This is a genomic window from Streptomyces sp. NPDC002994, assembly GCF_040611155.1.
Lineage (GTDB): Bacteria > Actinomycetota > Actinomycetes > Streptomycetales > Streptomycetaceae > Streptomyces.
Window position 1 is genome coordinate 172,371 of the sequence record NZ_JBEXNQ010000013.1, and the last position, 56,445, is coordinate 228,815.

General features: G+C 69.6%; 54 protein-coding genes and 1 pseudogene. 38 read left to right on the forward strand and 17 right to left on the reverse strand.

Features of this window, described 5'->3' with window-relative positions; all coding sequences use genetic code 11:
• Positions 1–64: 64 nt before the first annotated feature.
• The 3 genes from ABZX79_RS19470 to ABZX79_RS19480 all read right to left on the reverse strand — a co-directional run bounded on the left by ABZX79_RS19470 (position 65) and on the right by ABZX79_RS19480 (position 2,806).
• Positions 65–1,342 carry an MFS transporter gene (locus ABZX79_RS19470; RefSeq protein WP_355258691.1) on the reverse strand — a complete coding sequence of 426 codons (1,278 nt, stop codon included), beginning with the start codon at positions 1,340–1,342 and terminating at the stop codon, positions 65–67.
• A gap of 111 nt (positions 1,343–1,453) precedes the next feature.
• Positions 1,454–2,110, reverse strand: coding sequence for an MBL fold metallo-hydrolase (locus ABZX79_RS19475; protein WP_355258694.1), 657 nt, complete (start codon positions 2,108–2,110; stop codon positions 1,454–1,456).
• 9 nt (positions 2,111–2,119) lie between these two features.
• Positions 2,120–2,806: a maleylpyruvate isomerase family mycothiol-dependent enzyme gene (locus tag ABZX79_RS19480; RefSeq protein ID WP_355258697.1), complete on the reverse strand. Its 687-nt coding sequence runs from the start codon at positions 2,804–2,806 to the stop codon at positions 2,120–2,122.
• 187 nt (positions 2,807–2,993) lie between these two features.
• Between ABZX79_RS19480 and uvrA the strand changes: the two genes are divergently transcribed.
• Positions 2,994–5,996 (forward strand): excinuclease ABC subunit UvrA, encoded by a 3,003-nt coding sequence (gene uvrA / locus ABZX79_RS19485; protein ID WP_355258700.1) that lies wholly within the window; start codon positions 2,994–2,996, stop codon positions 5,994–5,996.
• Positions 5,997–6,575: 579 nt separating this feature from the next.
• On the opposite strand, the gene ABZX79_RS19490 is transcribed toward uvrA, so the two are convergent.
• The gene (locus ABZX79_RS19490) at positions 6,576–7,487 is read right to left on the reverse strand and encodes a carbohydrate kinase (protein WP_355258703.1); all 912 of its coding nucleotides are present in this window, start codon (positions 7,485–7,487) and stop codon (positions 6,576–6,578) included.
• 123 nt (positions 7,488–7,610) lie between these two features.
• Here ABZX79_RS19490 and ABZX79_RS19495 point away from each other — a divergent pair, with 123 nt between their 5' ends.
• From ABZX79_RS19495 to ABZX79_RS19565, 15 genes are all read left to right on the forward strand, one after another.
• Positions 7,611–8,072: a Rieske (2Fe-2S) protein gene (locus tag ABZX79_RS19495; RefSeq protein ID WP_355258706.1), complete on the forward strand. Its 462-nt coding sequence runs from the start codon at positions 7,611–7,613 to the stop codon at positions 8,070–8,072.
• Between the two features lie 56 nt (positions 8,073–8,128).
• On the forward strand, positions 8,129–10,186 hold the full coding sequence (uvrC, locus tag ABZX79_RS19500) for an excinuclease ABC subunit UvrC (protein ID WP_355258709.1): 2,058 nt from the start codon (positions 8,129–8,131) through the stop codon (positions 10,184–10,186).
• Positions 10,183–11,154 (forward strand): RNase adapter RapZ, encoded by a 972-nt coding sequence (gene rapZ, locus ABZX79_RS19505; RefSeq protein ID WP_355258712.1) that lies wholly within the window; start codon positions 10,183–10,185, stop codon positions 11,152–11,154. Before uvrC ends, rapZ begins: the two co-directional genes overlap by 4 nt.
• Entirely contained in the window at positions 11,151–12,185 is a 1,035-nt protein-coding gene (yvcK, locus tag ABZX79_RS19510; RefSeq protein WP_355258715.1) for a uridine diphosphate-N-acetylglucosamine-binding protein YvcK, read from the forward strand. Before rapZ ends, yvcK begins: the two co-directional genes overlap by 4 nt.
• On the forward strand, positions 12,176–13,165 hold the full coding sequence (gene whiA / locus ABZX79_RS19515) for a DNA-binding protein WhiA (RefSeq protein WP_028813910.1): 990 nt from the start codon (positions 12,176–12,178) through the stop codon (positions 13,163–13,165). Before yvcK ends, whiA begins: the two co-directional genes overlap by 10 nt.
• A 152-nt stretch (positions 13,166–13,317) precedes the next feature.
• Positions 13,318–16,287, forward strand: coding sequence for a M14 family zinc carboxypeptidase (locus ABZX79_RS19520; RefSeq protein ID WP_355258719.1), 2,970 nt, complete (start codon positions 13,318–13,320; stop codon positions 16,285–16,287).
• Between the two features lie 223 nt (positions 16,288–16,510).
• The gene (gene gap / locus ABZX79_RS19525; RefSeq protein ID WP_355258722.1) at positions 16,511–17,515 is read left to right on the forward strand and encodes a type I glyceraldehyde-3-phosphate dehydrogenase; all 1,005 of its coding nucleotides are present in this window, start codon (positions 16,511–16,513) and stop codon (positions 17,513–17,515) included.
• Positions 17,516–17,619: 104 nt separating this feature from the next.
• Positions 17,620–18,831, forward strand: coding sequence for a phosphoglycerate kinase (locus tag ABZX79_RS19530; RefSeq protein ID WP_355258725.1), 1,212 nt, complete (start codon positions 17,620–17,622; stop codon positions 18,829–18,831).
• Between the two features lie 6 nt (positions 18,832–18,837).
• A complete protein-coding gene (tpiA, locus tag ABZX79_RS19535; protein ID WP_355258728.1) occupies positions 18,838–19,626 on the forward strand; it encodes a triose-phosphate isomerase in 789 nt (262 codons plus the stop codon).
• Between the two features lie 128 nt (positions 19,627–19,754).
• The gene (gene secG / locus ABZX79_RS19540) at positions 19,755–19,985 is read left to right on the forward strand and encodes a preprotein translocase subunit SecG (RefSeq protein ID WP_214974604.1); all 231 of its coding nucleotides are present in this window, start codon (positions 19,755–19,757) and stop codon (positions 19,983–19,985) included.
• A 203-nt stretch (positions 19,986–20,188) separates the two neighbouring features.
• The gene (locus tag ABZX79_RS19545) at positions 20,189–20,524 is read left to right on the forward strand and encodes an RNA polymerase-binding protein RbpA (protein ID WP_073790820.1); all 336 of its coding nucleotides are present in this window, start codon (positions 20,189–20,191) and stop codon (positions 20,522–20,524) included.
• A gap of 132 nt (positions 20,525–20,656) precedes the next feature.
• Positions 20,657–21,889, forward strand: coding sequence for an MFS transporter (locus ABZX79_RS19550; protein WP_355258733.1), 1,233 nt, complete (start codon positions 20,657–20,659; stop codon positions 21,887–21,889).
• A 57-nt stretch (positions 21,890–21,946) separates the two neighbouring features.
• Positions 21,947–23,599: a glucose-6-phosphate isomerase gene (gene pgi, locus ABZX79_RS19555; RefSeq protein ID WP_355258736.1), complete on the forward strand. Its 1,653-nt coding sequence runs from the start codon at positions 21,947–21,949 to the stop codon at positions 23,597–23,599.
• 5 nt (positions 23,600–23,604) lie between these two features.
• A complete protein-coding gene (locus ABZX79_RS19560; RefSeq protein ID WP_355258739.1) occupies positions 23,605–24,099 on the forward strand; it encodes a PH domain-containing protein in 495 nt (164 codons plus the stop codon).
• Positions 24,096–25,613: a PH domain-containing protein gene (locus ABZX79_RS19565; RefSeq protein WP_355258742.1), complete on the forward strand. Its 1,518-nt coding sequence runs from the start codon at positions 24,096–24,098 to the stop codon at positions 25,611–25,613. Before ABZX79_RS19560 ends, ABZX79_RS19565 begins: the two co-directional genes overlap by 4 nt.
• A gap of 226 nt (positions 25,614–25,839) precedes the next feature.
• Here the strand turns inward: ABZX79_RS19565 and pgl are convergent, their stop codons facing one another.
• From pgl to tkt, 5 genes are read right to left on the reverse strand one after another with little or no spacing between them, the layout of a single operon-like run.
• The gene (gene pgl / locus ABZX79_RS19570) at positions 25,840–26,622 is read right to left on the reverse strand and encodes a 6-phosphogluconolactonase (RefSeq protein ID WP_355258745.1); all 783 of its coding nucleotides are present in this window, start codon (positions 26,620–26,622) and stop codon (positions 25,840–25,842) included.
• A complete protein-coding gene (gene opcA / locus ABZX79_RS19575; RefSeq protein ID WP_355258747.1) occupies positions 26,619–27,650 on the reverse strand; it encodes a glucose-6-phosphate dehydrogenase assembly protein OpcA in 1,032 nt (343 codons plus the stop codon). Before opcA ends, pgl begins: the two co-directional genes overlap by 4 nt.
• The gene (zwf, locus tag ABZX79_RS19580) at positions 27,647–29,170 is read right to left on the reverse strand and encodes a glucose-6-phosphate dehydrogenase (RefSeq protein ID WP_355258750.1); all 1,524 of its coding nucleotides are present in this window, start codon (positions 29,168–29,170) and stop codon (positions 27,647–27,649) included. Before zwf ends, opcA begins: the two co-directional genes overlap by 4 nt.
• A gap of 4 nt (positions 29,171–29,174) precedes the next feature.
• The gene (gene tal, locus ABZX79_RS19585) at positions 29,175–30,293 is read right to left on the reverse strand and encodes a transaldolase (RefSeq protein WP_355258753.1); all 1,119 of its coding nucleotides are present in this window, start codon (positions 30,291–30,293) and stop codon (positions 29,175–29,177) included.
• Between the two features lie 36 nt (positions 30,294–30,329).
• Positions 30,330–32,399 carry a transketolase gene (gene tkt / locus ABZX79_RS19590; RefSeq protein ID WP_355258756.1) on the reverse strand — a complete coding sequence of 690 codons (2,070 nt, stop codon included), beginning with the start codon at positions 32,397–32,399 and terminating at the stop codon, positions 30,330–30,332.
• A 331-nt stretch (positions 32,400–32,730) separates the two neighbouring features.
• Here tkt and ABZX79_RS19595 point away from each other — a divergent pair, with 331 nt between their 5' ends.
• From ABZX79_RS19595 to ABZX79_RS19605, 3 genes are all read left to right on the forward strand, one after another.
• Positions 32,731–33,684, forward strand: a complete 954-nt coding sequence (locus ABZX79_RS19595) for a heme o synthase (protein WP_355258759.1) — start codon at positions 32,731–32,733, stop codon at positions 33,682–33,684.
• Between the two features lie 47 nt (positions 33,685–33,731).
• Entirely contained in the window at positions 33,732–34,052 is a 321-nt protein-coding gene (locus tag ABZX79_RS19600) for a hypothetical protein (protein WP_355258762.1), read from the forward strand.
• Positions 34,053–34,127: 75 nt separating this feature from the next.
• Positions 34,128–35,267, forward strand: coding sequence for an amidohydrolase family protein (locus ABZX79_RS19605; protein WP_355258765.1), 1,140 nt, complete (start codon positions 34,128–34,130; stop codon positions 35,265–35,267).
• Here the strand turns inward: ABZX79_RS19605 and ABZX79_RS19610 are convergent.
• From ABZX79_RS19610 to ABZX79_RS19620, 3 genes are read right to left on the reverse strand one after another with little or no spacing between them, the layout of a single operon-like run.
• Positions 35,241–36,218 (reverse strand): COX15/CtaA family protein, encoded by a 978-nt coding sequence (locus tag ABZX79_RS19610; protein WP_355258768.1) that lies wholly within the window; start codon positions 36,216–36,218, stop codon positions 35,241–35,243. The two genes, ABZX79_RS19605 and ABZX79_RS19610, sit on opposite strands and share 27 nt — an antisense overlap.
• A gap of 53 nt (positions 36,219–36,271) precedes the next feature.
• On the reverse strand, positions 36,272–37,039 hold the full coding sequence (locus ABZX79_RS19615; protein WP_355258771.1) for an ABC transporter permease: 768 nt from the start codon (positions 37,037–37,039) through the stop codon (positions 36,272–36,274).
• On the reverse strand, positions 37,036–37,971 hold the full coding sequence (locus ABZX79_RS19620; RefSeq protein ID WP_355258774.1) for an ABC transporter ATP-binding protein: 936 nt from the start codon (positions 37,969–37,971) through the stop codon (positions 37,036–37,038). Before ABZX79_RS19620 ends, ABZX79_RS19615 begins: the two co-directional genes overlap by 4 nt.
• A gap of 270 nt (positions 37,972–38,241) precedes the next feature.
• Between ABZX79_RS19620 and ABZX79_RS19625 the strand changes: the two genes are divergently transcribed.
• The 8 genes from ABZX79_RS19625 to ABZX79_RS19660 are packed head-to-tail and all read left to right on the forward strand — an operon-like array spanning position 38,242 to position 44,853.
• The gene (locus ABZX79_RS19625; protein WP_355258777.1) at positions 38,242–39,006 is read left to right on the forward strand and encodes an ArsR family transcriptional regulator; all 765 of its coding nucleotides are present in this window, start codon (positions 38,242–38,244) and stop codon (positions 39,004–39,006) included.
• The gene (gene sufB / locus ABZX79_RS19630) at positions 39,003–40,424 is read left to right on the forward strand and encodes a Fe-S cluster assembly protein SufB (protein ID WP_214974637.1); all 1,422 of its coding nucleotides are present in this window, start codon (positions 39,003–39,005) and stop codon (positions 40,422–40,424) included. The genes ABZX79_RS19625 and sufB overlap by 4 nt, the downstream gene beginning before the upstream one ends.
• A 57-nt stretch (positions 40,425–40,481) precedes the next feature.
• Positions 40,482–41,660, forward strand: coding sequence for a Fe-S cluster assembly protein SufD (sufD, locus tag ABZX79_RS19635; protein ID WP_355258780.1), 1,179 nt, complete (start codon positions 40,482–40,484; stop codon positions 41,658–41,660).
• The gene (locus tag ABZX79_RS19640; RefSeq protein ID WP_355258782.1) at positions 41,660–41,977 is read left to right on the forward strand and encodes a bifunctional 3-phenylpropionate/cinnamic acid dioxygenase ferredoxin subunit; all 318 of its coding nucleotides are present in this window, start codon (positions 41,660–41,662) and stop codon (positions 41,975–41,977) included. The genes sufD and ABZX79_RS19640 overlap by 1 nt, the downstream gene beginning before the upstream one ends.
• Positions 41,978–41,984: 7 nt before the next feature.
• Positions 41,985–42,749 carry a Fe-S cluster assembly ATPase SufC gene (gene sufC, locus ABZX79_RS19645; protein ID WP_355258784.1) on the forward strand — a complete coding sequence of 255 codons (765 nt, stop codon included), beginning with the start codon at positions 41,985–41,987 and terminating at the stop codon, positions 42,747–42,749.
• On the forward strand, positions 42,746–44,002 hold the full coding sequence (locus tag ABZX79_RS19650) for a cysteine desulfurase (protein ID WP_355258787.1): 1,257 nt from the start codon (positions 42,746–42,748) through the stop codon (positions 44,000–44,002). The genes sufC and ABZX79_RS19650 overlap by 4 nt, the downstream gene beginning before the upstream one ends.
• Before the next feature lie 12 nt (positions 44,003–44,014).
• Positions 44,015–44,479, forward strand: coding sequence for a Fe-S cluster assembly sulfur transfer protein SufU (sufU, locus tag ABZX79_RS19655; protein WP_214974643.1), 465 nt, complete (start codon positions 44,015–44,017; stop codon positions 44,477–44,479).
• Complete coding sequence (locus ABZX79_RS19660; protein ID WP_214974645.1) at positions 44,476–44,853, forward strand: metal-sulfur cluster assembly factor; 378 nt, start codon at positions 44,476–44,478, stop codon at positions 44,851–44,853. The genes sufU and ABZX79_RS19660 overlap by 4 nt, the downstream gene beginning before the upstream one ends.
• Positions 44,854–44,918: 65 nt before the next feature.
• On the opposite strand, the gene ABZX79_RS19665 is transcribed toward ABZX79_RS19660, so the two are convergent.
• The gene (locus tag ABZX79_RS19665; RefSeq protein ID WP_355258791.1) at positions 44,919–45,929 is read right to left on the reverse strand and encodes a hypothetical protein; all 1,011 of its coding nucleotides are present in this window, start codon (positions 45,927–45,929) and stop codon (positions 44,919–44,921) included.
• A gap of 226 nt (positions 45,930–46,155) precedes the next feature.
• Here ABZX79_RS19665 and ABZX79_RS19670 point away from each other — a divergent pair, with 226 nt between their 5' ends.
• Positions 46,156–46,482, forward strand: a complete 327-nt coding sequence (locus tag ABZX79_RS19670; RefSeq protein ID WP_355258794.1) for a multidrug efflux SMR transporter — start codon at positions 46,156–46,158, stop codon at positions 46,480–46,482.
• A gap of 27 nt (positions 46,483–46,509) precedes the next feature.
• Complete coding sequence (locus tag ABZX79_RS19675; RefSeq protein WP_355258797.1) at positions 46,510–47,046, forward strand: TetR family transcriptional regulator; 537 nt, start codon at positions 46,510–46,512, stop codon at positions 47,044–47,046.
• Here ABZX79_RS19675 and ABZX79_RS19680 read toward each other — a convergent pair.
• Entirely contained in the window at positions 47,036–47,374 is a 339-nt protein-coding gene (locus ABZX79_RS19680) for a hypothetical protein (RefSeq protein ID WP_355258800.1), read from the reverse strand. The genes ABZX79_RS19675 and ABZX79_RS19680 overlap by 11 nt on opposite strands.
• A gap of 422 nt (positions 47,375–47,796) precedes the next feature.
• Here ABZX79_RS19680 and dapD point away from each other — a divergent pair, with 422 nt between their 5' ends.
• Positions 47,797–48,786: a 2,3,4,5-tetrahydropyridine-2,6-dicarboxylate N-succinyltransferase gene (gene dapD, locus ABZX79_RS19685; RefSeq protein WP_355258803.1), complete on the forward strand. Its 990-nt coding sequence runs from the start codon at positions 47,797–47,799 to the stop codon at positions 48,784–48,786.
• A 114-nt stretch (positions 48,787–48,900) separates the two neighbouring features.
• On the opposite strand, the gene ABZX79_RS19690 is transcribed toward dapD, so the two are convergent.
• Positions 48,901–49,995 carry a DUF1152 domain-containing protein gene (locus ABZX79_RS19690; RefSeq protein WP_355258806.1) on the reverse strand — a complete coding sequence of 365 codons (1,095 nt, stop codon included), beginning with the start codon at positions 49,993–49,995 and terminating at the stop codon, positions 48,901–48,903.
• A 221-nt stretch (positions 49,996–50,216) separates the two neighbouring features.
• Between ABZX79_RS19690 and ABZX79_RS19695 the strand changes: the two genes are divergently transcribed.
• From ABZX79_RS19695 to ABZX79_RS19715, 5 genes are all read left to right on the forward strand, one after another.
• On the forward strand, positions 50,217–50,813 hold the full coding sequence (locus ABZX79_RS19695) for a YdcF family protein (protein ID WP_355258874.1): 597 nt from the start codon (positions 50,217–50,219) through the stop codon (positions 50,811–50,813).
• A gap of 50 nt (positions 50,814–50,863) precedes the next feature.
• The gene (locus ABZX79_RS19700) at positions 50,864–51,232 is read left to right on the forward strand and encodes a hypothetical protein (RefSeq protein ID WP_355258809.1); all 369 of its coding nucleotides are present in this window, start codon (positions 50,864–50,866) and stop codon (positions 51,230–51,232) included.
• Between the two features lie 236 nt (positions 51,233–51,468).
• Entirely contained in the window at positions 51,469–51,837 is a 369-nt protein-coding gene (locus ABZX79_RS19705; protein ID WP_355258812.1) for a hypothetical protein, read from the forward strand.
• Positions 51,827–52,336 (forward strand): alpha-isopropylmalate synthase regulatory domain-containing protein, encoded by a 510-nt coding sequence (locus tag ABZX79_RS19710; protein ID WP_355258815.1) that lies wholly within the window; start codon positions 51,827–51,829, stop codon positions 52,334–52,336. The genes ABZX79_RS19705 and ABZX79_RS19710 overlap by 11 nt, the downstream gene beginning before the upstream one ends.
• A 73-nt stretch (positions 52,337–52,409) precedes the next feature.
• Positions 52,410–52,634, forward strand: a complete 225-nt coding sequence (locus tag ABZX79_RS19715) for a hypothetical protein (RefSeq protein WP_355258818.1) — start codon at positions 52,410–52,412, stop codon at positions 52,632–52,634.
• Here ABZX79_RS19715 and dapA read toward each other — a convergent pair.
• Positions 52,619–53,530 carry a 4-hydroxy-tetrahydrodipicolinate synthase gene (dapA, locus tag ABZX79_RS19720; RefSeq protein WP_355258821.1) on the reverse strand — a complete coding sequence of 304 codons (912 nt, stop codon included), beginning with the start codon at positions 53,528–53,530 and terminating at the stop codon, positions 52,619–52,621. The genes ABZX79_RS19715 and dapA overlap by 16 nt on opposite strands.
• Before the next feature lie 130 nt (positions 53,531–53,660).
• Here dapA and ABZX79_RS19725 point away from each other — a divergent pair, with 130 nt between their 5' ends.
• Both ABZX79_RS19725 and ABZX79_RS19730 read left to right on the forward strand, forming a co-directional pair.
• Complete coding sequence (locus ABZX79_RS19725) at positions 53,661–54,404, forward strand: SDR family oxidoreductase (RefSeq protein ID WP_355258824.1); 744 nt, start codon at positions 53,661–53,663, stop codon at positions 54,402–54,404.
• A gap of 83 nt (positions 54,405–54,487) precedes the next feature.
• Complete coding sequence (locus ABZX79_RS19730; protein WP_355258876.1) at positions 54,488–55,066, forward strand: DUF4232 domain-containing protein; 579 nt, start codon at positions 54,488–54,490, stop codon at positions 55,064–55,066.
• 17 nt (positions 55,067–55,083) lie between these two features.
• On the opposite strand, the gene ABZX79_RS19735 is transcribed toward ABZX79_RS19730, so the two are convergent.
• Positions 55,084–55,491 carry a GNAT family N-acetyltransferase gene (locus ABZX79_RS19735; protein WP_355258827.1) on the reverse strand — a complete coding sequence of 136 codons (408 nt, stop codon included), beginning with the start codon at positions 55,489–55,491 and terminating at the stop codon, positions 55,084–55,086.
• Between the two features lie 178 nt (positions 55,492–55,669).
• Between ABZX79_RS19735 and ABZX79_RS19740 the strand changes: the two are divergent.
• Positions 55,670–56,212 (forward strand): annotated as a pseudogene (locus ABZX79_RS19740) (GNAT family protein); the annotation flags it as partial.
• Positions 56,213–56,445 lie beyond the last annotated feature (233 nt).

Genomic DNA, 56,445 nt, shown 5'->3' on the forward strand with positions numbered 1-56,445 from the left:
CACCGGCCGGTGCGAGCGGAGCAATACCGCTCGCACCGGCCGGTTCTGTTTGTACGGACCTGGATCAGGCAGGGGCGGCTTCCGTCACGGGGCTGGGCGCCGGCCTCGTCTCCGGCAGCAGTGCGAAGCAACCCAGGCTCAGCAGCGCGATGGCAGTGAGGTACACGGCGACACCCCACGGCGGTCCGCCGCCGTGCGCCACCGCCGTCGCGACGATCGGGGTCAGCGCACCCCCGACGACCCCGCCGAGGTTGTAGCCGACGGCCGCGCCCGTGCAGCGCACCCTCGGCTCGTACAGCTCCGGGAGATAGGCGGCGATCACAGCGAACATGGTGATGAACGACAGCAGCGCTCCCACGAAGCCGAGAAACATCAGCAGGGGCTCGGCGGTCTGCAACAGCGCGACCATCGGGAACGTCCACAGCGCTGCCGCCGCGCAGCCGAGCAGACACAGCGGCCTGCGCCCGTAGTGGTCACCGAGCATCGCGGCGAACGGGGTGACCACGCCCGAGATCGCCACGGCCCCCATGATGCAGGCCAGCATCACCGTACGGCTGACGCCGAGATGTTCCGTCGCGTACGCGAGAGACCAGGTCGTCACGGTGTAGAAGACGGCGTACCCGACGGCGAGCGCGCCGGCCGTCAGCAGGACGAGCCGCCAGTGGTCGCGTACGACCTCGGCGAGGGGGACGGTCGCCCGCTTGTCCGTCTCGGCCAGCTGCTTGAACTGCGGGGTCTCCGCCAGGGACGTACGCAGCAAGAGCCCTGCCGCGGCCAGCAGGCCCGCCGCCCAGAACGGCACGCGCCACCCCCACGCCGCGAACTGTGCGTCGGTCAGCGAGGCGGAGAGGGCGAGCATGGTGCCGTTGGCCAGGAGGAAGCCGACCGGGGGGCCGATCTGCGGGAAACTCGTCCACAGTCCGCGCCGGTTCGCGGGAGCGTGTTCGGCGGTCAGCAGAACCGCACCGCCCCACTCGCCGCCGAGCCCGAGTCCCTGCAGGAAGCGCAGCACCAGAAGGAGTACGGGCGCTGCTACGCCGATTGACCCGTACGTCGGTACGCAGCCGACCGCGACGGTCGCGATTCCCGTGAGCAACAGTGAGGCGAACAGGACAGGACGGCGCCCGTAACGGTCACCGACGTGCCCGAAGATGACAGAACCGAGCGGTCGTGAAATGAAACCGATCGCGAAGGTGCCGAACGCTGCGAGCGTTCCCGCGAGCGGCGAAAAGGTCGGGAAGAAGAGCGGCCCGAGAACGAGCGCGGCGGCTGTTCCGTAGACAAAGAAGTCGTAGAACTCGATGGCTGTTCCGGCGAGCGACGCGGCAGCGAGGCGGGCCATGGAGGGAGGTCGTTCTTGGTGCATGCGGCCACAACTACCCCGCCCGGACTCCGGTTACGGGGCGCACAGAAGCAGTCGCACCGGCTCGCGAAGTTGATCCACCGGCCTGATCTACCAGCCGCGCTCTCGCCACTCGGGCAGGTGCGGGCGCTCATTGCCGAGCGTGGTGTCGTTGCCGTGGCCGGGATAGACCCAGGTTTCGTCCGGAAGCTGTCCGAAGAGCTTCTCCTCGACGTCACCGATGAGGCTCGCGAAGGCCTCCGGGTCCTTCCCCGTGTTGCCCACGCCGCCGGGGAAGAGGCAGTCCCCGGTGAACAGGTGCGGGTGCCCGTGCGGGTCGTCGTAGACCAGGGCGATGGACCCCGGGGTGTGGCCGACGAGGTGGCGGGCGGTGAGCTCGACACGTCCGACGCGGACGGTGTCGCCGTCCTCCAGCAGTACGTCGGTGGGGACGGGGATGCCCTCCGCGTCGTAGCGGCCCGCGTACGTACGCGCCCCGGTCGCCGCCACGACCTCGGGCAGGGCCTGCCAGTGATCGCCGTGGCGGTGGGTGGTGACGACGGACGCGATGCCGTCGTCACCGATCAGCCTCAGGAGCGTGTGCGGCTCGGCGGCCGCGTCGATCAGCAGCTGCTCTCCGGTGTCCCGGCAGCGCAGCAGATACGCGTTGTTGTTCATGGCGCCGACCGCGACCTTGGAGATCATCAGGTCGGTGAGCTCGTGAACGTTCGCAGGACCGCCGACTCTGACCGCTCCGCTGTACGTCATGGAGTCAGCCTATAGCGGCGGCAGCGCGGGCAGCGGGGCCCCCGCGGTGTCGAGAGCGGCCCCGTCGCGGCGGCCCGCGAGCCAGCCCAGGAGGTCGGGAGCGGTGCCGGTGACGTTCACGGGATCGCCTTCGGTGCTTCCCGTACGCCACTGCCCTCCGTCGGCGGCCGTCAGCACGATCGCGGGAACGCCCGGGTTCCCCGCGAAGCGGTCCGCGAGGAACGCGATCTCGCGTCCCGTGAACTCCTGCGGCAGGTCCTCCAGCTCGTAGCCGATGCCCAGATCGACGTGGTGCAGCTCGACCTCGACGAGGCGGCGGAAGGGAATGCGGGAGGCCGAGTCCGTGACGCCGCCCCGCAGGGCGACCGTACGGGACCAGTCGGCGGGAGCGGCGGCCGCTTCGTCGAACCGGACCGCGCTGTCGCGCACGTCCTCCAGCTGTACGGCGAGCGGGCGCGGGGCGTCGCGCTCGATGTCGGCGTCGCGGGCTTCGGCGCTGATGTACATGGGCCGGCCGGCCAGGACGTTCACGAGAGCGTCCGCGTTACGGGCGACGTGCGCCAGCACGTGGCCGCGGGTCCATCCCGGCAGCCGTGACGGTTGCGTCACAGCGGCGTTGTCCAGCTTGTCGGTCGCGGCGAGGAGCCGGTCGGTCGCTTCGCGTACAGAGGCCAGGTCGCGCACGTGATCGTTCATGGCGTCGACGATAGTCCGGTCACACGATCGGGTGAAGCCGTTCAGGCTAGGCCGTAATTCGAATGCGCGTGCTATACGCTCGTCAGAGGCATCAGGAATCCTTACAACATCGCTCTGGTTACCCCCATAGTCTGAGAACCGGGGGGCTCAGTCCCTTCTGCCTCTCTCAAGAAAGGTGCGGACCGGCGTGGCCGACCGTCTCATCGTTCGTGGCGCTCGCGAGCACAACCTCAAGAACGTCTCGCTCGACCTCCCGCGTGACTCCCTCATCGTGTTCACCGGGCTCTCGGGGTCGGGCAAGTCCTCCCTCGCGTTCGACACGATCTTCGCCGAGGGGCAGCGCCGGTACGTCGAGTCGCTCTCCTCCTACGCCCGGCAGTTCCTGGGTCAGATGGACAAGCCCGACGTGGACTTCATCGAGGGCCTGTCGCCCGCGGTGTCCATCGACCAGAAGTCGACCTCGCGCAACCCGCGCTCGACGGTCGGGACCATCACCGAGGTCTACGACTACCTCCGCCTGCTGTTCGCCCGTATCGGCAAGCCGCACTGTCCCGAGTGCGGCCGGCCGATCGCCCGCCAGTCGCCGCAGGCCATCGTCGACAAGGTGCTGGAGCTGCCCGAGGGCAGCCGTTTCCAGGTCCTGTCGCCGCTGGTGCGCGAGCGCAAGGGCGAGTTCGTCGACCTGTTCGCCGACCTCCAGACCAAGGGCTACAGCCGCGCCCGGGTCGACGGCGAGACCATCCAGCTGAGCGAGCCGCCCAAGCTCAAGAAGCAGGAGAAGCACACCATCGAGGTGGTCATCGACCGCCTGACGGTGAAGGAGAGCGCCAAGCGCCGGCTCACCGATTCGGTGGAGACCGCCCTCGGCCTGGCCGGCGGCATGGTCATCCTCGACTTCGTCGACCTCCCCGCCGACGACCCCGACCGTGAGCGGATGTACTCCGAGCACCTCTACTGCACGTACGATGACCTGTCGTTCGAGGAGCTGGAGCCCCGGTCCTTCTCCTTCAACTCGCCCTTCGGCGCCTGCCCCGACTGCACCGGCATCGGTACGCGCATGGAGGTCGACCCGGAGCTGATCGTCCCGGACGAGGACAAGTCCCTCGACGAGGGCGCGATCAACCCCTGGTCGCACGGCCACACCAAGGACTACTTCGCGCGCCTCGTCGGCGCGCTCGCCGACGCGCTCGGCTTCCGTACGGACATCCCCTGGGCGGGGCTGCCGCAGCGGGCCAAGAAGGCCCTGCTGAACGGCCACAAGACCCAGATCGAGGTCCGCTACCGCAACAGGTACGGCCGCGAGCGGGCGTACACCACCTCCTTCGAGGGCGCGGTTCCGTTCGTCAAGCGGCGGCACTCCGAGGCGGAGAGCGACTCCAGCAGGGAGCGCTTCGAGGGCTACATGCGCGAGGTGCACTGCCCGACCTGTAACGGCACCCGCCTCAAGCCCCTGGTCCTCGCGGTCACGGTCATGGAGAAGTCCATCGCCGAGGTCGCCGCGATGTCGATCAGCGACTGCGCGGACTTCCTCGGTCGGCTGACGCTGAACGCCCGCGACAAGAAGATCGCCGAGCGCGTGCTCAAGGAGGTCAACGAGCGGCTGAAGTTCCTGGTCGACGTAGGCCTCGACTACCTGTCGCTCAACCGCGCGGCCGGCACGCTGTCCGGCGGCGAGGCGCAGCGCATCCGGCTCGCCACCCAGATCGGCTCCGGCCTCGTCGGTGTGCTGTACGTCCTGGACGAGCCGTCCATCGGCCTGCACCAGCGCGACAACCACCGCCTCATCGAGACGCTGGTCCGGCTGCGCGACATGGGCAACACCCTGATCGTCGTCGAGCACGACGAGGACACCATCAAGGTGGCCGACTGGATCGTCGACATCGGCCCCGGCGCGGGTGAGCACGGCGGCAAGGTCGTCCACAGCGGCTCCCTCAAGGAGCTGCTGGCCAACAAGGCGTCCGTCACCGGTCAGTACCTGGCCGGCAAGCGGTCCATCGCGATGCCGGACATCCGCCGCCCCGCGGACCCGACACGGCAGCTCACCGTCCATGGCGCCCGCGAGAACAACCTGCGTGACATCGACGTGTCGTTCCCGCTGGGTGTGCTGACCGCCGTCACCGGTGTCTCCGGCTCCGGAAAGTCGACGCTGGTCAACGACATCCTCTACACGCACCTGGCGCGGGAACTGAACAACGCCCGCACGGTGCCGGGGCGCCACACGCGGGTGGAGGGCGACGACCTCGTCGACAAGGTGGTCCACGTCGACCAGTCACCGATCGGCCGGACACCCCGGTCCAACCCGGCGACGTACACCGGTGTCTTCGACAACGTGCGCAAGCTGTTCGCCGAGACGATGGAGGCGAAGGTGCGCGGCTATCTGCCGGGCCGTTTCTCCTTCAACGTCAAGGGCGGCCGCTGCGAGAACTGCTCCGGCGACGGCACCATCAAGATCGAGATGAACTTCCTGCCGGACGTGTACGTCCCGTGCGAGGTCTGCCACGGGGCGCGCTACAACCGGGAGACCCTGGAGGTCCACTACAAGGGCAAGTCCATCGCCGAGGTGCTGGACATGCCGATCGAGGAGGCCCTGGACTTCTTCGAGGCCGTCCCGACGATCGCGCGTCACCTGAGGACGCTTACGGAGGTCGGACTCGGGTACGTCCGCCTCGGTCAGTCCGCGCCGACCCTTTCCGGTGGTGAGGCGCAGCGCGTGAAGCTCGCTTCGGAGCTCCAGAAGCGTTCCACGGGGCGCACGGTGTACGTCCTGGACGAGCCGACCACGGGTCTGCACTTCGAGGACATCTCGAAGCTCATCAAGGTCCTGTCGGGCCTGGTCGACAAGGGCAACTCGGTGATCGTCATCGAGCACAACATGGACGTCATCAAGACAGCCGACTGGGTGATCGACATGGGTCCCGAGGGTGGCAGCGGCGGTGGCCTCGTCATCGCCGAGGGCACGCCCGAGCAGGTGGCCGCGGTGACGACCAGCCACACCGGCAAGTTCCTGCGGGACATCCTGGGCGACCGGGTGAGCGACGCGACGCCGGTGAAGAAGGCCCCGGTGAAGAAGGCGGTGGCGGCGGCGAAGTCGGCCCCGGCCAGGAAAACGGCGACGGCCAGGACAGCCACCGCGAAGAAGGCCGCTGGCACGACCGCTCCCGCGAAGGCGGCCCGCTCCCGCAAGGCGTGACGTTCGCGCTCCGCTGCGGCCTCTTGCCCGTGCCCCGGGTGAGGGGCCGCCGGCGTGAACGGACCTCTTTCCCCCGACCCGCCCCTTCCCGAACCGGGGCGCTGCCCCGGCCCCCGGTCCTCAAACGCAGGACGGGCTGGGCGTGCCGGGGGTTAGCTGGGGCGCCGCCCCAGACCCTGCTCCTCAAGCGCCGGAGGGGCTGAGGTTGCTGGGGGTAGCTGGGGCGTTGCTCCGGGCCCTGGCTCTCATGCGTCGGACGGGCTGGGGGTGCCGGGGGTAGCTGGGGCGTTGCTCCGGGCCCTGGTTCTCATGCGTCGGACGGGCTGGGGGTGCCTGGGGTTAGCTGGGGCGCCGCCCCAGGCCCCGCTCCTCAAGCGCCGGAGGGGCTGGATTTGCCGGGCGGGAGGCTGGAAGCTGCGGGCGGCCGGAGATTGTCGGCGCGGGCCGGAGGCCGTCGGCGCGGCGGGGTTTGCTGAGCGCGGCTCGTTTGAGCCGGGTTCGGCATAATTCAGCCCGTCCGGCGTTTGAGGACACGCCCGTAGGGCGTCCGGGGGCTGGGGGCTTGCCCCGTCGCCCGCCTTACGGCGCCAGTTCCGTCGCGTACGGCGGATTCGCGCCCGGGCGCGAACAGGTGATCGCCGCCGCGCGGGCCGCGAACGCAAGGGTGTCGGTCCAGGCGGCCGTGCTGAGAGCCGGGAGGGCTCCCGCAGACAGCGCCCCACGGTCCCCGAGCCCGTGCAGCAGCGCCGCGTTCACCGTGTCGCCCGCACCGATCGTGTCGGCCACCTCGACGCGTAGCGCCGGAACGTCCACGCCCCGCCCGCCCCGCGTCCGTACCGTCATCCCCTCCGCGCCCCGCGTCAGCACCACCGCCGCAGGCCCCGCCGCGAGCCACTCCTCCACCGACCCGCCCAGCCACGCCGCGTCCTCCTGCGACAGCTTCAGAAGCGAGGCGTACGGCAGCCAGCTCCTGAAGCGGGCGCGGTAAGCGTCCGCGTCCGGGATCAGGCCGGCCCTGACGTTCGGGTCGAGCAGCGTGAACAGTCCGCGCCCCGCCTCACGCCGCAGCAGCGCCTCGTACGCGCTCGCTCCCGGCTCCAGCACCAGCGAACACGTGCCGAGCGCCAGCGCCCGTGCACCGGAAGGCAGCGGCGCGGCCGGCAGGGCGAAGAGGCGGACCGCGCTGCCCTGCGCGTAGAAGCCGTAACCGGCCGATCCGTCCGCACCCAGCGCCGCCACAGCCAGCGTCGTCGGCTCCGGACCGCGCTGCACGAGCGAGGTGTCCACCCCGGCCACCCGCAGCCCCTCGACGAGAGCCTCGCCGAAGCCGTCGGTCGAGATCCGGGAACAGAAAGTTGTACGGGCGCCGAGCCGCCCCAGGGCCACGGCGGTGTTGTACGGCCCGCCGCCGAGCCGGGGCAACAGCGGCGCCAGCGCGCCCGTCCCCTGCGGCACCAGGTCGATCAGCGACTCTCCGGCGACGACGATCACGGGCCCGAACGTAACCCATCGCTGCCCGCCGGGACAGCCCGCGCGAGAGCCGCCGGTCTCCGCCGGTATCGTCGGGTCTGTCGCACGCCCCTCACCCACCACCCCCTGATCAGTGGAGTTCGCATGCCCGGCAAGTCAGCCCCCCGCCGTACCGTGCTGAAGGGCGCCGTCCTCGCCGGGGCTGCCGGACTGGGTGTGGCGGCCTGCTCCACCGAGTCGAAGCTCGGGCACGCCAAGCCTCTGCCGTCCACGCCCGTGAGCCTCGGTGCGGCGGACGAGATCCCGGTCGGCGGCGCCAAGCTCTATCGCGAGCAGCGGATCCTTGTCAGCTGCCCGGCCAAGGGGCAGTTCAAGGCGTTCAGCGCGCAGTGCACGCACGCGGGCTGTGTCCTGGACAAGATCGAGAAGGACGAGGGCAACTGTCCGTGCCACGGCAGCCGTTTCGACGTCACCACGGGTGAGGTGCTCCAGGGCCCGGCGACCGTGCCGCTGCCCGCCATCCCGGTCAAGGTCGAGGGCGGCAAGCTCGTCGCCGGAGCGGGAGCAGCAGCGGACGCGAGCGCGACGGCCGGGCCCGGCGCCTGACCCCGCCCTGCCGCGGGGCACCCGCACTGTCACTGCCCGCAAGTAGGGTGTCTGACATGGCCGACCCCTCCAGTTACCGCCCCAAGCCGGGACAGATCCCCGACTCGCCGGGGGTCTACAAATTCCGCGACGAGCACCGCCGGGTGATCTACGTCGGGAAGGCGAAGAGCCTGCGCCCGCGCCTGTCCTCGTACTTCCAGGACCTGGCCAATCTCCACCCGCGCACCCGCACCATGGTCACCACGGCCGCGTCCGTCGAGTGGACGGTCGTCTCCACGGAGGTCGAGGCGCTTCAGCTGGAGTACTCCTGGATCAAGGAGTTCGACCCCCGCTTCAACGTCAAGTACCGCGACGACAAGAGCTACCCGTCCCTCGCGGTGACCCTCAATGAGGAGTTCCCGAGGGTTCAGGTCATGCGCGGCCCCAAGAAGAAGGGCGTGCGCTACTTCGGGCCGTACGGGCATGCCTGGGCCATCCGCGAGACCGTAGACCTGATGCTCCGCGTCTTTCCCGTACGCACCTGCTCGGCCGGTGTCTTCAAGAACGCCGCCAGGACCGGCCGCCCCTGCCTCCTCGGCTACATCGGCAAGTGCTCCGCGCCCTGCGTGGGCCGCGTCACCCCCGATGAGCACCGCGAACTGGCCGAGGAGTTCTGCGACTTCATGGCCGGCCGCACCGGCCAGTACCTCAAGCGCATCGAGCAGCAGATGCACGAGGCCGCCGAGGACATGGAGTACGAGAAGGCCGCCCGCCTGCGCGACGACATAGGGGCGCTGCGCCGCGCCCTGGAGAAGAACACGGTGGTGTTCAACGACGCCACCGACGCCGACCTGATCGCGCTCGCCGAGGACGAGCTGGAAGCCGCCGTGCAGATCTTCCACGTACGCGGCGGACGGGTGCGCGGCCAGCGCGGCTGGGTCACCGACAAGGTCGAGGCAGTCGACACGGCCGGCCTTGTCGAGCACGCCCTCCAGCAGCTGTACGGCGAGGAGCAGGGCGACGCGGTGCCCAAGGAGGTCCTCGTCCCGGCCATGCCCGAGGACGCCCCCGCGGTCTCCCAGTGGCTCGCCGAGCGGCGCGGCTCCAACGTGTCGCTGCGCATCCCCCAGCGCGGCGACAAGAAGGACCTCATGGCGACGGTCCAGCGCAACGCCCAGCAGGCCCTCGTCCTGCACAAGACCAAGCGCGCGTCCGACCTGACCACCCGCTCCCGCGCCCTGGAGGAGATCTCCCAGGCGCTCGGCCTGGACTCCGCCCCGCTGCGCATCGAGTGCTTCGACATCTCCCACCTCCAGGGCGAAGACGTGGTGGCCTCCATGGTCGTCTTCGAGGACGGCCTGCCGCGCAAGAGCGAGTACCGCCGCTTCCAGATCAAGACCTTCGAGGGGCAGGACGACGTCCGGTCCATGCACGAGGTACTCACCCGCCGCTTCAGGCGCTATCTCCAGGAGAAGGAGAAGACGGGGGAGTGGATCGAGGCGAACGGGGCCACGGAGGTGCCCGCCGAGCCCGATCCGAACGTGGAGGACGACGGCAGGCCCAAGCGTTTCGCGTACCCGCCTCAGCTCGTCGTCGTCGACGGCGGGCAGCCGCAGGTGGCCGCCGCCCAGCGCGCCCTCGACGAGCTCGGCATCGACGACGTGGCCGTCTGTGGCCTGGCCAAGCGCCTCGAAGAGGTCTGGGTGCCCGGCGAGGACGACCCGGTCGTCCTGCCCCGCAGCAGCGAGGGTCTCTACCTCCTCCAGCGGGTCCGTGACACGGCCCACGACTTCGCCATCCGCTACCAGCGCACGAAGCGCGCCAAGCGTTTCAAGGCAGGGCCGCTCGACGAGGTCCCCGGCCTGGGCGAGACGCGCAAGCACGCCCTGGTCAAGCACTTCGGTTCGGTGAAGAAGCTTCGGTCCGCCACAATCGACCAGATCTGCGAGGTGCCGGGGATAGGCCGCAAGACGGCCGAGACCGTCGCCGCGTTCCTCGCACAGGCCACGCCGGCCGCACCCGCCGTGAACACGGCGACAGGAGAGATCATTGAGTACGACGAGGACACCGCGGAGCCCACGGACCGTGTGGAAGCACCCGTGGTCTCCCCGCCGGATCGGGGGCAGCACGAATGACTGAGCACGACGGAGATGGAGCACACGTGAGTACGGGCGCGACCGGAGAGACCGGCGAGACCGGTCAGAACGGTCAGAACGGCCACAACGGTGAGGCGGCCGAAGCGGCCATCCCCGAACTGGTGATCATCTCGGGCATGTCGGGAGCGGGCCGCAGTACCGCCGCGAAGTGCCTCGAAGACCTCGGCTGGTTCGTCGTCGACAACCTGCCGCCCGCGCTGATCCCCACCATGGTGGAGCTCGGCGCCCGCTCGCAGGGCAATGTCGCCCGTATCGCCGTCGTCGTGGACGTCCGCGGCCGGCGCTTCTTCGACAACCTCCGCGAGTCCCTGGCCGACCTGGACGCCAAGGAGGTCACCCGGCGGATCGTCTTCCTGGAGTCCTCCGACGATGCCCTGGTACGCCGTTTCGAATCCGTACGCCGCCCCCACCCGCTCCAGGGCGACGGCCGGATCACCGACGGCATCGCGGCCGAGCGCGACCTGCTGCGCGAGCTGCGCGGCGACGCCGACCTGGTCATCGACACCTCCAGCCTCAACGTCCACGAGTTGCGCGCCAAGATGGACGCCCAGTTCGCGGGCGACGACGAGCCGCACCTGCGCGCCACGGTCATGTCGTTCGGCTACAAGTACGGCCTGCCCGTCGACGCGGACCTCGTCGTCGACTGCCGCTTCCTGCCGAACCCGCACTGGGTTCCGGAGCTGCGGCCCTTCACCGGCCTCAACGAAGAGGTCTCCGGCTACGTCTTCAACCAGCCGGGCGCCAAGGAGTTCCTCGACCAGTACACCGAGCTGCTCCAGCTCATCGCGGCCGGCTACCGCCGCGAGGGCAAGCGCTACGTGACCATCGCCGTCGGCTGTACGGGCGGCAAGCACCGCAGCGTGGCCATGTCGGAGAAGCTGGCCGCGCGCCTGTCCTCCGCAGGTGTGGAGACCGTCCTCGTCCACCGGGACATGGGGCGCGAGTGACCGGACGTAACTTCCGCCTGCGCCGGCTGCGTGGCAATGACGCCGCGCGGCCGCAGCGCAAGCGCGGCGCCCAGCCCAAGGTCGTCGCCCTCGGCGGCGGCATGGGGCTCTCCGCGTCGCTCACGGCGCTGCGCCGCATCACCGGCGACCTGACCGCCGTGGTCACCGTCGCCGACGACGGCGGCTCCAGCGGGCGGTTGCGCGACGAGCTCGGCGTACTGCCGCCGGGTGACCTGCGCAAGGCTCTCGCCGCGCTGTGCGGGGACGACGACTGGGGCCAGACCTGGTCGCGCGTCATCCAGCACCGCTTCTCCAGCCGCGGCGACCTGCACGACCACGCTGTCGGCAATCTGCTGATCGTCGCCCTGTGGGAGCAGCTCGGCGACCACGTCCAGGCCCTGGATCTGGTCGGCAAGCTCCTCGGCGCGCACGGCCGGGTGCTGCCGATGTCCGCCGTGCCGCTGGAGCTCCAGGCGCTCGTACGGGGGCATGACCCGCAGCGCCCCGACGACGTGGACACGGTCCGCGGCCAGGCGACCGTGGCGCTCACCCCTGGCGAGGTGCAGTCCGTGCACCTCGTGCCGCAGGGACCTCCGGCCGTCCCGGAGGCCGTCGCCGCCGTGCTCGACGCGGACTGGGTGGTGCTCGGTCCCGGCTCGTGGTTCTCCTCCGTGATTCCGCACCTTCTGGTGCCCGAGCTGCTCGACGCGCTCGTCGAGACGAAGGCCCGCCGGGTCCTGTCACTCAACCTCGCGCCGCAACCCGGAGAAACCGATGGGTTCTCTCCGCAGCGTCATTTGGAGGTTTTGGGACGACACGCCCCTAAACTCGCCCTGGACGTGGTGTTGGCCGACGAGGCTGCCGTGCCCGACCGCGAGTCTCTCGCCGATGCCGCCAAGCGGTTCGGCGCGGCGGTCGAGCTGGCGCCGGTCGCCGCGCTCAACGGCTCCCCGAAGCACGATCCGGAGCTGTTGGCCGCCGCGTACGACCGTATTTTTCGGATGCATGGAAGGATCGGCCCATGGCGATGACGGCAGCGGTGAAGGACGAAATCTCCCGGCTCCCCGTCACCCGGACCTGCTGCAGGAAGGCGGAGGTCTCGGCGATCCTTCGGTTCGCGGGCGGCCTGCACCTGGTGAGCGGCCGGATCGTGATCGAGGCGGAGCTGGACGTGAGCTTCGCGGCCCGCAGGCTCAAGAAGGACATCCTGGAGATTTTCGGTCACCACTCCGAGCTGGTGGTGATGGCGCCGAGCGGGCTGCGCCGAGGCTCCCGTTACCTCGTACGGGTGGTGGCGGGCGGCGATCAGCTGGCGCGCCAGACCGGGCTGGTCGACGGCCGGGGCCGGCCCATCCGCGGGCTGCCGCCGCAGGTCGTCTCCGGCGCCACGTGTGACGCCGAGGCTGCCTGGCGCGGTGCGTTCCTCGCGCACGGCTCGCTCACCGAGCCGGGCCGCTCGTCCTCGCTGGAGGTCACCTGCCCCGGCCCCGAGGCCGCCCTCGCGCTCGTCGGTGCCGCTCGTCGGCTCTCCATCGGCGCCAAGGCGCGCGAGGTGCGCGGCGTGGACCGGGTCGTCGTACGGGACGGGGACGCGATCGGCGCCCTGCTGACCCGCCTCGGCGCGCACGAGTCGGTGCTGGCCTGGGAGGAGCGGCGGATGCGCCGCGAGGTCCGCGCCACCGCCAACCGGCTGGCCAACTTCGACGACGCCAACCTGCGCCGCTCGGCGCGTGCGGCTGTCGCCGCGGGGGCCCGGGTGGGGCGTGCGCTGGAGATCCTCGGCGAGGAGGTGCCCGAGCACCTCGCCGCCGCCGGGCGGCTGCGCATGGACCACAAGCAGGCCTCCCTGGAGGAGCTCGGCGCGCTGGCAGACCCGCCGCTGACGAAGGACGCGGTCGCCGGCCGTATCCGCCGTCTGCTGGCGATGGCCGACAAGCGGGCGCAGGACCTGGGCATCCCGGGTACGGAGTCCACGATCACCGAGGAAATGGCCGACGGCCTGGTCGGCTGACGTCGTCGCCTCTGCAAGGCTCGCCGCCGCCGGCTCCCCTTGGGGGTGCCGGCGGCGGTTCGCGTACCCCGCAGGCGCTATTGACATGACCATGAACTGTCATGAGCCTGACGTCAGTTCGCTTACGTGGCAGACAACAGCAAGGGGGGCTCATGAGACGCAGAGCGAGATCGATCCTCGCAGCGTGCACATTGCTGCTCGGCGGTGTGGCGGTGGCGCCGGTGGCCCAGGCCGAAGGGGCGGGCGCCGCCGGCGCGGCCGGGGCCGATGCGGGCGCCGACGCCGTCAAGGTGTTCAACGCGGACGTCACCAAGGAGCAGGTACCCCTGCTCCTGGCGGCCGGCCAGGACGCCCACGAGATGGGCGAGCGCGCACCGGAGAAGGGCACGGCGCGCGTCGAGCTGTTCCTCACCGACGCCCAGGCCAAGGACCTGGCCGCCAAGGGCGTCAGGAACCTCACGGAGCGCAAGGTCTCGGCGAAGACCAAGTCCCGCCTCGCCGCCGCCGGGGACGGCGTCTACCGCCCGTACAGCGGCAAGGGCAATCTCCAGGAGGAGATCGTCAAGACCGGGCAGGCGCACCCGGACCTCAGCAAGGTCGTCTCCATCGGCAAGACCGTCCAGGGCAAGGACATCCTCGCCCTCAAGCTCACCAAGGGCGCGAAGAAGACCAAGGATGGCGCCAGGCCCTCCGTGCTGTACCTGTCCAACCAGCACGCCCGTGAGTGGATCACCCCGGAGATGACCCGGCGGCTGATGCACCACTACCTGGACCGGTACGGCAAGGACCGCCGCATCACGAAGATCGTGGACTCCACCGAGCTGTGGTTCGTGCTCTCCGCCAACCCCGACGGCTACGACTGGACGCACGACCCGGCGGGCAACCGCCTCTGGCGCAAGAACATGCGTGACAACGACGCCGACGGCACGTACACCGCGAGCGACGGCGTCGACCTCAACCGCAACTTCGCCTACAAGTGGGGCTACGACAACGAGGGTTCCTCGCCCAACCCCGCCAGCCAGACCTACCGCGGCGCGTCCCCCACGTCCGAGCCCGAGACCCAGGCGCTCGACCGCTTCCAGAAGCGCATCGGCTTCGAGTACGGCATCAACTACCACTCCGCCGCCGAACTGATCCTCTACGGAGTCGGCTGGCAGGTCGCCACTCCGACGCCCGACGACGTGCTCTACAAAGCGCTCGCGGGAACGCCCGAAAAGCCTGCCGTTCCCGGGTACTACCCGCAGGTCTCCTCCGAGCTCTACACCACCAACGGCGAGGCCGACGGACACGCGGCCAACGTCAACGGCACGATGATGTTCACCCCCGAGATGACCACCTGCCAGACGGCGTCGAACATCGACCCCGACGACCGGTGGAAGCCCGAGGACTGCCAGTCCGGGTTCAACTTCCCCGACGACGAGAAGCTGATCCAGGCGGAGTTCGCCAAGAACATCCCCTTCGCGCTCTCCGTCGCGGAGACCGCCGCCCACCCCGACCGGCCGTCCTCGGCCGTCGGCATGGAGGCACCCGACTTCACCGTCGACCCCTTCACCACGTCGTACGCCCGGTGGGCCGACCAGGAAATCTCCGTAACCGCCCGTAAGTCGGTGCGCGACAAGGAGCTCAGGTACCGCGTCAACGGCGGCCGTGTCCACGACCAGAAGCTGCGCCCCTGGAAGGGCGGCGAGACCTTCGGCGGCGAGGACAACCTGCACTTCGACGAGTACCGCGCCAAGGTCCAGGACGGCGACGTCGGCGACAAGGTCGAGGTCTGGTTCACCGGGCGCACCAAGGCCGGCAAACGCGTCTCCAGCGAGCACTTCACGTACACCCTCGCCGACCGCCCCAGGGCGGACGTCCTGGTGATCGCCGAGGAAGGGGCCCCCGCGCAGCACACCCGGACGTACACCGACACGCTCGCGACCACCGGACACAAGGCCGCCGTGTGGGACGTCGCCACCCAGGGCGCCCCGCACGCGCTCGGCGTGCTGTCCCACTTCCGTACGGTCGTGCACTACACCGGTGCCAAGGCACCCACCGGTCCCACCCAGCTCGCCCTGCGCGCCTTCCTCAATGAGGGCGGCAAACTCCTGGAGGCCGGTGAACTCACGGGCGGCAACGCGGTGGTGGGCCGCGCCTCGACGAACGACTTCAGTCAGTACTACCTCGGTGCCTACGGACGGAGCAGCGCGCCGGGAGCCACCGCGTTCAGCGGTCTCGGACCGATGGCCGGTACGGCCAGTCCGCTGGCCGGCGCGCCCGGCAACCCGCTGGACGCCCCGGGAGCGTACATCTCCACGTCCTCGGTGCTGCCGGCCGCGCAGTTCCCCCAGTTCGCCAGTGAGCAGGCGGGCCGCTACACCGGCGCAGTCAATCCGTACGCCCCGTACGCGGGCCGGGGCATGGCCGCCGCGACCCACGAGGACAACGACTGGAAGCGGCTCACCAGGACCTTCGACCTCACCGCGGTGAGCGCCGCCGACAAGCCGGAGCTGCGCCTCGCCTTGAACTGGAACACCGAGGCCGGTTACGACCACGCCGTCCTGGAGGCCCGCACCGCCGGCGGCGAGGACTGGACGACGCTGCCCGAGGCGGGCGGCGCCACCTCCGCCACCGTCCCGGTGGAGTGCGAGCAGGGCTACCTGCTCAACGGTCACCCGTTCCTGAGGCACTACCTGACCCAGGAGTCCGACGCCTGCAAGGCCGCCGGCACCTCCGGCGCCTGGAACAGCTTCACCGGCTCGTCCGGCGGCTGGAAGCAGGTCTCCTTCGACCTGAGCGCCTACGCGGGCAAGACGGTTGAGCTCTCGCTCAGCAGCATCACCGACCCGGGCACCGGCGGCCGCGGTGTCTTCGCGGACGACGCACGGCTCGTCGTGGGCGGTGCGGAGAAGGAGACGGAGGGCTTCGAGACCTCGCTCGGCACCTGGACGGCGCCCGGGGCCCCGGCCGGCAGTCCCGCCGTGGCGGGCGACTGGACCCGCACGGGAGAGCTCTTCATCCCGTACGGCGCGATCACGACCGGCGACACCGTGCTCCTCGGCTTCGGCCTGGAGCAGGTCCCCGACGCGGTCGAGCGGGCGGAGCTGCTCGGCAGGGTGCTCGGCGTACTGCACGACTGACCTGCCCGGCGTCCCGCACGACTGACACCGCAGGTCCCGGCCCCGGGACGGGCGGGTCCGGCGGCCCGTATTCCCTACTGGGGAGTAGGGGCCGCCGGGCCGTTTCCGGCCCCGCTCGATGTCACCCACAGCGCCACGTAGGGGTAGGGTCGGAAGCGGTCGGGGACATCCCATACATCTCGCCGGCGTCGAAACCCGGCGTACCAACGAGGAGATCGGTTTCGTGACGATCCGCGTAGGCATCAACGGCTTCGGCCGCATCGGGCGCAACTACTTCCGGGCGCTGCTGGAGCAGGGTGCGGACATCGAGATCGTGGCTGTCAACGACCTGGGTGACACTGCGACCACGGCACACCTTCTGAAGTACGACACCATTCTCGGCCGCCTCAAGGCCGAGGTGTCGCACACGGCGAACACCATCACCGTCGACGACCGCACCATCAAGGTGCTGTCCGAGCGCAACCCGGCGGACATTCCGTGGGGCGAGCTCGGCGTCGACATCGTGATCGAGTCCACCGGCATCTTCACCAAGAAGGCCGATGCCGAGAAGCACATCGCAGGTGGTGCGAAGAAGGTCCTCATCTCGGCTCCGGCCAAGAACGAGGACATCACCATCGTGATGGGCGTCAACCAGGACAAGTACGACGCGGCCAACCACCACGTCATCTCCAACGCGTCCTGCACCACCAACTGTGTGGCGCCGATGGCCAAGGTTCTCGACGAGAACTTCGGCATCGTCAAGGGCCTGATGACGACGGTGCACGCGTACACCAACGATCAGCGCATCCTGGACTTCCCGCACTCCGACCTGCGTCGCGCCCGCGCCGCCGCTGAGAACATCATTCCGACCACCACGGGTGCCGCCAAGGCCACCGCGCTGGTCCTGCCGCAGCTCAAGGGCAAGCTCGACGGCATCGCGATGCGCGTTCCGGTCCCGACCGGCTCGGTCACCGACCTGGTCATCACGCTGGAGCGCGAGGTCACCAAGGACGAGATCAACGCGGCCTTCCAGAAGGCGGCCGAGGGCGAGCTCAAGGGCATCGTCGAGTACACGGTCGACCCGATCGTGTCCTCCGACATCGTCAACGAGCCGGCGTCCTGCACCTTCGACTCGTCGCTGACCATGGCCGAGGGCAACCAGGTCAAGGTCATCGGCTGGTACGACAACGAGTGGGGCTACTCCAACCGCCTCGTCGACCTTACGGTCTTCGTCGGCAGCCAGCTCTGATCCGTTCGGCAGGCACCTCGATGTGAGCACAGGGCTCGGGCAGCGCAACGCGGCGCTGCCCGGGCCTTGTCACGTGTTTTGTCTCCAAGGAGTCCAGTAAAAAGATGAAGACGATCGACGAACTTCTCGCCGACGGGGTCGCGGGCAAGCGGGTATTCGTCCGCGCCGACCTCAACGTTCCGCTCGAAGGCACCACCATCACCGACGACGGCCGCATCCGCGCCGTCCAGCCGACGATCGAGAAGCTCGCCGCCGCGGGCGCCCGGGTCGTCGTCGCCTCCCACCTGGGCCGCCCCAAGGGCGCCCCGGACCCGGCCTTCTCGCTGGCCCCCGCCGCCGCGCGCCTCGGTGAACTCCTCAAGACCGACGTCGCCTTCGCGACCGACACGGTCGGCGAGTCCGCCAAGGCCGTCGTCGCGGGCCTGGCCGACGGCGACGTCGCCGTCATCGAGAACCTCCGCTTCAACGCCGGCGAGACGTCGAAGGACGACGCCGAGCGCGGCGCCTTCGCGGACCAGCTGGCCGAGCTCGCCGATGTGTACGTCGGCGACGGCTTCGGCGCCGTACACCGCAAGCACGCTTCGGTCTTCGACCTCCCGGCCCGCCTGCCGCACGTGGCCGGCGGCCTCATCGCCACCGAGGTCGGCGTCCTGAAGAAGCTCACCGAGGAAGTCGAGCGGCCGTACGTCGTGGTCCTCGGCGGCGCCAAGGTCTCCGACAAGCTCGGCGTGATCGACCACCTGCTGGAGAAGGCCGACCGCATCCTGGTCGGCGGCGGCATGGCGTACACCTTCCTCAAGGCCCAGGGCCACGAGGTCGGCATCTCGCTGCTCCAGGAAGACCAGATCCCGACGGTCCTGGAGTACCTGGAGCGCGCCGAGGCCAAGGGCGTGGAGTTCGTGCTCCCCGTCGACGTACTGGTGTCGGCGGAGTTCCCGGACCTCAAGACGAAGGCTCCGGCCAACCCGACCACGGTCGCCGCGGACGCCATTCCGGCCGACCAGGAGGGTCTGGACATCGGTCCCGAGACCCGCAAGCTGTACGCATCGAAGCTCGCCGACGCGGCCACCGTCTTCTGGAACGGTCCGATGGGCGTCTTCGAGCACCCCGACTACGCCCAGGGCACCAAGGCGGTCGCCCAGGCCCTCGTCGACAGCCCCGCCTTCACGGTGGTCGGTGGTGGCGACTCCGCCGCCGCCGTCCGCATCCTGGGCTTCGACGAGAACGCATTCGGCCACATCTCGACCGGTGGCGGCGCGAGCCTCGAATACCTCGAAGGCAAGACGCTTCCCGGCCTCGCCGCACTGGAGGACTGACCCTCAATGACTGCTCCCACCCAAGGCCGCACCCCGCTGATGGCGGGCAACTGGAAGATGAACCTCAACCACCTCGAGGCCATCGCCCACACCCAGAAGCTCGCCTTCGCGCTGACCGACAAGGACTACGACGCCGTCGAGGTCGCGGTCCTGCCGCCCTTCACCGACCTGCGATCCGTACAGACCCTGGTCGACAGCGACAAGCTCAAGATCAAGTACGGCGCCCAGGACCTCTCGGCGCACGACTCCGGGGCGTACACCGGTGAGATCTCGGGCGCGATGCTCGCCAAGCTCAAGTGCACGTACGTCGCCGTCGGGCACTCCGAGCGCCGGCAGTACCACAACGAGAGCGACGAGCTCTGCAACGCCAAGGTGAAAGCCGCGTACAAGCACGGCCTGACCCCGATCCTGTGCATCGGTGAGGGCCTCGACATCCGCAAGGCCGGCAACCAGGTCGCGTACACGCTCGCTCAGCTCGACGGCGGCCTGAAGGACATCCCGGCCGAGCAGGCCGAGTCGATCGTGATCGCGTACGAGCCGGTGTGGGCCATCGGCACCGGCGAGGTCGCCACCCCCGAGGACGCGCAGGAGGTCTGCGGAGCGATCCGCGGCCGTCTCGCGGAGCTGTACTCGCAGGAGCTGGCCGAAAAGGTCCGCATCCAGTACGGCGGCTCGGTCAAGTCCGGGAACGTCGCCGCGATCATGGAGCAGCCGGATGTCGACGGCGCCCTGGTGGGCGGCGCGGCGCTGGACTACGACGAGTTCGTCAAGATCGTCCGGTTCCGCGACCAGTGAGTAGGCCGTAGGGCCGATCCGTCGTACCCTGGCGGGGGCCGGGGCTGCTGTGCAGCAGCTGCCGGCCCCCGTCGTCCGTTGTCCTTTCGCGAAGTCCGAAGTCCGAGGAAGTTGGTCCAGCCGTGGTTATGGGGTTCTCGATCGCCCTGATCGTCTTCAGCCTGCTGCTGATGCTGCTGGTTCTGATGCACAAGGGGAAGGGCGGCGGTCTCTCCGACATGTTCGGTGGCGGCATGCAGTCGTCCGTCGGCGGGTCCTCGGTGGCCGAGCGGAACCTTGACCGCATCACAGTGGTGGTCGGTCTGATCTGGTTTGCCTGCATTATCGTGCTCGGTCTGCTGATGAAGCTGGACAGCTGACCCGTCGCCCGGTATGGAGGCGCGTGCGCGGCCTATCATGGGGCCCGCGGTTCGCGTTCGCGGGGCGGGGTGGTAACTCCGGCCACTGGACGCGCGTTGGGCCCTACGTAAACTGGGGCGCTCGCAGCTGAGCTGCTCGACGACTCCGCGGCGGTAGCCGCTGATTGATGCAGTGCAGCACCATCACGCAGGGAGTTACGACCGTGGCAAGTGGCAACGCGATCCGGGGAAGCCGGGTCGGAGCGGGGCCGATGGGTGAGGCTGAGCGCGGCGAGTCCGCGCCCCGTCTCCGCATCTCCTTCTGGTGCTCGAACGGGCACGAGACGCAGCCGAGCTTCGCCAGTGACGCGCAGGTCCCGGACAACTGGGACTGCCCGCGCTGCGGGTTCCCGGCCGGACAGGACCGGGACAATCCGCCGGCCCCGCCGCGCACCGAGCCGTACAAAACGCATCTCGCGTACGTACGGGAACGGCGCAGCGACGCGGACGGCGAGGCGATTCTCGCCGAGGCGCTCGCGAAACTGCGGGGCGAAATCTAGGAATTGTGGTCCGGCCGGACACCCTCGGGTGCCCGGCCGGACCGCTTTCCGGCGCCTTTCCCCGGCCGATTGTCAGTGGCACCCTCTACGGTTCTTGAAGGTTCTTGAAACACAGGACCGGAAGGGGGAGTTGTGACGACGAGCCAGGCCGCGGCCGCGAAAGCAGCCGCGACGGATGTGCGGGCTCCGGCCTGGCGCGGGGGGTTCGGCCGGCTGTGGACGGCGGCTGTCGTCTCGAAGTTCGGCGACTCGCTGCGCACCGCCGCGATGCCGCTGCTGGCCGCCTCGCTGACGTCCGACCCGGTGCTGGTGGCGCTGGTGACGGCGTGCGGCTACCTGCCGTGGCTGCTGTTCGGGCTGCTGGGCGGCGCGGTGGCCGACCGGGTGGACCAGCGGCGCGCGATGTGGGCCGTGGACCTGGTGCGGGCCGCGCTGATGGCCGCCTTCGCGGTGGCGGTCGCCCTCGGCCACGCCTCGATCGCGCTGCTCGTCGCGCTCGCCTTCGCACTCACCACGCTCCAGACCCTCTTCGACAACGCGGCGACGGCCCTGCTGCCCTCGCTGGTGCCGAAGGCCGCGCTCGGCAGCGCCAACACCCGGCTGCTGACCGGGCAGCAGATCGCGGGGGGCCTCCTGGCCGCCCCGGTGGTGCCGGTCCTGCTGCTGGCGGGCGCGGCCGCGCCGTACGCCGCGGACGCCGCGACGTACGCCCTCGGGGCCGTCCTGATCGCCTCGCTGCGGGTGGCGGCGCCGGAGCGGCCGCCAAGGCCCGTCGGCAGCACGCTGCGCGGGGACATCGCGCAGGGGCTGCGGGCGCTGTGGGGGGACCGGGTGCTGCGCGGGGTCTGCGTCGCCACCACGCTGTGCAACGTGGGTATGGGCGCGGTCATCGCCACCCTGGTCCTTCATGTCACCGGCTGGCTCGACGGCGGGCACGGCGGCTACGCGGCGGTCATCACGGCGTACGGCGTGGGCAGTGTGGCAGGCGGGCTGCTGGCCGGCCGGCTGGCCACACGGATCGGACGGATACGCAGTGTGTTCGCCGCCGGAGCCGTACAGATCGGCTGCCTGGCCGCGATGGGTCTGGTCCGCGAGTTGTGGGTAACGATCGCAGCGATGGCCCTGTTCGGACTCATGGGGCTGGTGTGGAACACGAATCAGGTGACGCTGATGCAGGAGCGCAGCCCGGAAGCCATGCTGGGCAGGATCAGTTCGGCCTTCCGTACGCTCGCGATCGCCGGCGCACCGCTCGGCGCCCTGCTGGGCGGCGCGGCGGCGGCCACTTGGGGACTGAACACACCCGCGCTGCTGGCGGCGGTGCTCTTCGCGGCCGCCATAGCATCGCTGGCCGCTCTGATCAATTAGGTTGGAGCTGCCAGGGGGCATGCACGCACGTACGAGAAGAAGTGGGCTGATGTCCGGATGAACGCAGAAAGCCGTACCAGGCTCAACCAGATGCCCGAGTGGGCCGCTCTCGTGAAGCACCGTGAGCAGCTGGGCCAGACGCATCTGCGCGAGCTGTTCGCCGCCGATGCCGAGCGAGGCACCGGGTACACGCTCAAGGTCGGCGACCTTTACCTCGACTATTCAAAGCATCTGGTGACGGACGAGACGCTGGGGCTGCTGCGCGAACTGGCAGGTGCGGCCGGGGTCGCGGAGCTGCGGGACGCGATGTTCCGCGGCGAGAAGATCAACACCACCGAGGACCGCGCGGTGCTGCACACCGCCCTGCGCGCGCCGCGCGACGCGGTGATCGAGGTCGACGGGGACAACGTCGTTCCCGCCGTGCATGCCGTTCTCGACAGGATGGGCGCCTTCGCCGACCGGATCAGGTCGGGGGAGTGGACCGGGCACACCGGAAAGCGCATCAAGAACATCGTCAACGTCGGAATCGGCGGTTCCGACCTCGGACCCGCCATGGCCTACGAGGCGCTGCGCTCGTTCACCGACCGGGACCTCACGGTCCGCTTCGTGTCGAACGTCGACGGGGCCGATCTGCACGAGGCCGTGCGGGACTTGGACGCGGCCGAGACGCTGTTCATCATCGCGTCCAAGACGTTCACCACGATCGAGACCATCACCAACGCCACGTCCGCGCGCGACTGGCTGCTGACGAACCTGCGGGCGGACAGCGGCGCCGTCGCCAAGCACTTCGTGGCGCTGTCCACGAATGCCGAGAAGGTCGCGGACTTCGGCATCGACACGGCCAACATGTTCGAGTTCTGGGACTGGGTCGGCGGGCGCTACTCGTTCGACTCGGCCATCGGTCTGTCGCTGATGATCGCCGTCGGGCCCGGCCGGTTCCGCGAGATGCTCGACGGCTTCCACCTGGTCGACGAGCACTTCCGCACCGCGCCCGCCGCCGAGAACGCGCCGCTGCTGCTCGGCCTCCTTGGCGTCTGGTACGGGGGGTTCTTCGACGCGCAGGCGCACGCTGTCCTTCCGTACAGCCACTACCTGTCGAAGTTCACGGCGTACCTCCAGCAGCTGGACATGGAGTCCAACGGCAAGTCAGTGGACCGCGACGGCAACCCGGTCGACTGGCAGACGGGTGCTGTGGTGTGGGGCACGCCGGGCACCAACGGGCAGCACGCGTACTACCAGTTGCTGCACCAGGGGACGAAGATGATCCCGGCGGACTTCATCGGCTTCGCCAGGCCGGTCGCCGACCTGATGCCCGGCCTCGCTGCCCAGCACGACCTGCTGATGGCGAACTTCTTCGCCCAGACGCAGGCGCTGGCCTTCGGCAAGACGCCCGACCAGGTACGGGCGGAGGGCGTGGCGGAGGAGCTGGTGCCGCACAAGACGTTCCGCGGCAACCACCCGACGACGACGATCCTCGCGGACGAGCTCACGCCCTCGGTGCTGGGTCAGTTGATCGCGCTGTACGAGCACAAGGTGTTCGTCCAGGGCGCCATCTGGAACATCGACTCGTTCGACCAGTGGGGCGTCGAGCTCGGCAAGGTCCTCGCCAAGAAGATCGAGCCGGTACTGACGGAAGGCGCCGGGGCCGAGCTGCTGGACAGCTCGACCGCGACTCTTGCCGCCAAGTACCGCACGCTGCGCGGTCGTTGAAGCCCATGGCAGCCGCGGTGCGGCTCAGGCCGCCGAACAACACGCTCGACCGGCGCGTCATCGGCTGGTGGCGCACGCAGTGGCTGCTGCTGACCGTGGTTCCGGTGGTCGTACTGGCCGTGCTGGGCGCGTTCGTCGCGCCCGCACGGCCGTGGCTGCTGCTGTCCGCCGCAGTGGTCGCGGTGCTGGGCGTTGTCGTCGCGGTGTTCCTGCCGCTCTGGTGGTTCCGGGTGCATCGCTGGGAGGTCACGGACGACGCGGTGTACGTGCGTACGGGCTTCTTCTGGCAGGAGTGGCGGATCGCGCCGATGTCGCGGATCCAGACCGTGGACACCGTGCGCGGGCCGCTGGAGCAGGCGTTCAGGCTCGCCACGGTCATCGTCACCACCGCGTCCTCCAAGGGCGCGGTGAAGATCGAGGGGTTGGACCATGAGCTCGCCGCGGAGCTCGCGGAGCGGCTGACCCTGATAACGCGGGCCACTCCCGGGGACGCGACATGAGTGTCCCGGACAGTGGTGACGGCTGGCGACGGCTCGCCCCGCGCACCGTCCTCGCCGCCGCTCTGGTCATGGCGGGCATCGCGGCGGGCGCGGGCGTGCCGGCCTTCATCGGGCTCGCGGGCGGCAGGCCGGTGTGGCAGGCGCTCGTCTGGGTGCTGGGTGGTGCCGTCCTGCTGATCGCGGGTGGCTCCGCGCTCGACTACGTACGGTGGCGCAGGACGCGCTACCGCGTCGGCGCCGAGCGCGCCGAACTCCACACGGGCCTGCTGCTGGTCAAGCGTCGGTCCCTGGCGCGTGAGCGCATCCGCAGCGTCGATCTGACGGCGAACGTGCTGCTGCGGGTCCTCGGGCTGGTGAAGGTCCGTATCGGTACGGGAGAGAACACCGGAGGCGGCGAGTCCACCCTCGAACTCGACCCCGTCACGCGGGAGGAGGGCGAACGCCTTCGCAGGGAACTGCTGAACCGGGGAACGGCCACCCCTGAGCCGGGACCCCACCGCGAGGGCGAACTGGCCGTCTTCGACCCCGCGTGGATCCGGTACGCGCCGGTGTCCTTCGTCGCCCCGGCGCTGGGCGGCGCCGCGGCCGGCGGGCTGATGCAGGTCAGCGAATGGTTCGGTGCGCAGGGGGAGTTGATCGGCTGGGTGCGGGACCGGTTCCAGGACACCCCGGTCGTCTTGACGGTCGCGGTGCTGGTTGCCGGGGCGTGCGCGGCGGGAGTCGTGGGCGCGCTCGGACTGTGGGTCGAGATGTGGTGGAACTACCGGCTGGAGCGGGAGCCGGGGGGCACGTTGCGAGTCCGCCGTGGGCTGTTCACCACGCGGTCGATCTCCATCGAGGAGCGCCGGCTGCGGGGTGTTGAGCTCGTCGAGCCGCTCGGCGTACGGACGTTGGGGGCGGCGCGGGTGGACGCGGTCGCCACGGGGCTGGCGACGGACGAGGAAAGCAGCCACGCCGATCACAAGACGCTGCTCCCGGCCGCGCCGCGGGGTACGGCGGAGGACGTGGCGGCGTACGTCCTGCGCGAGGCCGTCTCGCCGACGAGTGCGGCCCGCCTCACGCGGCATCCGCCAGCCGCCCGCACGCGGCGGCTACGGTGGGCGGTGGGCGCGGTGCTGGCGCCGGTGCTCGTCCTCGCCGTGCTCGGTGTGCTGCTGACTGATGTCCTGCTGTACGTTGCCGGGGCGTGCGTGGTGGTGCTGCTGCCGGCGGCGGTGCTTTTGGCTCTGGACGCGTATCGGGGGCTGGGGCACGCCATCAGTGGGGATTACCTGGTGGCGCGGTCGGGGACTGTGCGGCGTACGACGGTCGCCTTGCAGCGGGGCGGGGTGATCGGGTGGACCGCGAAGCAGTCGTACTTCCAGCGCCGTGCGGGTCTCATGACGCTGACGGCGACTACCGCGGCGGGGGCGGGAGCGTACTCGGTGTACGACGCGGAGGAGTCGGAGGTGCTGGTGTTCGGGGACGCGGCGGTGCGGGGGCTGCTGGCGCCGTTCCTGGAGCGGGGGGAGTAGTCCCGGCCCCGCGCCATGGGTCCGCTGCGCGGGCTTTTCCCCTACCCGCCCCTTCCCGAACCGGGGCGTCGCCCCGGACCCCGGTCCTCAAACGCCGGACGGGCTGAAAGTTCAAGCCCGTCCGGCGATTGAGGACACGCCCGGAGGGCGTCCGGGGTCAGGAAATAGCCACGGCCCGGGTCGCCGTGCGGGCGAACCGGGCCGTGGTTGTGCCGGAGCAGCCGGGTCAGGGCGAAGCCGGGGGGTAAAGGGCTCGCGGGAGTTGGGAGGCTGCCGCGTCGTCCAGGAGCCACAGCGTGCGGCGGCGGCCGTACGCGCCCGCCGCCGGGGCCTGGATCTCCCCCGCGCCCGACAAGGCGATGGCCGCGGCCTTCGCCTTGTCCTCGCCCGCCGCCAGCAGCCACACCTCACGTGCCGCGCGGATCGCGGGGAGCGTGAGGGTGATGCGGGTGGGCGGGGGCTTGGGGGCGCCGTGAACTCCCACCACCATGCGCTCCGTTTCGCGGACCGCCGGCAGCTCAGGGAACAGGGACGCGACGTGGGTGTCGGGTCCCACGCCCAGCATCAGGACGTCGAACGTCGGGACGGGACCGTGGTCCTCGGACCCCGAAGCCAAGGCCAGTTCCTCGGCGTACGCAGCGGCCGCCGCGTCCGCGTCGGGGCCGAAACGGTCGTCCGAAGCCGGCATGGGGTGGACCCGGGCAGGGTCCAGCGGCACCGCGTCCAGCAGTGCCGCACGCGCCTGGGTGTAGTTGCGCTCCGGGTGCCCCGCCGGGAGGAAACGCTCGTCGCCCCACCACAGGTCCAGCCGCGACCAGTCGACCGCGTCCCGGGCCGGCGACGAGGCCAGCGCGGCCAGCAGGCCGTTGCCGTTGCGGCCGCCCGTCAGCACGACCGACGCCGAGCCGCGCGTGGCCTGCGCGTCCACGAGCTTCGTGATCAGCCGGGCCGCGGCCGCCTGCGCCATCAGCTCCTTGTCGTGGTGGACGACAAGCTGAGGTGCTCTCACTTCGACGCCGCCTTCTTGGCAGCCGAAGCCGAAGCCGAAGCAGACTTCTTCGCGGCTGCGGGCTTGTCCTCCTCGGGCTGCGTCTCCTGCTTCTGTGCGGCCTGCTCACCCAGCCGCTCGACACCGAACTTCAGCGCCGACGCGTACGTGTCGTCCGGGTCGAGCCTGCGCAGCTCCTCGGCGATCAGCTCGGCGGTCTCCCGCCGCTTCAGCGCCACCGCGCGGTCCGGCTGCCCCTGAATGGACAGGGACGCCAGCGAACCGTCCGACCGGCCGAGCTTGATCGGCCCGCAGTTCGTCTCCATCTTCACGCCCGTGAGGCCGGGGCCGGACGACACGGAACGCTTCACCGGTACGCCCAGCCGGTCCGCGAGCCACATGCCCAGCAGCTCGACGCTCGGGTTGAACTCCTCGCCCTCCACCTCCACCGAGGTGACCTCGCACTCGACCTGGTCCAGCGCGGCCGCGAGCATCGAGCGCCACGGCGTGATGCGCGTCCAGGACAGGTCGGTGTCGCCGGGGGTGTACGCCTCGGCACGCGCCGACAGCTCCTGGACGGGGTGCTCGGCGGCGTACGTGTCCGTGACGCGGCGCTGCGCGAGCGCGCCGAGCGGGTCGTTCGCCGGATCGAGCGGCGCGTTGGCCGCCCACCACACCACCACAGGCGCGTCGGGCAGCAGCAGCGGCAGCACTACCGACTGGGCGTGGTTGATGGCCTCGCCGTACAGCCGCAGGATGACTGTCTCGCCGGTGCCCGCGGCCGTGCCCACCCGCACTTCGGCGTCGAGGCGCGCCTTGGCACGGTCGCGCGGCGAGCGCGAGACCCGCTTGATGACGACCAGGGTGCGTGAGGGGTGCTCGTGCGAAGCCTCGTTGGCCGCCTTGAGCGCGTCGTACGCGTTCTCCTCGTCGGTGACGATGACCAGCGTCAGGACCATGCCCACGGCCGGCGTGCCGATGGCGCGGCGGCCCTGCACCAGTGCCTTGTTGATCTTGCTGGACGTGGTGTCCGTCAGGTCGATTTTCATGGCCGACGCCAGCTCCGTCCGTCTCGTGCGAGCATTTCGTCCGCCTCGTCCGGGCCCCAGGTGCCGGCCTGGTACTGCGCGGGCTTGCCGTGCTTGTCCCAGTACTCCTCGATCGGGTCGAGGATGCGCCAGGACTGTTCGACCTCTTCAAGACGCGGGAAGAGGTTGGCGTCGCCGAGCAGGACGTCCAGGATCAGGCGCTCGTACGCCTCGGGGCTGGACTCGGTGAAGGACTCGCCGTACGCGAAGTCCATCGAAACATCCCGCACCTCCATCGAGGTGCCCGGCACCTTGGAGCCGAAACGGACCGTGACACCCTCGTCCGGCTGGACGCGGATGACCAGGGCGTTCTGCCCCAGCTCTTCGGTGGCCGTGTGGTCGAAGGGCGAGTGCGGGGCGCGCTGGAAGACGACCGCGATCTCGGTGACACGGCGGCCGAGGCGCTTGCCCGTGCGGAGATAGAAGGGGACGCCCGCCCAGCGGCGGTTGTCGATCTCCAGCTTGATCGCGGCGTAGGTGTCGGTCTTCGACTTGGGGTCGATGCCCTCTTCCTGGAGGTAGCCGACGGCTTTCGCGCCACCCTGCCAGCCCGCCGCGTACTGCGCGCGCACGGTCTCACGTCCCAGGTCCTTCGGGAGCTTGACGGCGCCCAGCACCTTCGTCTTCTCGGCGACCAGCGCGTCGGCCTCGAAGGAGGCGGGCTCCTCCATGGCGGTCAGCGCGAGCAGCTGGAGGAGGTGGTTCTGGATGACGTCGCGGGCGGCGCCGATGCCGTCGTAGTAGCCTGCGCGGCCGCCGATGCCGATGTCCTCGGCCATCGTGATCTGCACATGGTCGACGTACGACCGGTTCCAGAGCGGCTCGAACATCTGGTTGGCGAAACGCAGCGCCATGATGTTCTGGACCGTCTCCTTCCCCAGGTAGTGGTCGATGCGGAAGACCTCGTTGGCCGGGAAGACCTCGTGGACGATCCGGTTGAGCTCCTGCGCGGAGGCCAGGTCGTGTCCGAAGGGCTTCTCGATGACGGCGCGCCGCCAGGAGCCTTCCTTCTGGTCGGCCAGCCCGTGCTTCTTGAGCTGCTGGACGACCGCGGGGAAGAACTTCGGCGGTACGGAGAGGTAGAAGGCGAAGTTGCCGCCCGTTCCCTGCGCCTTGTCGAGCTCGGCGATCGTCGACTTCAGCGTCTCGAACGCGTTGTCGTCGTCGAAGTCGCCCTGCACGAAGCGCATGCCCTGGATGAGCTGCTGCCAGACTTCCTCACGGAAGGGCGTACGGGCGTGTTCCTTGACGGCGTCATGGACGACCTGCGCGAAGTCCTCGTGCTCCCAGTCGCGGCGGGCGAAGCCGATGAGCGAGAAGCCAGGCGGCAGCAGGCCGCGATTGGCCAGGTCATAGACGGCAGGCATCAACTTTTTACGTGACAAATCGCCCGTGACGCCAAAGATGACCAGGCCCGACGGCCCCGCGATACGCGGGAGCCGTCGGTCCTGTGCGTCACGCAGCGGATTGCTGCTGGACAATTTTTTAGGCCTCCGAAGGGGCGAGGCGCTTGAGCTCCGCCTCGGTCGACTTGAGCAGGTCGTTCCAGGACGCCTCGAACTTGTCGACGCCCTCGTCCTCGAGCAGCTGCACCACGTCGTTGTACGAGATCCCGAGCTTCTCGACGGCGTCGAGCTCGGCGCGCGCCTGCTCGTACGTACCGGCGATCGTGTTGCCCGTGATCTTGCCGTGGTCGGCGGTCGCTTCGAGGGTCGCCTCGGGCATGGTGTTCACCGTGCCGGGGGCCACGAGGTCGTCGACGTACAGCGTGTCCTTGTACGACGGGTCCTTGACGCCGGTCGAGGCCCACAGCGGACGCTGCTTGTTGGCCTGCGCCTTGTCGAGGGTGGTCCAGCGGTCCGAGGAGAAGACCTCTTCGTACGCCTGGTACGCCAGGCGGGCGTTGGCCAGTGCGGCCTTGCCCTTGAGCGCCTTGGCCTCGTCCGTGCCCAGGGCGTCCAGGCGCTTGTCGATCTCGCTGTCCACGCGGGACACGAAGAACGAAGCCACCGAGTGGATCTTGGACAGGTCCAGGCCCGCGGCCTTCGCCTTCTCCAGACCGGCCAGGTAGGCGTCCATGACCTCGCGGTAGCGCTCCAGCGAGAAGATCAGCGTCACGTTGACGCTGATGCCGAGACCGATGGTCTCGGTGATCGCCGGGAGACCCGCCTTGGTGGCCGGGATCTTGATCAGGGTGTTCGGACGGTCCACCAGCCAGGCGAGCTGGCGGGCCTCGGCCGTCGTCGCCTTGGTGTTGTGGGCCAGGCGCGGGTCGACCTCGATCGACACGCGGCCGTCCTGGCCGCCGGTCGCGTCGTACACCGGCCGCAGGATGTCGGCGGCGTCCCTCACGTCAGCCGTCGTGATCATGCGGATGGCTTCTTCGACGGTGACCTCACGGGCGGCGAGGTCGCTGAGCTGCTGGTCGTAACCGTGGCCCTCCGAGATCGCCTTCTGGAAGATCGACGGGTTGGTGGTGACGCCCACGACGTGCTGCTGGTCGATCAGCTCGGCGAGGTTGCCGGACGTGATCCGCTGGCGCGAAAGGTCGTCAAGCCAGATCGCGACGCCTTCGTCGGAGAGGCGCTTGAGTGCGTCTGTCATGAGAGTTGCATCTCCTACTTGTCGTATATACCGGCGTCAGCGCGCTGCGGCGGCCAGGGATTCCCGGGCGGCAGCGGTGACGGCGTCCGCCGTGAAACCGAACTCCCGGAAGAGGACCTTGGCGTCCGCGGAAGCGCCGAAGTGCTCCAGCGAAACGATGCGGCCGGCCTCACCGACGTACCGGTACCAGGTCAGGGCAATGCCCGCCTCGACCGCGACACGGGCCTTGACGGACGGCGGCAGCACGCTGTCGCGGTACCCCTGGTCCTGCTCCTCGAACCACTCGATCGAAGGCATTGACACCACACGGGTGGGAATGCCGGCGGCCTGGAGCTGCTCGCGCGCCTCGACGGCGAGCTGCACCTCGGAGCCGGTGCCGATCAGCACGACCTGCGGCTGACCGCCCTCGGCCTCGAAGAGGACGTAACCACCGCGCGCGGCATCCTCGTTGCACTCGTACGTCGGCACGCCCTGGCGGGTCAGCGCCAGACCGTGCGGAGCGTCGTGGCGGCGCAGGATCTCGCGCCAGGCGATCGCCGTCTCATTGGCGTCGGCCGGACGGACCATGTTCAGGCCGGGGATGGCACGCAGCGCGGCCATGTGCTCGACCGGCTGGTGCGTCGGGCCGTCCTCGCCCAGACCGATGGAGTCGTGCGTCCAGACGTACGTCACGGGCAGCTTCATCAGCGCGGCGAGGCGGACGGCGGGGCGCATGTAGTCGGAGAACACCAGGAAGGTGCCGCCGTAGATGCGGGTGTTGCCGTGCAGCGCGATGCCGTTCATCGTCGAGCCCATGGCGTGCTCGCGGATGCCGAAGTGGACCGTACGGCCGTACGGGTTCGCCTCGGGCAGCGGGTTGTCGGCCGGCAGGAACGACGACGTCTTGTCGATCGTCGTGTTGTTCGAGCCGGCGAGGTCGGCGGAGCCGCCCCACAGCTCGGGGATGACCGCGCCGAGCGCCTGGAGGACCTTGCCGGAAGCGGCACGGGTCGCGACGGCCTTGCCGGCCTCGAAGACGGGAAGCGACTTCTCCCAGCCCTCGGGCAGCTCGCCCGCGGCGATGCGGTCGAACGTGGCGGCGCGCTCCGCGTTGGCGTCGCGCCACTCCTGGAACTTCTTGTCCCAGGCGGCGTGCTCCTCGCGGCCGCGGTCGGCCGCCTTGCGCACGTGCGCGAAGACGTCGTCGTCGACCTGGAAGTGCTGCTCGGGGTCGAAGCCCAGCACGCGCTTGGTGGCCGCGATCTCGTCCTCGCCCAGCGCCGAGCCGTGCGAGGCCTCGGTGCCCTGGGCGTTCGGGGCGGGCCAGGCGATGATCGTGCGCGCCGCGATGATCGATGGGCGCTCGGTCTCGTCCTGCGCCGCCTTCAGGGCCGCGTACAGGGCCTTGACGTCGAAGTCGCCGTTGGCGTCCTGCTCGATGCGCTGGACGTGCCAGCCGTACGCCTCGTACCGCTTCAGCACGTCCTCGGAGAAGGCGGTCTCGGTGTCGCCCTCGATCGAGATGTGGTTGTCGTCGTACAGAGCGACGATGCTGCCGAGCTTCTGGTGGCCCGCGAGCGAGGACGCCTCGGCCGAGATGCCCTCCTCCAGGTCGCCGTCGGAGACGATCGACCAGATGGTGTGGTCGAACGGGGAGGTGCCCGGGGCGGCCTCCGGGTCGAACAGACCGCGCTCGTAGCGGGCGGCCATCGCCATGCCCACGGCGTTGGCGATGCCCTGGCCCAGCGGGCCGGTCGTGGTCTCCACACCGGTCGTGTGCCCGTGCTCGGGGTGACCCGGCGTCAGGCTGCCCCAGGTGCGGAACGCCTTCAGGTCGTCCAGCTCCAGGCCGTAGCCGGCCATGTAGAGCTGGATGTAGAGCGTCAGGCTGGAGTGACCGGGAGAGAGGACGAAACGGTCGCGACCGGTCCAGTTGGCGTCACTGGGGTCGTGCCGCATCAGCTTCTGGAACAGTACATACGCGGCCGGGGCGAGGCTCATGGCCGTACCAGGGTGGCCGTTGCCGACCTTCTGTACGGAATCCATGGCCAGGACGCGGACGGTATCGACAGCCCGCTGGTCCAATTCGGTCCACTCGAGATCTGTGGTGGTCGGCTTGGTGCTCACCCTGAGTCAGGGCTCCTCTCCACATGTCGAATCCCGGCGACTGGTAGCGCACCGGGCGTAGTCGAGCCTACCCCCGCGAGAACACGCTTCTTTTCGGGTCCAGGGCTTGGACGGCCTCGGATAAAAGCGGACACAGCCCAGCGTGCGGGCGGGTGAAGGACTTCGCCTCCTGGCGTTCACCTCGGTATGTACGGACGCCGTCCCGGCGCTGCTCAACACGACCGGACCCCGGCGGAGATCGACGTCTGGGCAACGTCTAGAGTGGCGTGGTACGCGCAAGTCTTTACCGGGCCTTCACGTGTCCGGAGCTTGCTGGATTTCTCTGTCAGGGGTGTGCGTGACGGCCGTCGAGTCCCGACCCGCAGGGGTCGCCTTGACTCCCAGCCCGGGGGGCCATCGGCCATTCGGAGCCCGGGTCAAAGCGTTCGTGGCACTGACCAAGCCGCGGATCATCGAACTGCTGCTGATCACCACCGTCCCGGTGATGTTCCTGGCCGAGCAGGGCGTGCCCGACCTGTGGCTGGTCCTGGTCACCTGCCTCGGCGGATACCTGTCCGCCGGCGGCGCCAACGCGCTGAACATGTACATCGACCGCGACATCGACGCGCTGATGGACCGTACGTCGCAGCGTCCACTGGTCACCGGCATGGTGAGCCCCGCCGAATGCCTCGTCTTCGGCATCAGCCTGGCCGTGATCTCGACGCTCTGGTTCGGCCTGCTGGTCAACTGGCTGTCCGCCGCGCTGTCGCTCGGAGCGCTCCTCTTCTACGTCGTCGTCTACACGATGATCCTCAAGCGGCGCACCGCGCAGAACATCGTCTGGGGCGGCATCGCGGGCTGCCTTCCGGTCCTCATCGGCTGGTCCGCGGTCACCAACTCGATGTCCTGGGCCGCCGTCATCCTCTTCATGGTCATCTTCTTCTGGACGCCGCCGCACTACTGGCCGCTGTCGATGAAGGTGAAGGAGGACTACGCGCGGGTGGGCGTCCCCATGCTTCCCGTCATCGCCACCAACACGGTCGTGGCCCGCCAGATCGTCGCGTACAGCTGGGTCATGGTCGCCGTCTCGCTGCTGCTGACTCCGCTGGGTTACACCGGCTGGTTCTACACGACGGTCGCCGTCGTGGCCGGCGGCTGGTGGCTCAAGGAGGCGCACGGGCTCCAGTCCCGGGCGAAGTCCGGGGTGACCGGCGCAAAGCTCAAGGAGATGCGGCTGTTCCACTGGTCGATCACCTATGTCTCGCTGCTCTTCGTCGCGGTCGCGGTGGACCCCTTCCTGCGCTAGACCGCCTGCTATGGACCGCCGATCTACCGATGGGTAGCATCGTGCTTATGGCAGACACGAAGCAGGCAGAGCGCAAGGTGGCGAAGCTCGCCAAGCAGATAACCGCCTTCGCCAAGCAGCACGGCGGCGCCGAGGGACAGCTCGCCTACCTCGGACAGAGGGGTACGCGCATCGTGCTCGTCGGCGAGGACGGCGGCTGGGGCGACCTGGTGGCCCCCACGCACGCTGTCGCGCAGAGCGCCGCCGAGAAGGCCGGGATCACGCTCCACGAGTCCTTCGACGGCGACTTCGCGGCCAAGGTCCGCACCGGACCGTACGAGTGGAGCCGGATGGCCGGTATCCAGATCGGCGGCCCGTCCAACGCCTGACGGCACTTGAGCAACACCTGACGCGGGGGTCACCCGTTAGAGCCTGTGGAAGTACGTCCACCACAGGAGCCCCGGATGATCGAAACGCCTTCCCTGGTGGACCAGTACTGCCATGGAGTCCTCCGTACGGAGCTGGGTCTCGGCACCTTCGAGACCTACCTCGGCAGGACCCCCGCGCAACCCGCGCCCGGCACCACGTTCTTCGACACGCAGACGGGCTTCGCCGTACGCCGCTGGTGCCCGCCCCTCCTCGGCCTCGAACCGCACTGCCCGCCTGCCCGCTATCTCGCGCGCCGCAGGGAACTGGGCGTACTGGAGACCGGTCGGCGGCTGCTCAGGGGCAGCGGGATCTCCACCTATCTGGTGGACACCGGACTGCCGGGCGACCTCACCGGGCCGGGTGAGATCGCGGCGGCCGGAGCGGCCCAGGCCCGGGAGATCGTACGGCTGGAACTGCTCGCCGAGCAGGTCGCCGACACCTCCGGCACCGTCGACAGCTTCCTCGCCAACCTCGCCGAGGCCGTGCACAGCGCGGCCGGATCCGCCGTGGCCTTCACCTCCGTGGCAGGCGTACGGCAAGGACTCGCCCTCGCGCCGCATCCGCCGGGCCCCGGCGAGGTGCGCGGGGCAGTGGGGCGCTGGCTGGGAGGGCGCCGGGCCGGCGGCAAGCTCACCGATCCGGTGGTGCTGCGCCATCTGCTGTGGATCGCCGTCGCCTCCGGGCTGCCCCTGCAACTCCAGGCCGGGACGGCGGGCCCCGGGCTGCGCATCGACCGTACGGACCCGATGCTGCTCACCGACTTCGCCGCCGCGACGGCCGGACTCGGCACGGATCTGGTGCTGCTGCACGGCTATCCGTACCACCGTCACGCCGCACATCTGGCGAGCGTCTTCCCGCATGTGTACGCCGACCTGGGCCCCGCACTGGCGCACACGGGGGCGCGGGCGGCGGCCGTACTCGCGGAGATCCTGGAGCTCGCGCCCTTCGGCAAGCTGCTCTTCTCCAGCGGCGCGCGCGGCCTGCCGGAACTGCATGTGGTGGGCGCGCGGCTGTTCCGCGAGGCGCTGAACAGGGTGCTCGGCGGCTGGGTCGGCGACGGCGCGTGGTCGCGGGTGGACGCCGAGCGGGTCGCCGGGATGATCGCGGCGGGCAATGCCCGCCGCGTCTACGGACTGACCGACGGGCTGTCAGACGGTGGCGGACACCGCTGCTGAGCCCGGCTGGGCGGGAAGCGAAGCCGGGGCCTCGAGCGGGCGCTCGCGCAGGCTGAGCGCCAGGCGCAACACCGCGATCCACATCAGGGACGAGCCGAGCATGTGGATGCCGACCAGGATCTCGGGGACCCCGGTGAAGAACTGGACGTAACCGATGCCGCCCTGCGCGAGCAGGACGATCAGCAGGTCGCGGGCGCGCGCCCGGGTGTCGTCCGGGGCGTCCACCACGCGCAGGACGAACCACATGGCGATGGCCAGCGCGCAGACGACCCAGGCGGCCGCCGCGTGCACGTGGGCGGCGTCGATCCAGTCCCACGGCATGCGCGGTACGTCGCTGCTGTCACCGGCGTGCTTTCCCGAGCCGGTCACCGCCGTGCCCAGGGCGATCAGCAGCCCGGAGGTGATGACGACCGCCCAGGACAGCTTGCGGACGGGGCGCGGGACGCGCGGCCGGGGGGCGGTGTCGCCCTCGCGGGTGCGCTGCCAGGTGATCACGGCGACCGTGAGCAGGGCGTTGGCGAGGAGGAAGTGACCGGCGACGGTCCAGGGGTTCAGGCCCGCCCAGACCGTGATGCCGCCGAGGACGGCGTTGCCCATCACGATCCAGAACTGCGCCCAGCCGAGGCGGGTGAGACCGCGCCGCCACGGCTTCGTGGACCGCGCCGCGATGATCGCCCAGCCGACCGCGGCCGACAGGACGTACGTCAGCATGCGGTTGCCGAACTCGATCGCGCCGTGGATGCCCTGTTCGGGCGTCGCGAAGAGGCTGTCGTCGGTGCACTTGGGCCAGGTGTCGCAGCCGAGGCCGGAGCTGGTCAGCCGTACCGCGCCGCCCGTGACGATGATGAAGACGCTCATCACGACGGCGGAGAGCGCGGCGCGCTGGAGCGTACGGGGGGTGGGCGTCCAGCGCCGCGCGATGAGGGCGAGGGGGGTCAACACGGGAACCATCGTAGGACGGGGCTTGTGCAGGAATTCACGAGGGGGGCGGAAGGGGGCGTTTCTCACTCCCAGCGGAAGAAACGGGCCGCCGCGCCCAGCCCCAGAACCGCCCACACCGCCAGGATCCCGAGATTGCTCCAGGGGATGGCCGCGCCGTGCTGGAGCACGTCGCGCAGGCCGTCCGACAGGGCCGAGATCGGCAGCAGTCCGAGGGCCGACTGGACCGCCTCGGGGAACTTGTCGAGCGGCACGATCACGCCACCGCCCACCAGCAGCAGCAGGAAGACCAGGTTGGCGGCCGCCAGCGTCGCCTCGGCCTTGAGCGTGCCGGCCATCAGCAGGCCGAGACCGGAGAAGGCCGCCGTACCGAGGACGAGGAGCAGGAACACGGCGAAGGGGTTGCCGTGCGGGGACCAGCCGAGGCCGAAGGCGATCACCGTGAGAAGGACTACCTGCAGTACCTCGGTGACGAGCACCGACAGCGTCTTCGCTGTCATCAGCGCCCAGCGGGGCAGCGGAGAGGTGCCCAGCAGCTTCAGCACGCCGTACCGGCGCTCGAAGCCGGTCGCGATGGCCTGACCGGTGAAAGCCGTGGACATGACGGCCAGCGCCAGGATGCCGGGGGCCAGGAAGTCGACCGACTTGCCGGCACCCGTATCGATGATGTCCACCGCCGAGAACAACACCAGCAGCAGCGCCGGGATGATCACCGTCAGCAGCAGCTGCTCGCCGTTGCGCAGCAGCATCTTCGTTTCGAAGGCCGTCTGCGCCGCGATCATCCGGGGGAGCGGGGCGGCTCCGGGCCGGGGTGTGTAAGTACCGATGCTCATGAACGGAGGTCCTTACCGGTCAGCTCGAGAAAGACGTCCTCCAGGGAGTGCCGCTCGACAGAAATGCCGTCCGGCATCACGCCGTGCTGCGCGCACCAGGAGGTGACGGTGGCCAGCAGCTGAGGGTCGACCTTGCCGGTGATCCGGTACGTCCCCGGCGTCAGCTCGGCCGCCAGAGTGTCCATGGGCAGCGCCTTGAGCAGCGACGCGACGTCGAGCCCGGGGCGCCCGGTGAAGCGCAACGTGTTCTCGGCGCCGCCGCGGCACAGCTCTTCCGGGCTGCCCTGGGCGATGACCCGGCCCCCGTCGATGATGGCGACGTCGTCGGCGAGCTGTTCGGCCTCGTCCATGAAGTGGGTGGTGAGGACGACCGTGACGCCGTCCTTTCGGAGCTCGCCGACGAGTTCCCAGGTGGAACGGCGGGCCTGCGGGTCGAGGCCGGCGGTCGGTTCGTCCAGGAAGACCAGCTCGGGGCGGCCGACGACGGCCATCGCCAGCGCGAGCCGCTGCTGCTGGCCGCCCGACAGGCGCCGGTACGTCGTACGGCCGCAGCTGTCGAGGCCCAGGCGTTCTATGAGCGCGTCGACGTCCAGGGGGTTCGCGTGCAGTTTCGCCACGTGGCGCAGCATCTCGTCGGCCCTGGCCCCCGAGTACACGCCGCCGGACTGGAGCATCACCCCGATCCGGGGGCGCAGCTCGGCCGCGTCGGCGACCGGGTCGAGGCCGAGGACGCGTACGGTCCCGGCGTCCGGCCTGCGGTAGCCCTCGCAGGTCTCGATGGTCGTGGTCTTTCCGGCACCGTTGGGACCGAGGACGGCGGTGACCGCGCCCGGACGGACCTCCAGGTCGAGGCCGTCGACCGCGGTTTTGTCTCCGTACCGCTTGACCAGTCCTGAGACCTGGACGGCGACCTGGACGGTCTCGCTTCTCATGCCAGGAAGTCTAGAGAGGGCGCCGGTGCCGGTGGGCCGGGGGCTCCCGTCAACGACGGAAACCCCCTGGTCAAGGACCGTCAACTCGGTCGGAGTGACCGAAAGATCCGTTCCGTTCCCGCGCCGTCCGTCGTCGGCGGGCGCGCGCCTCTTCCCTTCGTTTTGATCATTTCCGCAGGTCAAGTTAGGTGTGCCTAAGTGATGCAGCCCACCGGAGCTTGATCAGGACGTGGGTTGTCACGCTCTGAGGAATTACGCAACAATGGCGTTGTGAAATACGGTGTGAGTTCGACTGAGCCTCCCCAGGAGGAGCTCGCGACCGGTGAGCGCTCGACGCGCAACCGGATCGCGCGGTCAGTCCTGGACCACGGCCCGTCCACCGCCGCCGATCTCGCGAAACGCCTCGGTCTGACCCAGGCCGCCGTCCGCCGCCACCTCGACTCGCTCGTCGCCGAGAACGTCGTCGAGCCCCGCGAGCAGCGCGTGTACGGCGCCAGGACCCGGGGCAGGCCGGCCAAGGTCTTCGCGCTCACCGACTGCGGCAGGGACGCCTTCGACCAGTCCTACGACAAGCTCGCGGCCGACGCCCTGCACTGGATCTCTCAGGCGGCCGGCGGCGGCGAGAAGGGCGAGGCGGCAGTCGCCGCGTTTGCCCGCGCCCGGTTCGCCGCCCAGGCTGGGGCGTACCGGGAAGTGGTGGAGGCGGCCGCCCCCGAGGAGCGGACCGAGGCGCTTGCCAGGGCCTTGTCGGCCGACGGGTACGCTGCTACGGCGCGTAACGCACCGGTCGGAGAGCAGCTCTGCCAGCACCACTGCCCGGTCGCCCATGTCGCCGAGCAGTATCCGCAGCTGTGCGAGGCGGAGACCGAGCTCTTCTCCGAACTGCTCGGGACGCATGTGCAGCGTCTGGCCACCATCGCCCACGGCGACGGGGTGTGCACGACGTTCATTCCGCGCAGCAGCAGCACAGCACAGAGCACACAAACCGCAAATTCAGCATCTTCTGCAAGTACGGCCGGGAGGAACCCCGCATGACTCTCCCCACGGAGACTGCCCACCCCGAACTCGAGGGCCTGGGTACGTACGAATTCGGCTGGGCCGACTCCGACACGGCAGGCGCCACGGCCAAGCGCGGCCTCTCCGAGGAAGTCGTCCGCGACATCTCGGCGAAGAAGAACGAGCCTGAGTGGATGCTGAAGCTGCGGCTGAAGGGCCTCAAGCTGTTCGGCAAGAAGCCCATGCCGAGCTGGGGCGCCGACCTGTCGGGCATCGACTTCGACAACATCAAGTACTTCGTGCGCTCGACGGAGAAGCAGGCGGAGTCCTGGGAGGACCTGCCCGAGGACATCAAGAACACGTACGACAAGCTCGGCATCCCCGAGGCGGAGAAGCAGCGCCTCGTCGCCGGTGTCGCGGCCCAGTACGAGTCCGAGGTCGTCTACCACCAGATCCGTGAGGACCTGGAGGAGCAGGGCGTCATCTTCCTCGACACGGACACCGCGCTGAAGACGCACCCGGAGCTCTTCCAGGAGTACTTCGGCACGGTCATCCCGGTCGGTGACAACAAGTTCGCGTCGCTGAACTCGGCCGTGTGGTCCGGTGGCTCGTTCATCTACGTGCCGAAGGGTGTGCACGTCGACATCCCGCTCCAGGCCTACTTCCGTATCAACACGGAGAACATGGGCCAGTTCGAGCGGACGCTGATCATCGTCGACGAGGACGCCTACGTTCACTACGTCGAGGGCTGCACCGCCCCGATCTACTCCTCCGACTCGCTGCACAGCGCCGTCGTCGAGATCATCGTGAAGAAGGGCGGCCGCTGCCGCTACACGACCATCCAGAACTGGTCGAACAACGTCTACAACCTGGTCACCAAGCGCGCCGTGGCGTACGAGGGCGCGACCATGGAGTGGGTCGACGGCAACATCGGCTCCAAGGTGACGATGAAGTACCCGGCCGTCTACCTGATGGGCGAGCACGCCAAGGGCGAGACCCTGTCGATCGCCTTCGCGGGCGAGGGCCAGCACCAGGACGCCGGCTCCAAGATGGTCCACATGGCGCCGAACACCTCCTCCAACATCGTCTCCAAGTCGGTGGCGCGAGGCGGCGGCCGGACCTCCTACCGCGGTCTCGTCGAGATCGGCGAGGGCGCCGCGGGCTCGAAGTCCAACGTGCTCTGTGACGCGCTGCTCGTCGACACGATCTCCCGCTCGGACACGTACCCGTACGTCGACGTGCGCGAGGACGACGTGTCCATGGGCCACGAGGCGACCGTCTCCAAGGTCTCCGACGACCAGCTCTTCTACCTGATGAGCCGCGGCATGACCGAGTTCGAGGCCATGGCGATGATCGTCCGCGGCTTCGTCGAGCCGATCGCCAAGGAGCTGCCGATGGAGTACGCCCTGGAGCTCAACCGGCTGATCGAGCTGCAGATGGAGGGTTCGGTCGGTTAGCACCGGACCCTCGCAGCGACAGATTCCTTGACCCAGAGAGAGAGCACTACGACAGCCATGGCTGAGGCTCAGAACATTCCGGTGGGCTCCACGACCGCCGGGTCCATCGCGGTGGCCGCCGAGTCCACCGTCGCCACGCGCATGAGCGCCCCGCCGTCCTTCGACGTAGCGGACTTCCCGGTTCCGCACGGCCGCGAGGAGGAGTGGCGCTTCACGCCGCTGGAGCGCCTGCGCGGGCTGCACGACGGCACCGCCGAGGCCGGCGGCGTACTCACCGTCGAGGTGACGGCCCCCGAGGGCGTCACCGTCGAGACGGTGGACCGCTCCGACGCGCGGCTCGGCAAGGCCGGCACCCCGGTGGACCGCGTGGCCGCTCAGGCGTACACCTCCTTCGAGAAGGCCTCGGTCGTCTCGGTGCCCAAGGAAGCCGTACTGACCGAGCCGATCCGGATCGCCGTGCACGGCGAGGGTGGCACCGCCTACGGCCACCAGGTCGTCGAGCTGGGCGCCTTCGCCGAGGCTGTCGTCGTCATCGACCACACCGGTGACGCCGTGCTCGCCGCCAACGTCGACTTCGTCGTCGGCGACGGCGCGAAGCTGACCGTCGTGTCCGTCCAGGACTGGGACGACACGGCCGTGCACGTCTCGCAGCACAACGCGCGGATCGGCCGCGACGCCTCCTTCAAGTCGGTCGTGGTGACCTTCGGCGGTGACCTGGTACGCCTCAGCCCCCAGGTGCAGTACGCCGGCACCGGCGGCGAGGCCGAGCTCTTCGGCCTGTACTTCACCGACGCGGGCCAGCACCAGGAGCACCGCCTTCTGGTCGACCACAACACTCCGCACTGCAAGTCGAACGTCGCCTACAAGGGCGCGCTCCAGGGCGACGGCGCGCACGCCGTGTGGATCGGCGACGTGCTGATCCAGGCCGCCGCCGAGGGCACGGACACGTACGAGCTGAACCGCAACCTCGTCCTCACGGACGGTGCGCGCGTCGACTCCGTGCCGAACCTGGAGATCGAGACCGGCGAGATCGTCGGCGCCGGCCACGCCTCGGCGACCGGCCGCTTCGACGACGAGCAGCTCTTCTACCTCATGTCGCGCGGCATCCCGGCCGGTGAGGCCCGCCGCCTCGTCGTCCGCGGCTTCTTCGCCGAGCTCGTCCAGCAGATCGGTCTGCCCGACGTCGAGGAACGCCTCCTCGCCAAGATCGACGCGGAGCTGGAGGCGTCCGTCTGATGGCCTTCGTCAAAGCCTGTGCGCTGAGTGAGCTGGAGGACGACACCCCGAAACGGGTGGAGCTCGACGGCACCCCGGTGTCCGTCGTCCGTACCGAGGGCGAGGTGTACGCGATCAACGACATCTGCTCGCACGCGAACGTCTCCCTCTCGGAGGGCGAGGTGGAGGACTGCATGATCGAGTGCTGGCTGCACGGCTCGAGCTTCGACCTCCGCACCGGCAAGCCCTCCGGCCTTCCCGCGACGCGCCCCGTCCCCGTATACCCCGTAAAGATCCAAGGGGACGATGTGCTCGTCTCCGTCACCCAGGAGTCTTGAGACACCCATGGCAACGCTTGAAATCCGCGACCTGCACGTCTCCGTCGAGGCCGACAACGCCACGAAGGAGATCCTCAAGGGCGTCGACCTGACCGTGAAGCAGGGCGAGACCCACGCCATCATGGGCCCCAACGGCTCCGGCAAGTCCACCCTCGCGTACTCGATCGCGGGTCACCCCAAGTACACGATCACCAGCGGCACCGTCACGCTCGACGGCGAGGACGTGCTGGAGATGACCGTCGACGAGCGTGCCCGCGCCGGCATGTTCCTCGCCATGCAGTACCCGGTCGAGGTCCCCGGCGTCTCGGTCTCCAACTTCCTGCGTACGTCGGCGACGGCGATCCGCGGCGAGGCCCCCAAGCTGCGTACTTGGGTGAAGGAGGTCAAGACGGCCATGGAGACCCTCCAGATGGACCCGGCCTTCGCCGAGCGCAACGTCAACGAGGGCTTCTCCGGCGGTGAGAAGAAGCGCCACGAGATCCTTCAGCTGGAACTCCTCAAGCCGAAGATCGCGATCCTCGACGAGACCGACTCCGGCCTCGACGTCGACGCCCTTCGCCAGGTCTCCGAGGGCGTCAACCGCGTCCACGCGACCGGCGAGGTCGGCACGCTGCTGATCACGCACTACACGCGCATCCTGCGCTACATCAAGCCGGACTTCGTCCACGTCTTCGCCAACGGCAGGATCGCGGCGTCCGGCGGCCCGGAGCTCGCCGACGAGCTCGAGGCCGAGGGCTACGAGAAGTACACGAAGGGTGGCGTAACCGCGTGACACAGCTGCCGGGCCTTCTCGACACCGAGGCGATCCGCAAGGACTTCCCCATCCTGGATCGTGTGGTCCACGACGGGAAGAAGATCGTTTACCTGGACAACGCGGCGACTTCGCAAAAGCCGCGCCAGGTCCTCGACGCGCTGAACGCGTACTACGAGCAGAGCAACGCCAACGTCCACCGCGGCGTCCACGTGCTCGCCGAGGAGGCCACGGCGCTGTACGAGGGCGCCCGCGACAAGGTCGCCGCCTTCATCAACGCGCCGAGCCGCGACGAGGTCATCTTCACGAAGAACGCCTCCGAGTCGCTCAACCTCGTGGCGAACATGCTGGGCTGGGCCGACGAGCCCTACCGCGTGGACGCCGAGACCGAGATCGTCATCACGGAGATGGAGCACCACTCCAACATCGTGCCGTGGCAGCTGCTCTCGCAGCGCACCGGCGCGAAGCTGAAGTGGTTCGGCATCACCGACGACGGCCGCCTCGACCTGTCCAACATCGACGAGATCATCACCGAGAAGACGAAGATCGTCTCCTTCACGCTGGTCTCGAACATCATGGGTACGATCAACCCGGTCGACGCGATCATCCGCCGGGCGCAGGAGGTCGGCGCGCTCGTGTGCATCGACGCCTCGCAGGCGGCGCCGCACATGGTGCTCGACGTACAGGCGCTGCAGGCCGACTTCGTGGCCTTCACCGGACACAAGATGGTCGGCCCGACCGGCATCGGTGTGCTCTGGGGCCGCCAGGAGCTGCTGGAGGACCTTCCGCCGTTCCTCGGCGGCGGCGAGATGATCGAGACCGTGTCGATGAGCTCGTCGACGTACGCTCCGGCTCCGCACAAGTTCGAGGCGGGTACGCCCCCGATCGCCCAGGCCGTCGGCCTCGGCGCGGCCGTGGACTACCTCACCGCGATCGGCATGGACAAGATCGCCGCGCACGAGCACGCGATCACCGAGTACGCGGTCAAGCGGCTCAGCGAGGTCGAGGGTCTGCGGATCATCGGCCCGACGACGGCCGAGGACCGCGGGGCGACGATCTCCTTCGTGCTGGGCGACATCCACCCGCACGACGTGGGCCAGGTTCTCGACGAGCTCGGCATCGCGGTCCGGGTCGGACACCACTGCGCGCGGCCCGTCTGCCTGCGGTACGGAATTCCTGCGACCACGCGAGCGTCGTTCTATCTGTACTCCACGCCGGCCGAGGTCGACGCCCTGGTCGACGGCCTGGAGCACGTCCGGAACTTCTTCGGTTAAGGGCTGGGGATCGTGAAGCTTGATTCGATGTACCAGGAAGTCATCCTGGATCACTACAAGCACCCGCACGGGCGGGGCTTGCGGGACGGCGACGCCGAGGTGCACCACGTCAACCCGACGTGCGGCGACGAGATCACGCTGCGCGTGAAGTACGACGGTGCGACCATCGCCGACGTCTCGTACGAGGGCCAGGGCTGCTCCATCAGCCAGGCCAGCGCCTCCGTGCTGAATGATCTGCTGGTCGGCAAGGAGCTGGCCGAGGCACAGAAGATCCAGGCGACCTTCCTGGAGCTGATGCAGTCCAAGGGCCAGATCGAGCCGGACGACGCGATGGAGGAGGTACTGGAGGACGCGGTCGCGTTCGCCGGTGTCTCGAAGTATCCGGCGCGGGTGAAATGTGCTCTGCTGAGCTGGATGGCATGGAAGGACGCGACGGCCCAGGCACTGGGCGAGAGCGCCGAGAGGAAGACCGCATGAGCGAGAACGCGACACCCACCGCTGCGACATCCACCGAGGGCGAGACCGAGGTCGTGACGACCAAGCCGGCCACCGAGGAGGAGGTTCGCGAGGCGCTGTACGACGTGGTCGACCCCGAGCTGGGCATCGACGTCGTCAACCTCGGCCTGATCTACGGCGTCCACATCGACGACTCCAACATCGCCACGCTCGACATGACGCTGACGTCCGCGGCCTGCCCGCTGACCGACGTCATCGAGGACCAGGCGAAGTCGGCGACCGAGGGCATCGTCAACGAGCTGAAGATCAACTGGGTCTGGATGCCGCCGTGGGGTCCGGACAAGATCACGGACGACGGCCGCGAGCAGCTTCGCGCGCTCGGCTTCAACGTCTGAGATCAGTAGACGGCAGTGGAGAGGCCCCCGGCATCGCGCCGGGGGCCTCTTCGCTGTGCCGGTGGCTATCGGGCTGCCGCCGCCTCGGCGAGGGCCGGGCCCAGGTTCTCCCTGCGGATGCGCTGGTCGACGTACAGCAGGCTGTTCACCAGCTGCGGCAGGACGGCGGCGATGATCTGGGTGATGACGCTGCCGACGAGGATGAACGCCATGTAGGAGCCCATCGCGGCGAGAGTTTCCGTGGCACTGGGATCCGGTCCCATGCTCGACATACCGGGCAAGCTGGTCATCATGCCGATGATCGTGAGCGGGAACTGGATGATGTACCCCGCGACTGTGGCGATGAGGTAACCCAGCAGGCTGATGCCGAAGATCCGCCACCAGGAGCCCTTCACCAGCAGGGCCGAGCGCCGCAGCGCGGCGACGGGGCCCTGGGACTCGAAGACGACGGCGGCCGGGGCCAGGCTGAACAGCACCCACAGCCAGGCGGCCACCGGCATGATCGCGAGCATCAGCAAGAAGCCCAGCACGGCCCACCCCGGGCTCGCGTCGGACGACACAACCGTCACGATCAAAAAGACGTAACTGGCCATGAAGATGGCCATCACGAGCACCGCGGCGAGCCAGGGCAGCAGCATCGTGCCGATCACGGCGGGGACCCGGGGCCAGGCACGGCGCCACACCGCGCCGAAGGTCGTACGGCGGCCGAGGACCGCGTCCTGGAGTACCGCGGGGCAGGCGGCGTGGATGGTCGCTGTGGCGACGATCATGGCCAGCAGTGCCACGAGTGAGACGACGCCGAAGGAGATGCCCAGCGACCACGCGTCACCGGAGTCGAAGTGGTCGTCGTACGAGCCGGAGTCGAACGCCCTGTCCAGGATGTCGCGCGTGGCGGCGTATCCGACCGCCAGGGCCGCGCCCAGCACCACGAACGCACCGCCGTACGCCAGCACGGCTATGCCGAACAACTGCTTCCAGTGCCGGCCCATCGTCGAGAAGGTGCCGCCGAGGATGTCCCCCACGCTCAGCGGGGCGAGCGGTATCACGCCCGGCTTGGGCGGCTGGGGAGGCGGCATCCATCCGCCGCCGCCCCAGCCGGGCGGTGGGGGTGGCGGGGGTCCTGCGTGCGGTCCGCCGGCGTGGGGGCCGTTCCATCCCGAATCGTGCGCCACATTCACTCCGTTACGTTTTCAGGCCCTGACCGGGCGGTACACCGTATCCGGTGGCTGTCGCCCGCCGGAACGGAGTTTGGGCGCGCGGGGATACGTACGGCTGTACACAGTGATGTGTACACTCGTACGCATGCCCTCGCCCTACGTACTGCTGACCGCGGCCATCGCGGCGGAGGTGGCCGGGACCACGGCCATGAAGTACAGCGACGGATTCACCAAGTTGTGGCCCTCGCTGGGCACGGCCGTCGGCTATCTGCTCGCTTTCACGTTGCTCGCGCAGACCCTCAAATCCATGTCCGTCGGCACCGCCTACGCGATCTGGGCGGGCGTCGGCACGGCGGCCGTCGCCGCCATCGGCATGTTCTTCCTGGGGGAGTCGGCGAACGCCGTCAAGCTGGCGGGGATCGGCCTGGTCATCGTCGGCGTCGTCCTGCTCAACCTGGGCGGCGCGCACTGATGGGCTGTTACTGATGGACCGCTACTGATGGCTCGCCGTTACGACCCCGAGCGCCGCCAGCGGATCATCGACGCCGCGATACGGATCGTCGGACGCAAAGGCATCGCGGGGCTGAGCCACCGGTCCGCCGCGGCCGAGGCCGATGTGCCGCTCGGCTCGACGACGTACCACTTCAAGACCCTCGACGAGCTCATGGTCGCCGCGCTGCGGCAGGCCAGCGAAGGCTTCGCGAAGGCGGTGAGCGCGCGCGGCGCCTTGGAGGATCCGCGCTCCGATCTCGCCGAAGAACTCGCCCAGTTGCTGGGGGAGTGGATGGCCGGGGACCGTACCGGAGTGGAGCTGGAGTACGAGCTCTACCTGGCCGCGCTGCGCCGGCCGGCCCTGCGTCCCGTCGCCGCCGAGTGGTGCGCGGGCCTGGCCGAGCAGCTGGCGCGGCGCACCGATCCGGTCACGGCGCGGGCGCTGGTCGCGCTGATGGACGGGATCTGCCTTCAGGTGCTGCTGACGGGGGCGGAGTACGACGCGGCGTACGCGCGGGAGATGCTGGGGCGCGTCATCGGCTGAGCCGGTGGCGGATCGTACGGTCCCGCTCGACCACCAGCGTCAGCCGCTTCAGCCGGCTGACGCCGCGGACATCGTCTACCGGCAGGTGTTCTCGACCGTCCCGGTCTTCCTTGGTGACCACGGGATGGACACCCCGAGCGTACGGCTGGCTGATCGCGATCAACGGAGCGATGATCCTCTGCCTGGAACTCCCGGCGACCTTGGTCCTGCGCAGGCGCGCGCCCCTGACGATCATCGGCGTCGGCCTGGTCCTGGTCGGCCTGGGATACGGAGTGCTGTCGCTGGGAGCCTCCGTGGCCGTGGCCGTGGCGATGATGCTGCTGCTCACGGCGGGCGAAATCCTTTACAAGACCCCGGCCACGGCCTATGTCGCCGATCACCGATCAGGCGCCCGACCACGCGCAGGGCCGCTTTCAGAGCCTGTACGCCGGAGTCTCGGTCAGCGGCGTCATCCTCGCCCCGCCGCTGGGAGGCGCCCTGTACGAGACGGCGCCGGGCATGCTCTGGCCGCTGAGCGCGGTGCTGGCGGTGGTGGCGGGGGGGCGCGGTGATCGCGGCGGGGCGGCTGGGCCGGGCGGCGGCGCGGGATGCGACGGCCGACGGGCCGGTAACCGCGGCTCCGCCCCGGACCCCGGTCCTCAAGCACCGGGCAGGCTGAATTTCCGGTCCGGGGGCTGGTCAGGGGCCGCCCGGCGCCCGGCATCCGGGACCGGTTCGCCTCTGTGTGCCACTCCCGGTTAGCGTTCAGGCATGACCGATACGACTGCTACTCGCACCACCGGCGCCGTCGCCGCCGGCCTCGCCACCATCGCCGCGGACGGCACCGTCCTCGACACCTGGTTCCCCGCCCCTGAGCTCGTCGACGAGCCCGGCCCCGCCGGTACCGAGCGCCTCACCGCCAAGCGCGCCCTCGAGCTGCTCGGCGCCTCCGCGCCGAAGGCCATCGGCCGGGACGTCCGCCGCGGCGTCGAGGTCGTCGCCGTCCGTACGGTCATCGCCTCGCTCGACGACAAGCCGCTGGACGCCCACGACGCGTACCTGCGCCTCCACCTCCTCTCGCACCGCCTGGTCCAGCCGCACGGCCAGAACCTGGACGGCGTCTTCGGCCTCCTCGCGAACGTCGCCTGGACCTCGCTCGGCCCGGTCGCCGTCGACCAGCTGGAGACGGTGCGGCTGAACGCCCGCGCCGAGGGCCTGCACCTCCAGGTGACCTCGGTGGACAAGTTCCCGCGCATGACGGATTACGTCGCCCCGTCGGGCGTCCGTATCGCCGACGCCGACCGCGTCCGCCTCGGCGCGCACCTCGCCGCCGGCACCACCGTCATGCACGAGGGCTTCGTCAACTTCAACGCCGGCACGCTCGGCACCTCCATGGTCGAGGGCCGCATCTCCGCGGGTGTCGTCATCGGCGACGGTTCCGACATCGGCGGCGGCGCGTCCACCATGGGCACCCTCTCCGGCGGCGGCAACGTACGCATCACCATCGGCGAGCGCTGCCTGGTCGGCGCCGAGGCCGGCGTCGGCATCGCGCTCGGCGACGAGTGCGTGGTCGAGGCGGGCCTGTACGTGACGGCGGGCACCCGCGTCACGATGCCCGACGGCCAGATCGTCAAGGCCCGCGAGCTGTCCGGCGCCAGCAACATCCTCTTCCGCCGCAACTCGGTGACCGGCACCGTCGAGGCCCGCCCGAACAACGCGGTCTGGGGCGGCCTGAACGAGATCCTCCACACCCATAACTAACTGATCAAGCTCCCACTGAGCGCCCTCCTACGGTCCCCAAACCGCCCGGGAGGGCGCTCAACTTGTTACAGCGCCGGGCAAGGCCGGCCAGGGCGGAGAGAGAGAAAGTTCTACTCAAGCTTTGGCTGGGATGTGCCACAGGGGCGCTTGGTATTGCTCCGGGCGGCTGCTGAGCAGAAGGGCCCTGAGGTCTTGGCGTTGAGTGCTGTTGAGGCCAAGAGCTTCGGTGATCCTGCGGAACGTCGTGTGCGTGATGCCTCGGTCGTGGGCCTCGGCCTCGAAGCGGTCGAGTTGACGGAGCGTGGTCTCCGGGGAGAGCTCCTGTTCGGGCTGGGAGGCGAGCCGGGTGGCCTTGGCGCGCTCGTAGTCGATCTCTGAGTATCCGCAGATCTCGCGGCTTTGCTGCTCGGCCTCTGCGAGGCTTTCGGTGGCGAGGATGGCTCGGGCGAGCTGGTTGCGGTTGAGCGCGTCGTCCAGGTCGGCTTCGTGGATCGTGGGGCCTTCGTCGGTGAGCGGGACCGGCAGGCCGGCGTCCCTGACTTCACACAGGCCGCGGACGCCTCGGGCTGTGGCCGCGAGCATCGCTGTTGCGTCGGAGGGGTGCCATTCCAGGACCTGGCTGACCGGCTCGATGTGCTCGGCAGTGAGCGTGAGGGCGAGCGGGCCCAGCCGGTCGCGCAGGTCCTCCGCGGGTAGTTCGCCGTCCAGGCCGGGGCCTGCGATCAGGAGTCGTACGGGGGTGTTGACCTGGCAGCAGGCTGCGAGGGTCAGGGCATCACCCAGTGGACTGCGAAGAGTTGGCTCGTCGCCCCGGGCGAGGATGTCGCCCCCGACGTCCAGGAGGTCGATGGATTCAAGGGCCAGGTGCTCGGTGAGTTCTTCGAGCTGGCGGGTGATGCCCTCGGCGCCGTGGTGCGGGTCGATGAGGGCGAAAGTGTGGGGCAGCTCGGCAGCCAGCCTGGGAAGAGTGGACCGTGCCGGAGCTACCGGCCTCGCGTCGGCCGGCACGACCTGGACGCTTCTGGTGATCGGGCGGAGCCCAGTGAAGTTGGCCGGCCCCCGTGGACCCGGCACTGGGTCGATCAAGAGACGGTCCCACGCGTACGTGAGGATCATCGCCGGGCTCTGTCCGCCGTACAGGGCGGCGTCGAGCATTGCGGCGGCGACAGCGTCGCCCCCTCCACCTGCTGCCACGATCAAGCGCGTCACCCGGCTCAGCGTACGGGTGGAGTGGGGCGCATCGGCCACTCGCTGCGCGTGGACGCGTAAGCCCACCGCCAATACCGGATTCCGCTGACCGGGATCTGAGCTCCGGCACTGTTTACTGGCCGTGTCCGGCCGTCAGTCCTGGCGACGGTGAACAAGGGGTGACGCGGGTGATCAGTGATGACCAGTTCAGGAAAGCGAAGCTGATCTGGGACTACCACCACATGGGGCACCGGCTGCGGAGGGTCGATGTCGCGATCGGTCTGGGCAGCAGCGACCTGGGGGTGGCCTCCTTCTCCGCCGAGCTGTATCGCGCCGGGCTGTTTCCCACGCTTGTGTTCACCGGTGGCAACCGCCGCGTCAGCGCAGCCGTTTTCCCGCGCGGGGAGGCCGTGCACTTCCGCGAGCGCGCGGTTGAGCTCGGGGTTCCTGACTCGGCGATTCTGCTGGAGCCGGAGGCGGCGAACACCGGCCAGAACATCGCCTTCTCCCGGCAGATCCTGGCCGACGCCGGGATTACGCCCTCCACGGTGTTGCTGGTCTCCAGGCCGGGCATGGAGCGGCGCTCCTTTGCCACCGCCCGCAAGGTGTGGACGCAGGTGGAGGTTCTCTGCGCTTCGGAGCCGTTGAGTTTTGACGGCTTCCTCAAGAGCGTCGGTGACGAGAAGCTTGCCCTCGACATGCTCGTCGGCGGCCTCCAGCGGGTGATCGAGTATCCGAAGCTCGGGTTCGCCATCGAGCAGGACGTCCCGGACGACGTGCGCGGGGCGTACGAAGCCCTCGTCGCCGCCGGCTTCACCAGCCGCCTCCTCAGTGGCTAGGTATGATCCCGGCACGGTCGGCATTGTGGCCGGCGGAGGCGGGGGGACGGATGGCCTTTCTGGATCAGATGCCGGCGCTGATCGGTGTGGTGGTGGGCTCTGTCGGCTCGTACACGGCGGCGGCTCTCATGGAGCGGAATCGATGGCGTCGCGGTCGGGCGGAGCGCTGGGACGAGAAGCGCTTCGAGATTTATACGGGCTACGCCAACGCCCTCAAGACTCAAATACGCATCGCACAACGCCTCGGAGCCGCACGCGGCTTCCACACCGTGCTCGATCCGATCGATGTCGATGAAGGCATGCGGTTGCTCGCGGACGCCGAGTCGAAGCGGTCGGCGGAGTGGGAATCCGTACTGCTGATCGGTGATGCCGACACGGTGAAAGCCGCGCGCGTGGCACGAATCGGTGTGGATTTATGAGCTGTACGCCCGAGGGCAGCGGACTGACTCTGAAGGCTGGGCCCAGGCCGAGAGCCAGGTGAGCCGGGCGCGTGATGAGTTCTATGCGTGTGCACGACGCGACCTGAGCGTTCCGGGCCCGCCGCCTCCCTCCGGCAATTGGCCACGGCAGCGGCAGGACGGGGCCTCCTAGCGGCGAGCCGCCTCGTCTCCCTGGCGCTTCAGTTGGGCCAGGGTTTCCTTCACCGCCGCCGACCGTGCCCACCGGCCAGTGGCCGCCGGTGCACGGCCCTGTTCTCGACCGCGCCCCCGCCTGGAACAGGCAGCGCTCCTCCGCCATGCCCCACCACCGCTACCGCCCCGCCCACGAGCGTGTCGGCGTACCGCTGAAGGACGCCGACCGCACGTGGCCGTCGCGGCGGATCGAGCAGGCGCCGCTGTGGGTGCCGATCGATCTGCGCGACGGCAACCAGGCGCTCGCCGAGCCGATGGACACCCCGCGCAAGCGCCGCATGTTCGACCTCCTCGTCGCCTATCGACCCCGCCGACGTCGGACGCAGCTACGAGGCGCTCATCCGCGTCAACAGCCAGTCCGGCAAGGGCGGCATCGCCCACTTGCTGCATGAGCACTACGGCCTTGATCTGCCGCAGGGACTGCGTCCCGGCTTCTCGCGCGTCGTACAGGCGGCCACGGACGACAGTGGTCGCGAGGCCACGCCCGAGGATCTGTGGGAGCTGTTCCGTACGGAGTACCTCGCGCCCGGGCATGTGGGGCCGGTGACGCTCTCCTCCTGGTCGACTGCGGAACTCGCGGCCGGTCAGCATGAGTTCACGTGCGAGCTGCGCAAGGACGGCGGGCCCGCGCGCCGTCACCGAGGCACCGGCAACGGGCCCCTCGCCGCCTTCGCCGACGCGCTCGCCGGCGCCGGGATCGTCGTGGACATCCTCGGCTACACCGGCCACGCCACCACCGCGGGCCCCGGCAGTCCGGCCATGGCGTACGCCGAGTGCCGTGTCGACGGGGTCTGCCGCTGGGGGGCGGGGCAGGACACGTCCGTACTGAACGCTTCCGTGTATGCCGTACTGGCGGCCGTAAACCGCACTCTCACGGAGGACCTTGCGTGACCTCTGGGCCGTTCGGGTGGATAAGCAGGTCGACACATCGGACGAAGAATCAGACGCACGGCGAGGGAACCGCATGACGACACACCACGCGCGAGCACTTGCCCGATGGATCACCGGATGCGGAGCGGTTCTCATGGCGGTGGGGCTGCCGACCGGGGCGGCGCACGCCGACGAGACGCACAACAACTCGCACAACGCGCCGCGCGTGATGCTGTTCTCCGTGGGCCAGATCGACGACCCGATGGAGGATGTCCTGGAGCACGCCACCATCCTCGGCAAGACCTACATGTCGGGCTGAACCGGCCTCCGGTTCAGATCTTCGTACGCCTTGAGCAGCCCGTCGACCGTCGCCCGGTCGGCGGGCCGCAGCGGTTCCCTCACCGGTCCCGCCGGCAGGCCGAGCGCGCCGAGCAGGCCCTTCGTGGTGACGGTGCCGGGCAGGCCCGACGCCATCGTGAGGGTGATGAGCGGCAGGGCGGCCCGGTGGGCCCGGGCGGCCCCGGCCGTGTCTCCGGCGTCGTACGCGTCGAGGACCGCCCGCATCGCGCGGGGCGCGGAGTTGGCGACCGTACTGACATAGCCCGCGCCGCCCAGCGAGTAGAGCGGAAGGTTGAGTTCCTCGCTGCCCGAGTAGTACGCGAGAGCGGTTTGGGAGATGACCGTGGCGCTGCCCAGCAGGTCGTACGCGCAGTCCTTCACCGCGGTGATGCGCGGATGCCCGGCGAGGCGCAGCATGGTCTCGACCTCGATGCGGGTGCCGGTGCGACCGGGAATGTCGTACAGCATCAGCGGGACGCCGACCGCGTCCGCGACCCGCCGGAAGTGCGCCTCCACGGCGTCCTGCGGAGGGCGGCTGTAGTAGGGCGTGACGACCAACAGGCCGTCTGCGCCTGCCTGTTCCGCTGCCTGTGCGAGCTCGACCGTGTGGCGCGTGTCCGCGCTGCCGACGCCCGCGAGGACCGTCGCCCGATCGCCGACCGCCTCGGACACGGCCCGTACGAGCGCGCTCTTCTCGGCGTCGGTGGTGGTCGGGGACTCGCCGGTGGTGCCGTTCAGCACAAGGCCCTCGCAGCCGCCTTCGGAGACCAGGTGGCCGGCGAGCGCCTGGGCGCCGTCCAGGTCCAGCGCGCCGGCGGAGGTGAAGGGCGTGATCATTGCGCACAGGGCGCGCCCGAAAGGGCCTGATGCGGTCATACGGGGAAGTCTCGGCCGCCGGACGCTGAAGGTCCACTTAGATTTGCTGGGTGTGAACGGCAAGCAGTGCTGAACAGTCTGGCATGATCGCTGGGGCGCGGCAGGCCGTATCAAGGGGAGGTACTGCTCGATGAGCGAAGAGCGTGTGGCACTGGTGACGGGTTCGTCGTCGGGGATCGGCGCGGCCGTCGCCCGCCGGCTCGCCGCTGCGGGAGTCCGGGTGATCGTCAACTCCGCCCACTCGGTCGAGGCGGGCCAGGCGCTGGCCGGTGAACTGCCCGGCGCCCGTTACGTCCAGGCCGATGTGGCGGTGGAGGAGGACGCGAAGCGGCTCGTGGCGGAGGCGGTCGCGGCGTACGGACGCCTCGACATCCTGGTCAACAGCGCGGGTACGACCCGTTTCATCCCGCACCACGATCTCGAAGCCGCGAGCCCTGAGGTCTGGCGGGACATCTTCGACGTCAACGTCATCGGCGTCTGGCAGACGATCACGGCCGCCGCCCCGCACCTGCGGGCCGCACCGGGCGGCGCGGGCTGCGTGGTCAACGTGTCCTCGCAGGCGGGCGTACGGCCGGGCGGCAGCTCCATCCCGTACGCCGTCAGCAAGGCGGCCGTGAACCACCTGACGAAGCTGCTCGCCAAGACCCTGGGGCCGCGGGTGCGGGTCAACGCCGTTGCCCCCGGCATGATCGACACCCCGTGGTTCGACGGGATCGAGGGCGCGGACAAGGCGATGGCCGAGGTGGCGGGGGCGGTGCCGCTGGGCCGGGTCGGCAAGCCGGAGGACATCGCGGAGGCGGTGTACGACCTCACGCGCGCCGCGTACATCACCGGCGAAGTGCTGCTCGTCGACGGTGGCGGGCACTTGTTGTGACACCGAGGTGGGGGAGTGGGAGCGTGGGCATACGCCGAAGTGGTGTGGCAGTGGCTGCGGCAGTTGCCTGGGCGGTCGCGGGGGTGATCGCGCTGTCTGGGTGCGATTTCCTCGTACCGGAGGGTGAGGGGGAACCGGGGCCCACGCCGAAGCCGGATTCGACACGCAGCGCCAGTGCTGCCCCTGCTCCTGCCCCTGCCCCGCCGGCCTCCGGGTCTCCTGCTGAGGCGCAGGGGCCGGCCGGCTGCTCGTCCGGGCAGCCCGAAGTGTCCATGGGCGAGGTGCAGGCGGCCCTCGGCCACCGCGCCGTCGGACTCACCCTGACCAACTGCGGCAAGGATCCCTACCAGGTCTTCGGCTACCCGAGCGTTCAGGCACGGGGAACCGACGGCAAGGTACTTGATGTCTGGGTGAAGCGCGGTTCCTCGTACATGGGCACTGACAAGGGCCCCACTTCGGTGATCCTCGCCCCCGGCGAGAGCGTGCGGTCTCTTATTTCCTGGACGAGCAACCCCGAGACCGGACGACTGCAGCAGGCGTCCGCCCTTGAGATCGCCCCGGCCGCCGGCGAGAAGGCGCGGACGTTTCCGCTGGAGGGCAGCGATGTGCGCACGGTGGACGAACTCACCCTGACCGCCTGGCAGGCGGCAGCCACCGGCTGACTGACCTTTCCCCCGCCTCAGAGGGCGAGCTTGAAGCCGTCGTGGCTGCGCTCGAATCCGAGCGACGCGTAGAAGCGGTGTGCCTCGGTACGCCGTTTGTTGCTCGTCAGCTGGACCAGCGCGCAGCCACGCTCGCGGGCGCGCTCGACTGCCCGCTTGATCAGCTCGCGCCCCAGCCCGGCGCCGCGCCGGTCCGCCCTGACCCGTACCGCCTCGATGAGGGCCCGCTCGGCTCCGTGCTTGCCGAGACCCGGGATGTACGTCGCCTGGAGGCAGCCCAGCACGGTCGTGCCGGTCTCGTCGGCCAGCGCCAGCGCCAGCACCAGCACCAGCACCAGCACCAGCACCAGCATTTCATTGCGGCTGTCGCTGTCGATCGCCGCGAAGGCCCGCTCGTACGCCGCGTCGACGACGAGGAAGATCACGACCAGGATTCTGACACGGCCTGCCGCTACGGCTACCGCTGCCGCTACCGCGAGCCCGGAGCCCGAGCGCCGCGGCCGCCGCGTCCTGCGCCTGCGGGGCGGGCGGTGGCGGCTGGGCAGTGGTCATCGGGCGAGCCTAGGCTGCCCTCCCGAGGAAACCGCACACCGAAGGAGCAGGATGTTCGCGATATCGCTGGGTGACGACGGCGCTGAGCTGCGCCCCCTGGAGCCGTGGAACGCCGAGGAGTTCCTGGCCCACATGGACCGCGGCCGCGAGCACATCGGCCGCTTCGTCGAACTCCCGGACCACGTCACCGACCTGGCGTCCGCCACCTCGTTCCTGCAGCGATACGCCGACAAGGCCGCCGCCGACTCCGGGCGCCTCTACGGCATCTGGGCCGACGGCACCCTCGTCGGTGGCGTCATGTTCCGTATCTTCGACACCGCGACCGGCAACTGCGAGGTCGGCTGCTGGCTGGAGGAGACGGTGGTCGGGCGCGGCCTGATCACCCGTGCGATCCGGGTCCTCGTCGACTGGGCGGTCGAGGAGCGCGGCATGTACCGGGTGGAGTGGATCGCGGGCTCCGACAACACCGCCAGCCTCAAGGTCGCCAAGCGTCTCGGCATGGTCCGCGAAGGGGTGCTGCGCGAGAGCTACCTCTACCGGGGCGTACGCCATGACGAGGAGATCTGGGCGGTCCTGGCCCCGGAGTGGCGCAAGCAGCGGGAGCGGGAGGCCCTGGTCGCGCCGGCCCCCGACAACCGGCGCCACCCACAGGTGCGTCGGACGGATGGACCAGGAGATGCCGCCATGTCTGTGCAGGACAACTCCCGTGTGGACCTGGCCCGTTCAGGGGTCGGTGTCGTCAAAGGCTGGGGAGATCCGGTGGCCTGACGAGGGGCTTCTCTCGTGCAGTGTCTACGTCGGCGAGGACGGCAAGACCCTGCCGCATT

Bases quoted from the DNA above. Each gene is read 5' to 3' on its own strand.
- ABZX79_RS19520 (WP_355258719.1), top strand. From the start codon at position 13,318: ATGAGACGCAGAGCGAGATCGATCCTCGCAGCGTGCACATTGCTGCTC.
- rapZ (WP_355258712.1), top strand. From the start codon at position 10,183: ATGACTGAGCACGACGGAGATGGAGCACACGTGAGTACGGGCGCGACC.
- ABZX79_RS19715 (WP_355258818.1), top strand. From the start codon at position 52,410: ATGACGACACACCACGCGCGAGCACTTGCCCGATGGATCACCGGATGC.
- ABZX79_RS19695 (WP_355258874.1), top strand. From the start codon at position 50,217: ATGGGGCACCGGCTGCGGAGGGTCGATGTCGCGATCGGTCTGGGCAGC.
- ABZX79_RS19470 (WP_355258691.1), bottom strand. From the start codon at position 1,342: ATGGCCCGCCTCGCTGCCGCGTCGCTCGCCGGAACAGCCATCGAGTTC.
- ABZX79_RS19495 (WP_355258706.1), top strand. From the start codon at position 7,611: ATGCCCGGCAAGTCAGCCCCCCGCCGTACCGTGCTGAAGGGCGCCGTC.
- ABZX79_RS19700 (WP_355258809.1), top strand. From the start codon at position 50,864: ATGGCCTTTCTGGATCAGATGCCGGCGCTGATCGGTGTGGTGGTGGGC.
- ABZX79_RS19475 (WP_355258694.1), bottom strand. From the start codon at position 2,110: ATGACGTACAGCGGAGCGGTCAGAGTCGGCGGTCCTGCGAACGTTCAC.
- dapA (WP_355258821.1), bottom strand. From the start codon at position 53,530: ATGACCGCATCAGGCCCTTTCGGGCGCGCCCTGTGCGCAATGATCACG.
- ABZX79_RS19615 (WP_355258771.1), bottom strand. From the start codon at position 37,039: ATGAGCATCGGTACTTACACACCCCGGCCCGGAGCCGCCCCGCTCCCC.
- ABZX79_RS19665 (WP_355258791.1), bottom strand. From the start codon at position 45,929: ATGCCGCCTCCCCAGCCGCCCAAGCCGGGCGTGATACCGCTCGCCCCG.
- ABZX79_RS19605 (WP_355258765.1), top strand. From the start codon at position 34,128: ATGATCGAAACGCCTTCCCTGGTGGACCAGTACTGCCATGGAGTCCTC.
- ABZX79_RS19620 (WP_355258774.1), bottom strand. From the start codon at position 37,971: ATGAGAAGCGAGACCGTCCAGGTCGCCGTCCAGGTCTCAGGACTGGTC.
- dapD (WP_355258803.1), top strand. From the start codon at position 47,797: ATGACCGATACGACTGCTACTCGCACCACCGGCGCCGTCGCCGCCGGC.
- sufD (WP_355258780.1), top strand. From the start codon at position 40,482: ATGGCTGAGGCTCAGAACATTCCGGTGGGCTCCACGACCGCCGGGTCC.
- ABZX79_RS19610 (WP_355258768.1), bottom strand. From the start codon at position 36,218: ATGGTTCCCGTGTTGACCCCCCTCGCCCTCATCGCGCGGCGCTGGACG.
- uvrC (WP_355258709.1), top strand. From the start codon at position 8,129: ATGGCCGACCCCTCCAGTTACCGCCCCAAGCCGGGACAGATCCCCGAC.
- sufC (WP_355258784.1), top strand. From the start codon at position 41,985: ATGGCAACGCTTGAAATCCGCGACCTGCACGTCTCCGTCGAGGCCGAC.
- ABZX79_RS19565 (WP_355258742.1), top strand. From the start codon at position 24,096: ATGAGTGTCCCGGACAGTGGTGACGGCTGGCGACGGCTCGCCCCGCGC.
- tal (WP_355258753.1), bottom strand. From the start codon at position 30,293: ATGACAGACGCACTCAAGCGCCTCTCCGACGAAGGCGTCGCGATCTGG.
- ABZX79_RS19530 (WP_355258725.1), top strand. From the start codon at position 17,620: ATGAAGACGATCGACGAACTTCTCGCCGACGGGGTCGCGGGCAAGCGG.
- ABZX79_RS19675 (WP_355258797.1), top strand. From the start codon at position 46,510: ATGGCTCGCCGTTACGACCCCGAGCGCCGCCAGCGGATCATCGACGCC.
- ABZX79_RS19660 (WP_214974645.1), top strand. From the start codon at position 44,476: ATGAGCGAGAACGCGACACCCACCGCTGCGACATCCACCGAGGGCGAG.
- ABZX79_RS19480 (WP_355258697.1), bottom strand. From the start codon at position 2,806: ATGAACGATCACGTGCGCGACCTGGCCTCTGTACGCGAAGCGACCGAC.
- pgi (WP_355258736.1), top strand. From the start codon at position 21,947: ATGAACGCAGAAAGCCGTACCAGGCTCAACCAGATGCCCGAGTGGGCC.
- secG (WP_214974604.1), top strand. From the start codon at position 19,755: ATGGGGTTCTCGATCGCCCTGATCGTCTTCAGCCTGCTGCTGATGCTG.
- ABZX79_RS19670 (WP_355258794.1), top strand. From the start codon at position 46,156: ATGCCCTCGCCCTACGTACTGCTGACCGCGGCCATCGCGGCGGAGGTG.
- opcA (WP_355258747.1), bottom strand. From the start codon at position 27,650: ATGAAAATCGACCTGACGGACACCACGTCCAGCAAGATCAACAAGGCA.
- ABZX79_RS19725 (WP_355258824.1), top strand. From the start codon at position 53,661: ATGAGCGAAGAGCGTGTGGCACTGGTGACGGGTTCGTCGTCGGGGATC.
- tpiA (WP_355258728.1), top strand. From the start codon at position 18,838: ATGACTGCTCCCACCCAAGGCCGCACCCCGCTGATGGCGGGCAACTGG.
- ABZX79_RS19600 (WP_355258762.1), top strand. From the start codon at position 33,732: ATGGCAGACACGAAGCAGGCAGAGCGCAAGGTGGCGAAGCTCGCCAAG.
- whiA (WP_028813910.1), top strand. From the start codon at position 12,176: ATGGCGATGACGGCAGCGGTGAAGGACGAAATCTCCCGGCTCCCCGTC.
- ABZX79_RS19560 (WP_355258739.1), top strand. From the start codon at position 23,605: ATGGCAGCCGCGGTGCGGCTCAGGCCGCCGAACAACACGCTCGACCGG.
- sufB (WP_214974637.1), top strand. From the start codon at position 39,003: ATGACTCTCCCCACGGAGACTGCCCACCCCGAACTCGAGGGCCTGGGT.
- ABZX79_RS19640 (WP_355258782.1), top strand. From the start codon at position 41,660: ATGGCCTTCGTCAAAGCCTGTGCGCTGAGTGAGCTGGAGGACGACACC.